General features: G+C 70.8%; 70 protein-coding genes and 1 pseudogene (2 of these 71 cut by a window edge). 13 read left to right on the top strand and 58 right to left on the bottom strand.

The annotated features are described in order from the left end of the window. The 5 genes from ACZ7MF_RS02955 to tsaB all read right to left on the bottom strand — a co-directional run. Positions 1 to 861, bottom strand: partial view of a LacI family DNA-binding transcriptional regulator gene (locus ACZ7MF_RS02955; RefSeq protein WP_356855143.1) — the 5' portion only. 207 nt of this gene lie to the left of the window's left edge; only the first 861 of its 1,068 coding nucleotides appear in the window; its start codon is at positions 859 to 861; its stop codon lies off the left edge, out of view. A gap of 84 nt (positions 862 to 945) precedes the next feature. Next, complete coding sequence (locus ACZ7MF_RS02950) at positions 946 to 1,245, bottom strand: hypothetical protein (protein WP_471474126.1); 300 nt, start codon at positions 1,243 to 1,245, stop codon at positions 946 to 948. Beyond that, complete coding sequence (tsaD, locus tag ACZ7MF_RS02945; protein WP_471474125.1) at positions 1,242 to 2,372, bottom strand: tRNA (adenosine(37)-N6)-threonylcarbamoyltransferase complex transferase subunit TsaD; 1,131 nt, start codon at positions 2,370 to 2,372, stop codon at positions 1,242 to 1,244. The genes ACZ7MF_RS02950 and tsaD overlap by 4 nt, the downstream gene beginning before the upstream one ends. After that, a complete protein-coding gene (gene rimI / locus ACZ7MF_RS02940; protein WP_471474124.1) occupies positions 2,365 to 2,898 on the bottom strand; it encodes a ribosomal protein S18-alanine N-acetyltransferase in 534 nt (177 codons plus the stop codon). The genes tsaD and rimI overlap by 8 nt, the downstream gene beginning before the upstream one ends. Further along, positions 2,895 to 3,548 (bottom strand): tRNA (adenosine(37)-N6)-threonylcarbamoyltransferase complex dimerization subunit type 1 TsaB, encoded by a 654-nt coding sequence (gene tsaB, locus ACZ7MF_RS02935; RefSeq protein ID WP_471474122.1) that lies wholly within the window; start codon positions 3,546 to 3,548, stop codon positions 2,895 to 2,897. The genes rimI and tsaB overlap by 4 nt, the downstream gene beginning before the upstream one ends. Positions 3,549 to 3,948: 400 nt before the next feature. Between tsaB and ACZ7MF_RS02930 the strand changes: the two genes are divergently transcribed. Further along, positions 3,949 to 4,503 (top strand): hypothetical protein, encoded by a 555-nt coding sequence (locus ACZ7MF_RS02930; RefSeq protein ID WP_471474121.1) that lies wholly within the window; start codon positions 3,949 to 3,951, stop codon positions 4,501 to 4,503. 38 nt (positions 4,504 to 4,541) lie between these two features. Here the strand turns inward: ACZ7MF_RS02930 and ACZ7MF_RS02925 are convergent, their stop codons facing one another. The 4 genes from ACZ7MF_RS02925 to alr all read right to left on the bottom strand — a co-directional run bounded on the left by ACZ7MF_RS02925 (position 4,542) and on the right by alr (position 7,944). Then, positions 4,542 to 4,751, bottom strand: a complete 210-nt coding sequence (locus ACZ7MF_RS02925; protein ID WP_471474119.1) for a hypothetical protein — start codon at positions 4,749 to 4,751, stop codon at positions 4,542 to 4,544. A 146-nt stretch (positions 4,752 to 4,897) separates the two neighbouring features. Beyond that, positions 4,898 to 5,446 (bottom strand): tRNA (adenosine(37)-N6)-threonylcarbamoyltransferase complex ATPase subunit type 1 TsaE, encoded by a 549-nt coding sequence (gene tsaE, locus ACZ7MF_RS02920; protein WP_471474118.1) that lies wholly within the window; start codon positions 5,444 to 5,446, stop codon positions 4,898 to 4,900. After that, positions 5,415 to 6,671 carry an alpha/beta fold hydrolase gene (locus tag ACZ7MF_RS02915; protein WP_471474117.1) on the bottom strand — a complete coding sequence of 419 codons (1,257 nt, stop codon included), beginning with the start codon at positions 6,669 to 6,671 and terminating at the stop codon, positions 5,415 to 5,417. Before ACZ7MF_RS02915 ends, tsaE begins: the two co-directional genes overlap by 32 nt. A gap of 97 nt (positions 6,672 to 6,768) precedes the next feature. After that, on the bottom strand, positions 6,769 to 7,944 hold the full coding sequence (gene alr, locus ACZ7MF_RS02910; protein WP_471474116.1) for an alanine racemase: 1,176 nt from the start codon (positions 7,942 to 7,944) through the stop codon (positions 6,769 to 6,771). Positions 7,945 to 8,022: 78 nt separating this feature from the next. Between alr and ACZ7MF_RS02905 the strand changes: the two genes are divergently transcribed. Continuing rightward, entirely contained in the window at positions 8,023 to 8,394 is a 372-nt protein-coding gene (locus tag ACZ7MF_RS02905; protein ID WP_471474114.1) for a holo-ACP synthase, read from the top strand. Between the two features lie 22 nt (positions 8,395 to 8,416). On the opposite strand, the gene ACZ7MF_RS02900 is transcribed toward ACZ7MF_RS02905, so the two are convergent. Further along, complete coding sequence (locus ACZ7MF_RS02900) at positions 8,417 to 9,025, bottom strand: helix-turn-helix domain-containing protein (protein WP_471474113.1); 609 nt, start codon at positions 9,023 to 9,025, stop codon at positions 8,417 to 8,419. 79 nt (positions 9,026 to 9,104) lie between these two features. On the opposite strand from ACZ7MF_RS02900, the gene ACZ7MF_RS02895 reads away from it, so the two are divergent. Both ACZ7MF_RS02895 and ACZ7MF_RS02890 read left to right on the top strand, forming a co-directional pair. Further along, positions 9,105 to 10,562 (top strand): NAD(P)H-hydrate dehydratase, encoded by a 1,458-nt coding sequence (locus ACZ7MF_RS02895; protein ID WP_471474112.1) that lies wholly within the window; start codon positions 9,105 to 9,107, stop codon positions 10,560 to 10,562. Positions 10,563 to 10,603: 41 nt separating this feature from the next. Beyond that, positions 10,604 to 11,083, top strand: coding sequence for an ASCH domain-containing protein (locus tag ACZ7MF_RS02890; RefSeq protein ID WP_471474110.1), 480 nt, complete (start codon positions 10,604 to 10,606; stop codon positions 11,081 to 11,083). Between the two features lie 31 nt (positions 11,084 to 11,114). Here the strand turns inward: ACZ7MF_RS02890 and glmS are convergent, their stop codons facing one another. Next, complete coding sequence (glmS, locus tag ACZ7MF_RS02885) at positions 11,115 to 12,962, bottom strand: glutamine--fructose-6-phosphate transaminase (isomerizing) (protein WP_471474109.1); 1,848 nt, start codon at positions 12,960 to 12,962, stop codon at positions 11,115 to 11,117. 113 nt (positions 12,963 to 13,075) lie between these two features. Then, positions 13,076 to 13,882, bottom strand: a complete 807-nt coding sequence (locus tag ACZ7MF_RS02880) for a hypothetical protein (protein WP_471474108.1) — start codon at positions 13,880 to 13,882, stop codon at positions 13,076 to 13,078. Positions 13,883 to 14,156: 274 nt separating this feature from the next. On the opposite strand from ACZ7MF_RS02880, the gene coaA reads away from it, so the two are divergent. Then, positions 14,157 to 15,146 carry a type I pantothenate kinase gene (coaA, locus tag ACZ7MF_RS02875; protein ID WP_471474106.1) on the top strand — a complete coding sequence of 330 codons (990 nt, stop codon included), beginning with the start codon at positions 14,157 to 14,159 and terminating at the stop codon, positions 15,144 to 15,146. A 62-nt stretch (positions 15,147 to 15,208) separates the two neighbouring features. Beyond that, positions 15,209 to 16,150 carry a DUF389 domain-containing protein gene (locus ACZ7MF_RS02870; protein WP_471474105.1) on the top strand — a complete coding sequence of 314 codons (942 nt, stop codon included), beginning with the start codon at positions 15,209 to 15,211 and terminating at the stop codon, positions 16,148 to 16,150. Positions 16,151 to 16,234: 84 nt separating this feature from the next. Here the strand turns inward: ACZ7MF_RS02870 and glmM are convergent, their stop codons facing one another. The 4 genes from glmM to ACZ7MF_RS02850 form a co-directional block, all read right to left on the bottom strand. Next, the gene (gene glmM / locus ACZ7MF_RS02865) at positions 16,235 to 17,593 is read right to left on the bottom strand and encodes a phosphoglucosamine mutase (RefSeq protein ID WP_471474103.1); all 1,359 of its coding nucleotides are present in this window, start codon (positions 17,591 to 17,593) and stop codon (positions 16,235 to 16,237) included. Positions 17,594 to 17,807: 214 nt separating this feature from the next. Next, positions 17,808 to 18,320 carry a 30S ribosomal protein S9 gene (gene rpsI, locus ACZ7MF_RS02860; RefSeq protein WP_003974238.1) on the bottom strand — a complete coding sequence of 171 codons (513 nt, stop codon included), beginning with the start codon at positions 18,318 to 18,320 and terminating at the stop codon, positions 17,808 to 17,810. A 42-nt stretch (positions 18,321 to 18,362) separates the two neighbouring features. Beyond that, positions 18,363 to 18,806 (bottom strand): 50S ribosomal protein L13, encoded by a 444-nt coding sequence (gene rplM / locus ACZ7MF_RS02855; protein ID WP_003974239.1) that lies wholly within the window; start codon positions 18,804 to 18,806, stop codon positions 18,363 to 18,365. A 207-nt stretch (positions 18,807 to 19,013) separates the two neighbouring features. After that, complete coding sequence (locus ACZ7MF_RS02850; protein WP_471474101.1) at positions 19,014 to 20,219, bottom strand: glycosyltransferase family 87 protein; 1,206 nt, start codon at positions 20,217 to 20,219, stop codon at positions 19,014 to 19,016. A gap of 249 nt (positions 20,220 to 20,468) precedes the next feature. Here ACZ7MF_RS02850 and ACZ7MF_RS02845 point away from each other — a divergent pair, with 249 nt between their 5' ends. Next, a complete protein-coding gene (locus ACZ7MF_RS02845) occupies positions 20,469 to 21,392 on the top strand; it encodes a hypothetical protein (protein WP_471474100.1) in 924 nt (307 codons plus the stop codon). A gap of 18 nt (positions 21,393 to 21,410) precedes the next feature. On the opposite strand, the gene truA is transcribed toward ACZ7MF_RS02845, so the two are convergent. From truA to ACZ7MF_RS02655, 38 genes are all read right to left on the bottom strand, one after another. After that, positions 21,411 to 22,265, bottom strand: coding sequence for a tRNA pseudouridine(38-40) synthase TruA (gene truA, locus ACZ7MF_RS02840; protein WP_471474099.1), 855 nt, complete (start codon positions 22,263 to 22,265; stop codon positions 21,411 to 21,413). 141 nt (positions 22,266 to 22,406) lie between these two features. Then, positions 22,407 to 22,910, bottom strand: a complete 504-nt coding sequence (gene rplQ, locus ACZ7MF_RS02835; protein ID WP_356855184.1) for a 50S ribosomal protein L17 — start codon at positions 22,908 to 22,910, stop codon at positions 22,407 to 22,409. Positions 22,911 to 23,026: 116 nt separating this feature from the next. Then, positions 23,027 to 24,049: a DNA-directed RNA polymerase subunit alpha gene (locus ACZ7MF_RS02830; RefSeq protein ID WP_003966937.1), complete on the bottom strand. Its 1,023-nt coding sequence runs from the start codon at positions 24,047 to 24,049 to the stop codon at positions 23,027 to 23,029. Positions 24,050 to 24,179: 130 nt separating this feature from the next. After that, positions 24,180 to 24,584, bottom strand: coding sequence for a 30S ribosomal protein S11 (gene rpsK / locus ACZ7MF_RS02825; protein WP_003948617.1), 405 nt, complete (start codon positions 24,582 to 24,584; stop codon positions 24,180 to 24,182). Between the two features lie 67 nt (positions 24,585 to 24,651). Next, positions 24,652 to 25,032, bottom strand: coding sequence for a 30S ribosomal protein S13 (gene rpsM / locus ACZ7MF_RS02820; RefSeq protein ID WP_003974244.1), 381 nt, complete (start codon positions 25,030 to 25,032; stop codon positions 24,652 to 24,654). Positions 25,033 to 25,220: 188 nt separating this feature from the next. Beyond that, positions 25,221 to 25,334: a 50S ribosomal protein L36 gene (gene rpmJ / locus ACZ7MF_RS02815; RefSeq protein ID WP_003974245.1), complete on the bottom strand. Its 114-nt coding sequence runs from the start codon at positions 25,332 to 25,334 to the stop codon at positions 25,221 to 25,223. 68 nt (positions 25,335 to 25,402) lie between these two features. Then, entirely contained in the window at positions 25,403 to 25,624 is a 222-nt protein-coding gene (gene infA / locus ACZ7MF_RS02810; protein ID WP_003948620.1) for a translation initiation factor IF-1, read from the bottom strand. A gap of 243 nt (positions 25,625 to 25,867) precedes the next feature. Next, positions 25,868 to 26,704, bottom strand: coding sequence for a type I methionyl aminopeptidase (gene map, locus ACZ7MF_RS02805; RefSeq protein ID WP_471474097.1), 837 nt, complete (start codon positions 26,702 to 26,704; stop codon positions 25,868 to 25,870). Positions 26,705 to 26,880: 176 nt separating this feature from the next. Continuing rightward, complete coding sequence (locus ACZ7MF_RS02800; RefSeq protein ID WP_356855190.1) at positions 26,881 to 27,534, bottom strand: adenylate kinase; 654 nt, start codon at positions 27,532 to 27,534, stop codon at positions 26,881 to 26,883. Next, positions 27,534 to 28,847 (bottom strand): preprotein translocase subunit SecY, encoded by a 1,314-nt coding sequence (gene secY, locus ACZ7MF_RS02795; RefSeq protein WP_003974248.1) that lies wholly within the window; start codon positions 28,845 to 28,847, stop codon positions 27,534 to 27,536. The genes ACZ7MF_RS02800 and secY overlap by 1 nt, the downstream gene beginning before the upstream one ends. Before the next feature lie 256 nt (positions 28,848 to 29,103). Next, positions 29,104 to 29,559, bottom strand: a complete 456-nt coding sequence (rplO, locus tag ACZ7MF_RS02790; RefSeq protein ID WP_003974249.1) for a 50S ribosomal protein L15 — start codon at positions 29,557 to 29,559, stop codon at positions 29,104 to 29,106. 2 nt (positions 29,560 to 29,561) lie between these two features. Further along, positions 29,562 to 29,744: a 50S ribosomal protein L30 gene (gene rpmD / locus ACZ7MF_RS02785; protein ID WP_003974250.1), complete on the bottom strand. Its 183-nt coding sequence runs from the start codon at positions 29,742 to 29,744 to the stop codon at positions 29,562 to 29,564. Positions 29,745 to 29,746: 2 nt separating this feature from the next. Further along, the gene (gene rpsE / locus ACZ7MF_RS02780; protein WP_153178388.1) at positions 29,747 to 30,352 is read right to left on the bottom strand and encodes a 30S ribosomal protein S5; all 606 of its coding nucleotides are present in this window, start codon (positions 30,350 to 30,352) and stop codon (positions 29,747 to 29,749) included. Between the two features lie 43 nt (positions 30,353 to 30,395). Continuing rightward, a complete protein-coding gene (rplR, locus tag ACZ7MF_RS02775; RefSeq protein WP_003974252.1) occupies positions 30,396 to 30,779 on the bottom strand; it encodes a 50S ribosomal protein L18 in 384 nt (127 codons plus the stop codon). Between the two features lie 3 nt (positions 30,780 to 30,782). Then, positions 30,783 to 31,322: a 50S ribosomal protein L6 gene (gene rplF / locus ACZ7MF_RS02770; RefSeq protein WP_194276370.1), complete on the bottom strand. Its 540-nt coding sequence runs from the start codon at positions 31,320 to 31,322 to the stop codon at positions 30,783 to 30,785. Positions 31,323 to 31,346: 24 nt separating this feature from the next. Continuing rightward, positions 31,347 to 31,745 carry a 30S ribosomal protein S8 gene (rpsH, locus tag ACZ7MF_RS02765; RefSeq protein WP_003974254.1) on the bottom strand — a complete coding sequence of 133 codons (399 nt, stop codon included), beginning with the start codon at positions 31,743 to 31,745 and terminating at the stop codon, positions 31,347 to 31,349. Between the two features lie 210 nt (positions 31,746 to 31,955). After that, positions 31,956 to 32,141 (bottom strand): type Z 30S ribosomal protein S14, encoded by a 186-nt coding sequence (locus ACZ7MF_RS02760; protein ID WP_003948630.1) that lies wholly within the window; start codon positions 32,139 to 32,141, stop codon positions 31,956 to 31,958. Positions 32,142 to 32,146: 5 nt separating this feature from the next. Continuing rightward, entirely contained in the window at positions 32,147 to 32,704 is a 558-nt protein-coding gene (gene rplE, locus ACZ7MF_RS02755) for a 50S ribosomal protein L5 (RefSeq protein ID WP_003974255.1), read from the bottom strand. After that, the gene (gene rplX, locus ACZ7MF_RS02750) at positions 32,704 to 33,027 is read right to left on the bottom strand and encodes a 50S ribosomal protein L24 (RefSeq protein ID WP_003974256.1); all 324 of its coding nucleotides are present in this window, start codon (positions 33,025 to 33,027) and stop codon (positions 32,704 to 32,706) included. Before rplX ends, rplE begins: the two co-directional genes overlap by 1 nt. Positions 33,028 to 33,029: 2 nt before the next feature. Next, entirely contained in the window at positions 33,030 to 33,398 is a 369-nt protein-coding gene (gene rplN, locus ACZ7MF_RS02745; RefSeq protein ID WP_003974257.1) for a 50S ribosomal protein L14, read from the bottom strand. A 107-nt stretch (positions 33,399 to 33,505) separates the two neighbouring features. After that, entirely contained in the window at positions 33,506 to 33,793 is a 288-nt protein-coding gene (rpsQ, locus tag ACZ7MF_RS02740) for a 30S ribosomal protein S17 (protein WP_003974258.1), read from the bottom strand. Beyond that, positions 33,793 to 34,017 carry a 50S ribosomal protein L29 gene (gene rpmC, locus ACZ7MF_RS02735; protein ID WP_003974259.1) on the bottom strand — a complete coding sequence of 75 codons (225 nt, stop codon included), beginning with the start codon at positions 34,015 to 34,017 and terminating at the stop codon, positions 33,793 to 33,795. The genes rpsQ and rpmC overlap by 1 nt, the downstream gene beginning before the upstream one ends. After that, the gene (gene rplP / locus ACZ7MF_RS02730; RefSeq protein WP_004927269.1) at positions 34,017 to 34,436 is read right to left on the bottom strand and encodes a 50S ribosomal protein L16; all 420 of its coding nucleotides are present in this window, start codon (positions 34,434 to 34,436) and stop codon (positions 34,017 to 34,019) included. Before rplP ends, rpmC begins: the two co-directional genes overlap by 1 nt. 5 nt (positions 34,437 to 34,441) lie before the next feature. Continuing rightward, positions 34,442 to 35,287, bottom strand: coding sequence for a 30S ribosomal protein S3 (gene rpsC / locus ACZ7MF_RS02725; RefSeq protein ID WP_356855196.1), 846 nt, complete (start codon positions 35,285 to 35,287; stop codon positions 34,442 to 34,444). After that, a complete protein-coding gene (gene rplV, locus ACZ7MF_RS02720; RefSeq protein WP_003974262.1) occupies positions 35,287 to 35,634 on the bottom strand; it encodes a 50S ribosomal protein L22 in 348 nt (115 codons plus the stop codon). Before rplV ends, rpsC begins: the two co-directional genes overlap by 1 nt. A gap of 44 nt (positions 35,635 to 35,678) precedes the next feature. Beyond that, on the bottom strand, positions 35,679 to 35,960 hold the full coding sequence (gene rpsS / locus ACZ7MF_RS02715) for a 30S ribosomal protein S19 (protein ID WP_003948639.1): 282 nt from the start codon (positions 35,958 to 35,960) through the stop codon (positions 35,679 to 35,681). A gap of 12 nt (positions 35,961 to 35,972) precedes the next feature. Beyond that, positions 35,973 to 36,809 carry a 50S ribosomal protein L2 gene (gene rplB / locus ACZ7MF_RS02710; protein WP_030400225.1) on the bottom strand — a complete coding sequence of 279 codons (837 nt, stop codon included), beginning with the start codon at positions 36,807 to 36,809 and terminating at the stop codon, positions 35,973 to 35,975. 39 nt (positions 36,810 to 36,848) lie between these two features. Further along, positions 36,849 to 37,268, bottom strand: a complete 420-nt coding sequence (rplW, locus tag ACZ7MF_RS02705) for a 50S ribosomal protein L23 (protein WP_356855199.1) — start codon at positions 37,266 to 37,268, stop codon at positions 36,849 to 36,851. Beyond that, positions 37,268 to 37,927: a 50S ribosomal protein L4 gene (gene rplD, locus ACZ7MF_RS02700; RefSeq protein WP_310871732.1), complete on the bottom strand. Its 660-nt coding sequence runs from the start codon at positions 37,925 to 37,927 to the stop codon at positions 37,268 to 37,270. The genes rplW and rplD overlap by 1 nt, the downstream gene beginning before the upstream one ends. A gap of 7 nt (positions 37,928 to 37,934) precedes the next feature. Beyond that, positions 37,935 to 38,579, bottom strand: coding sequence for a 50S ribosomal protein L3 (gene rplC / locus ACZ7MF_RS02695; RefSeq protein WP_356855202.1), 645 nt, complete (start codon positions 38,577 to 38,579; stop codon positions 37,935 to 37,937). 17 nt (positions 38,580 to 38,596) lie between these two features. Then, a complete protein-coding gene (gene rpsJ, locus ACZ7MF_RS02690) occupies positions 38,597 to 38,905 on the bottom strand; it encodes a 30S ribosomal protein S10 (RefSeq protein WP_003948644.1) in 309 nt (102 codons plus the stop codon). A gap of 751 nt (positions 38,906 to 39,656) precedes the next feature. After that, positions 39,657 to 40,124, bottom strand: a complete 468-nt coding sequence (locus tag ACZ7MF_RS02685) for a hypothetical protein (RefSeq protein ID WP_471474095.1) — start codon at positions 40,122 to 40,124, stop codon at positions 39,657 to 39,659. Continuing rightward, positions 40,121 to 40,768 (bottom strand): hypothetical protein, encoded by a 648-nt coding sequence (locus tag ACZ7MF_RS02680; RefSeq protein WP_471474094.1) that lies wholly within the window; start codon positions 40,766 to 40,768, stop codon positions 40,121 to 40,123. Before ACZ7MF_RS02680 ends, ACZ7MF_RS02685 begins: the two co-directional genes overlap by 4 nt. 91 nt (positions 40,769 to 40,859) lie before the next feature. Beyond that, entirely contained in the window at positions 40,860 to 42,038 is a 1,179-nt protein-coding gene (locus tag ACZ7MF_RS02675) for an acyltransferase family protein (RefSeq protein WP_471474092.1), read from the bottom strand. A gap of 132 nt (positions 42,039 to 42,170) precedes the next feature. Beyond that, positions 42,171 to 42,503, bottom strand: a complete 333-nt coding sequence (locus tag ACZ7MF_RS02670; RefSeq protein WP_398322235.1) for a cupin domain-containing protein — start codon at positions 42,501 to 42,503, stop codon at positions 42,171 to 42,173. A gap of 92 nt (positions 42,504 to 42,595) precedes the next feature. After that, entirely contained in the window at positions 42,596 to 43,954 is a 1,359-nt protein-coding gene (gene gdhA / locus ACZ7MF_RS02665) for an NADP-specific glutamate dehydrogenase (protein ID WP_471474091.1), read from the bottom strand. 157 nt (positions 43,955 to 44,111) lie between these two features. Next, on the bottom strand, positions 44,112 to 44,321 hold the full coding sequence (locus tag ACZ7MF_RS02660; RefSeq protein WP_226030262.1) for a 4-oxalocrotonate tautomerase family protein: 210 nt from the start codon (positions 44,319 to 44,321) through the stop codon (positions 44,112 to 44,114). A gap of 1 nt (position 44,322) precedes the next feature. After that, positions 44,323 to 45,081 (bottom strand): SDR family oxidoreductase, encoded by a 759-nt coding sequence (locus tag ACZ7MF_RS02655; RefSeq protein ID WP_471474089.1) that lies wholly within the window; start codon positions 45,079 to 45,081, stop codon positions 44,323 to 44,325. Between the two features lie 77 nt (positions 45,082 to 45,158). Between ACZ7MF_RS02655 and ACZ7MF_RS02650 the strand changes: the two genes are divergently transcribed. Then, positions 45,159 to 46,058, top strand: coding sequence for a helix-turn-helix transcriptional regulator (locus tag ACZ7MF_RS02650; protein ID WP_471474088.1), 900 nt, complete (start codon positions 45,159 to 45,161; stop codon positions 46,056 to 46,058). Here the strand turns inward: ACZ7MF_RS02650 and ACZ7MF_RS02645 are convergent. Both ACZ7MF_RS02645 and ACZ7MF_RS02640 read right to left on the bottom strand, forming a co-directional pair. Further along, complete coding sequence (locus tag ACZ7MF_RS02645) at positions 46,009 to 46,206, bottom strand: DUF397 domain-containing protein (RefSeq protein ID WP_471474087.1); 198 nt, start codon at positions 46,204 to 46,206, stop codon at positions 46,009 to 46,011. The two genes, ACZ7MF_RS02650 and ACZ7MF_RS02645, sit on opposite strands and share 50 nt — an antisense overlap. Beyond that, a pseudogene (locus tag ACZ7MF_RS02640) lies at positions 46,203 to 46,619 on the bottom strand (DUF5753 domain-containing protein); the annotation flags it as partial. The gene ACZ7MF_RS02645 and the pseudogene ACZ7MF_RS02640, both read right to left, overlap by 4 nt. Here ACZ7MF_RS02640 and ACZ7MF_RS02635 point away from each other — a divergent pair. Together ACZ7MF_RS02635 and ACZ7MF_RS02630 are read left to right on the top strand one after the other, a co-directional pair. Next, positions 46,606 to 47,295 carry a helix-turn-helix domain-containing protein gene (locus ACZ7MF_RS02635; protein WP_471474085.1) on the top strand — a complete coding sequence of 230 codons (690 nt, stop codon included), beginning with the start codon at positions 46,606 to 46,608 and terminating at the stop codon, positions 47,293 to 47,295. The pseudogene ACZ7MF_RS02640 and the gene ACZ7MF_RS02635 overlap by 14 nt on opposite strands. 16 nt (positions 47,296 to 47,311) lie before the next feature. Next, the gene (locus ACZ7MF_RS02630) at positions 47,312 to 47,968 is read left to right on the top strand and encodes a hypothetical protein (protein WP_471474084.1); all 657 of its coding nucleotides are present in this window, start codon (positions 47,312 to 47,314) and stop codon (positions 47,966 to 47,968) included. A 12-nt stretch (positions 47,969 to 47,980) separates the two neighbouring features. Here ACZ7MF_RS02630 and ACZ7MF_RS02625 read toward each other — a convergent pair whose 3' ends face one another. After that, positions 47,981 to 48,373, bottom strand: coding sequence for a VOC family protein (locus ACZ7MF_RS02625; protein ID WP_388514328.1), 393 nt, complete (start codon positions 48,371 to 48,373; stop codon positions 47,981 to 47,983). Between the two features lie 74 nt (positions 48,374 to 48,447). Here ACZ7MF_RS02625 and ACZ7MF_RS02620 point away from each other — a divergent pair, with 74 nt between their 5' ends. The 3 genes from ACZ7MF_RS02620 (at position 48,448) to ACZ7MF_RS02610 (ending at position 51,963) form a co-directional block, all read left to right on the top strand. Continuing rightward, positions 48,448 to 49,413, top strand: coding sequence for a helix-turn-helix transcriptional regulator (locus ACZ7MF_RS02620; RefSeq protein WP_471474083.1), 966 nt, complete (start codon positions 48,448 to 48,450; stop codon positions 49,411 to 49,413). 64 nt (positions 49,414 to 49,477) lie between these two features. Then, positions 49,478 to 50,425 (top strand): LysR family transcriptional regulator, encoded by a 948-nt coding sequence (locus ACZ7MF_RS02615; protein ID WP_471474081.1) that lies wholly within the window; start codon positions 49,478 to 49,480, stop codon positions 50,423 to 50,425. 167 nt (positions 50,426 to 50,592) lie between these two features. After that, positions 50,593 to 51,963: an alpha-lytic protease prodomain-containing protein gene (locus ACZ7MF_RS02610; protein WP_471474080.1), complete on the top strand. Its 1,371-nt coding sequence runs from the start codon at positions 50,593 to 50,595 to the stop codon at positions 51,961 to 51,963. Between the two features lie 84 nt (positions 51,964 to 52,047). On the opposite strand, the gene ACZ7MF_RS02605 is transcribed toward ACZ7MF_RS02610, so the two are convergent. Continuing rightward, a protein-coding gene (locus ACZ7MF_RS02605) for a hypothetical protein (protein ID WP_471474079.1) crosses the window boundary here: on the bottom strand, positions 52,048 to 52,208 show its end. The gene runs 979 nt beyond the window's last position; the window shows 161 of its 1,140 coding nt (coding positions 980-1,140); its start codon lies off the right edge, out of view; it ends in the stop codon at positions 52,048 to 52,050.

Genomic DNA, 52,208 nt, shown 5'->3' with positions numbered 1-52,208 from the left:
GTCGAACCCGACCACGCTCAGGTCGTGCGGGATGCGCAGCCCCAGCTCACGCGCCGCCTCGTACAGGCCGAGCGCCTGGAGGTCGTTGCCGGCGAAGACGGCGGTCGGGCGGTCCGGGCGGCGCAGCAGTTCGAGACCCTGCCGGTAGCCGGCCTCGTGGTGGAAGTCGCCGGTCACGATCAGGCCGGGGTCGACCGGCAGCCCGGCCGTCTCCAGGGCGGCCCGGTAGCCGTCGACGCGGGCGCGGCTGCACATCATGCGGGTGGGTCCGCTGATGGCGCCGATGCGGGTGTGGCCGAGGTCGACCAGGTGCCGGGTGGCGGCGAGGCCGCCCTGCCAGTTGGTGGCGCCGATGGACGGCACGTCGGCGCCCGGGTCGCCGGCCGGGTCCATCACCACGAACGGGATGGAGCGGCTGGTGAGCAGGGCGCGCTGGGACTCGTCGAGGCCGGACAGGACCAGGATCACGCCGTGCGGGCGGCGGGCGGCGACCTGGTCGGCCCAGGTCCGGCCGGGCGTGAGGCGGCCCGCGCTCTCGGAGAGCACGACGCTGAGTCCGGCGTCCCTGGCCACGTTCTCCACGCCGCGGATGACCTCCATCGCCCAGGCGCTCTCCAGCTCGTGGAAGACCAGGTCGATCAGGGGCGAGCGGGTGGACTCGGCCCGCCTGCGCCGGTAACCGTGGACGCGCAGCAGCTCCTCGACGCGGGCCCGGGTCGAGGGGGCGACGTCGGCGCGGCCGTTGAGCACCTTCGAAACAGTCGGCGCCGACACACCGGCCTCACGCGCGATCTCGGCGAGGGTCGCGGTCTGGGCGGACCGCTTTTGCGTCCGGGTTTCAGCGGGCTGCGGGGATGTCATGGCGGCGATCGTAACCCCATCAGGCCGCTTGACGAAGGGGCCGACGAACCGAGACCCATCGGAACATTCGACGTCAGCACCGAATCATTCGACCAGGCCGTCGTCGCTCCGGGCCGGTTCGACCGGTTCAACCGGTTCGACCGACTCGAACCGCCAGCGGTGCACCGCCCGTGTCACCAGCTTCCCGTCCGGTTCGGGCAGCTCCGGGAGTGCGGCGTCGTACGCGGCGTCCCACCAGGTGATGACGAGGACACGGTCCTGCGGCGCGCGCAGGGTCTCCCGGCGCAGTGGCCGCCGGGGCAGCTCCTGCCGCCGCGCCCAGGCCAGCAGCTCCCCGCCCCGGCCGGGCACGGCCCGCGCCTCCCACATCAGCGCGACGGTCACGAGTAGAGGTTCTCCTTGCCGACCTCGTGCACGTGGTCGTGGTCGTGCCGGTGACCGTGGCCGTGCGGGTGGCCCTGTCCCGGCACGTGCGGCTCCGTCACCGGCAGGGAGGAGTCCGCGGAGAGGTCCCAGTCGGAGGCGGCGCGGTTGCGGGCGACCATCTCGGCGCCGAGCGCGGCGACCATCGCGCCGTTGTCCGTGCACAGCTTGGGGCGCGGCACCCGCAGCCGGATTCCGGCCGCCTCGCAGCGCTCCTGGGCCAGCGCCCGCAGCCGCGAGTTGGCGGCCACGCCACCGCCGATCATCAGGTGGTCGACGCCCTCGTCCTTGCAGGCCCGCACCGCCTTGCGGGTCAGCACGTCCACGACCGCCTCCTGGAAGGACGCCGACACGTCGCGCACCGGCACCTCCTCGCCCGCCGCCCGCTTCGCCTCGATCCAGCGGGCCACGGCCGTCTTCAGGCCGGAGAAGGAGAAGTCGTACGCCGCGTCGCGCGGGCCGGTCAGACCGCGCGGGAAGGCGATGGCATTCGGGTCGCCCTCGCGCGCGTACCGGTCGATGACCGGGCCGCCGGGGAAGCCCAGGTTCAGCACGCGGGCGATCTTGTCGAAGGCCTCACCGGCCGCGTCGTCGATGGTGGCGCCGAGCGGGCGGACGTCCGAGGTGATGTCCGTGGACAGGAGCAGGGAGGAGTGCCCGCCGGAGACCAGCAGCGCCATCGTCGGCTCGGGCAGCGCGCCGTGTTCGAGCTGGTCGACGCAGATGTGCGAGGCGAGGTGGTTGACGCCGTACAGGGGCTTGCCGAGCGCGTATGCGTACGCCTTCGCCGCCGAGACGCCGACCAGCAGGGCGCCCGCCAGGCCGGGTCCGGCGGTGACGGCGATGCCGTCGAGGTCGCGTGCGCTCACCCCCGCCTCCTTGAGGGCGCGGTCGATGGTCGGCACCATCGCCTCCAGGTGGGCGCGGCTGGCCACCTCCGGCACGACGCCGCCGAAGCGGGCGTGCTCGTCGACGCTGGACGCGACGGCGTCGGCCAGCAGGGTGGTGCCGCGCACGACACCGACGCCGGTCTCGTCGCAGGAGGTCTCGATCCCCAGGACGAGAGGCTCGTCGCGTGAGTCAGCCATGGTTCTCGGTTCCTCGTTCGGTTCCCGGTACGGAGGTGGACGGGTCGGTCAGGCGCATCACCAGGGCGTCCACGTTCCCCGGCTGGTAGTAGCCGCGTCTGAAGCCGATGGGCTCGAAGCCGAAGCGCTCGTAGAGCCGCTGGGCGCGGGTGTTGTCCACCCGGCACTCGAGCAGCACCTCGGTGCATTCGAAGTCGGTCGCCGCGCGCAGCAGTTCGGTCAGCAGCCGGGCGCCGAGGCCGGTGCCCCAGTGGTCGCGGGCGACGGCGATGGTCTGCACGTCGGCCTGCTCGCCGGAGGTGACCAGTCCCGCGTAGCCGACGACGTGGCCGTCCTCCTCGGCGACCAGGTAGCGCCGGGTCGCGCCGGGCCCGCGGGCGTGCGCCAGCTCGGACCAGAACATCCCCCGCGACCAGGCGTCCTCCGGGAACAGCTCCCGCTCCATGCGCAGCACGGGGTCGATGTCCCACCAGCGCATCTCGCGCAGCAGGGCGGGTGCGGACTCGGCAGTGGCTGGCTCGGTCACTTCGGGGTGACCACCTTGTAGTTCTTGGGGACCTGGGCGTCGGGCCGGCGCAGGTACAGCGGCCGGGGTGCGGGCAGTTCCTCCCCCGCCGCCAGCTTCTCGGCGGCCAGCCGGGCGAGGGCGGCGGCGGACACGTGCTCCGGCTCGTGCGCCCGGGGGAAGGTGTCCGGGTACAGCAGCGCGCCCGCGCCGACGGCCGGGAGCCCGCTCACCTGGTCCGCGATGTCGGCGGGCCGGTCCACGGCCGGGTCGGTGAGCCGGGTGCGGGAGTCGGCGTACCGCGCCCAGTAGACCTCCTTGCGGCGGGCGTCGGTCGCCACCACGAAGGGGCCCTCCAGGTCGGCGGCGAACGCGAGTCCGTCCAGTGTGCACACGCCGTGCACGGGCACGCCGAGCGCGAGCCCGAAGGCGTCCGCGGTCATCAGGCCGACCCGCAGCCCCGTGTACGGGCCGGGGCCGATACCGGCGACGACGGCGGTGACGGCGTCGAGCCGCAGGCCCGCCTCGACGAGCACCCGGTCCACGGCGGGCAGCAGCAGCTCACCGTGGCGGCGGGCGTCGACCTGGCTCGACGAGGCGATGACGTCCGTACCGTCGTGCAGGGCGACGGTCACGGCGGGCGTGGCGGTATCCAGAGCGAGCAAGAGCACGCAAACAGCCTAGAGCCTGTCCGGCCATTCCCGTCGTCCGCCCGAAGGGCGGGCCCCGCGGCGTCCGGTGCGTGCGATCGCAAGGCGCCGGAGCGCCTTCGATGGGGGTCCCCCCACGCCGTTCAGGCAGTGGGGGAGGAGCCACGTGGGCGTTTCGGCAACGCGGCGAGCGTGCGTGCCAGACGCCGCGGGGCAGACGGGAATGGCCGGACAGGCCCTGTGGGCGCATCGCCGCCCGCGCCGGACTCCCTGTGGACAACCCGGGCCTCTCGCCCGTCCGGGCCGGGCACTCCGTGTCGCGCACCGCGGTCACACGCTCACGTACTGCTACCGTCGCCCGGGGTGCGGCACGCAGGACGCCCACGCAGGACGCACGAGTACGACGACGAGGTGGTCGCCAGTGGCAAGCAGCAGCGCCGGAATCGTCACCGGCCTCACCACGGCGGCCCTCGCGACCATCGGCGTCCTGGCCCACCAGGCCTCCGTCAGCGTCCCCGCCGACCTCGGCCGGACCCACGCGACCACCAGCCCCGCCCCGGGCGCCGCCAAGGCACCGCGCGACCGGCGGCACCCCGACGCGCTGCCCGCCGTGTCCGGACGGGGTGAACGGGTGGTGTACTCGGTGGACGACGACCGCGTGTGGCTGGTCGGCCCGGGGAACAAGGTGCGGCGCACCTTCGAGGTCACGCCCAGCACGGTCGATCCGGCACCGGGCGCCTACACGGTCACGTCCCGGTCCAACCGGATCACCGGGTCCGACGGCATTCCGGTCGAGCACGTGGTGCGCTTCACCGGCGCCGAGGGCGTGGCCATCGGGTTCAGCGCGGCGGTCGACGGCTCGACGGCCGCGCCCGACCCGGACCGGCCCACCGGCGGCATCCGCGAGTCGCGCGCGGACGGCGAGGCGATGTGGAAGTTCGCGACGATCGGACGGCAGGTCGTCGTCGTCCCCTGACGGCCCGCGGGCCTGCGACTCCCGCCTCCCGCCGGGCGTCAGGCGGCCTCGCGGTGACCCCGGTCGTCGAGGTGGCCCTGCCGGCCGCGGACCGGGCGGCGCGTCTCGGGTTCGGGGGCGCGGGGCGGCGTCGAGACCGCCGTCGCGGCGGCGCAGGAGGCGAGCAGGTCACGCATCGACACTCCGGCGGGCGCGGGCGGCTGGTGGCTCGGACGGCCCTGCGGCTGGGCCTGGGACACGGACGACATGGACGCCTCCTGAAGCTCGGGGGCGGGCGCAGTAAGGCATGCCTAACTACGAGCCGAGTACCATGTGACCACGCGCAAGACCCGGAACGCAATCTTTTGCCGACGCTTTGTCGGAAAATCCGGCGGCAGGGGCGCGCCGGGGCGGCTCAGCCGGCGAGGACGCTCACGTCGGCCGTGGCCCACCGCTCGCCCAGGCCGGTCACCGTCACGTGCCGCACCTCGTCCGTGGTGTCGCCGACGGCCCGGTCGATCCGGAGCCGCAGCCGGTCCTCGGTCAGCTCCTCGACCTTGCCCTCGCCCCACTCGACCACGATCACCGAGTCGGACAGGGACACGTCGAGGTCGAGGTCCTCCATCTCGTCGAGGCCGCCGGACAGCCGGTAGGCGTCCACGTGGACGAGCGGCGGACCGGCACCGAGCGAGGGGTGCACGCGGGCGATCACGAAGGTCGGGGAGGTCACGGCGCCCCGCACGCCGAGCCCCTCGCCGAGACCGCGGGTCAGCGTCGTCTTGCCCGCGCCCAGCTCCCCGCTGAGCATCACCAGGTCACCGGCGCGCAGCAGCTTGGCGAGCCTGCGGCCCAGTTCCCGCATCTGCTCGGGCGAGGTGACGGTGATCTCGACGTCGGGGGCGGGCCCTGAGGCTCCGGGGGGTCCGGACGACTCAGCCGGGCCCCGTGCTGCTGGTGCTTCCATAACCGTCCACGGTAGTCGCTGCCGGCACGGCGCCCGCGCGGGCAAGCAGGTCGGCGAGGCGGTCGGTGACCAGCTCGGGGTGTTCCAGCATCACCAGGTGCCCCGCGTCGGGGACCAGCACCAGCTCCGCGTCCGGCAGCAGGTCGGCGATCGCCTCGCTGTGCTCGCTGGGCGTCACCAGGTCCCGCACCCCGGCCAGGACCAGCACCGGAAGCCCGGCGAAGAGGGCGAGGGCCTCGGTCTTGTCGTGGTCGTTGAAGGCCGGGTAGTACTCGGCGACGACGTCGATCGGCGTCGACTCGATCATGCGCTCGGCGAACCGGGCCACGGCCGGGTCGACGTCCCGGGACGCGAACGAGTACCGCTTGATGATCCCGGCGAACAGGTCCGCCGTCGCCCGCCGCCCCCGCTCCACCAGCTCGGCCCGCTGCCCCAGCGCCCTGAGCACGCCCGGCAGCACCCGCCGCACCGCGTTGACCCCGGCCACCGGCAGCCCGAAGTTGACCTCGCCGAGCCGCCCGGACGACGTGCCGACGAGGGCGACGCCGACGACGCGCTCGCGGACCAGGTCGGGAAAGGCGTCGGCCAGCGCCATCACGGTCATGCCGCCCATGGAGTGGCCGACCAGCACGATCGGGCCCTCGGGCGCGGCCGCGTCGATGACGGCCTTGAGGTCGCGGCCCAGTTCCTCGATGCTGACCGGCCGGTCGTCCCGCGTCTGGGCCACGCCCCGCCCGGACCGGCCGTGGCTGCGCTGGTCCCAGTAGACGGTGCGGACGACGCCCCGGAGGGCCGCCCGCTGGAAGTGCCAGGAGTCCTGGTTGAGGCAGTAGCCGTGGCTGAAGACGACGGTGACGGGCGCGGGCGCCTTGCGGCCGAACAGCCGCCTGCGGCGCGGGGCGGGGTCGGCCCCGGCCTCCGGGTCGAGGTCGTCGACCTCGTAGTACAGCTCGGTGCCGTCCTCGGCGTACGCCTTGCCGGGCGTGCCGCGCAGTCCGCCGTAGGGGCCCGTCGAGTCGAGGGCGAGGCGGGCCTTCTGGCGCATCCCGCGGCCGACGGTGAGCCGTTCTATCGCCACGCCGGCCGCGGCGCCCGCCGCGACCACGCCTATCGCGACCCCGGCGATGCCGGTCGCCCGGCGCCAGCCGCCGGCGGCGGCCTCGCCCGCGGCCTCCGTGGCGGAGGCGACGGCCGCCGCGACGGCCTCCGCGTTGCTCTCGCTCACGTGCACCGCTCCTCTTCGCCGGGCCGTGCGGACACCCGCCGGCCGCTGATTCACCTGAACGCGCGTGCCCGCGCGCGTCACTTCGCCGACGGGCGCGTCACTCGTTGACGTAGACGCGCGGGACGCGGCTTCCGATCCGGGTGACGATCTCGTACGCGATGGTGCCCGCCGCCTGGGCCCAGTCCTCGGCCGTCGGCTCGCCGCGGTCGCCCGGTCCGAACAGCACCGCCTCGGCGCCCGGCTCGGGCCGGTCCCCGCCCAGGTCGACGACGAACTGGTCCATCGCGATCCGCCCCGCGACCGTGCGCCACTTGCCGTCGACCAGGACGGGGCCGGTGGAGGAGGCGTGCCGGGGGATGCCGTCCGCGTAGCCGAGCGGGACGAGGCCGAGGGTGGTCTCGCCGGGGGTGGTGTAGTGGTGCCCGTAGCTGACGCCGTGGCCGCCGGGGACCTGCTTGACCAGGGCCAGCGAGGCGGCCAGCGTCATCACGGGGCGCAGCCCGAAGTCGGCCGGGGTGCCGATCTCGGGGCTCGGCGAGACGCCGTACATCGCGATGCCGGGCCGTACGAGGTCGAAGTGGGCGTCGGGCAGGGTGAGGGTGGCCGGCGAGTTGGCGATGTGCCGCACCTCGGGGCGCAGGCCCTGCCGCTCGGCGTAGGCCGTCATCTCCCGGAAGCGGGTGAGCTGGGCGGCGATGGAGGGGTGGCCGGGCTCGTCGGCGCAGGCGAAGTGGGACCAGAGCCCGGTGACCCGCAGCAGCCCCTCCTCCTCGGCCCGCAGCGCGGCCCCGACCAGTTCCTCCCAGTCCGCGCCGGGCTGGCAGCCGCCCCGGCCGAGCCCGGTGTCGGCCTTGAGCTGCACGCGCGCGGGCACCCCGGCCGCCCGTGCCGCGTCGACGACTTCCGCCATGGCCCACATGGCGCTGACGGACACGTCGAGACGGGCCTCGACCGCCTCCCGCCAGGGCCCGCCGGGGGTCCACAGCCAGCACATGATCCGTACGTCGTCCGGCAGTCCGGGCTCCGCCGCCCGCAGGGCGAGGGCCTCCTGCGGGGTGGCGGTGCCGAGCCAGGTCGCACCGGCCGCGACGGCCGCGCGGGCGCAGGGGAGCGCGCCGTGGCCGTAGGCGTCCGCCTTGACGACGGCCATGAGAGCCGCCCCGGGGGCCCGTTCGCGCAGTGCGCGTACGTTGGCCCGCAGGGCGGCCAGGTCGATCTCGGCCCGGGCGCGCAGTACCGCGTCCGCGTCCCGCCGAGCAGTTGTCTCGCTCATCGTGCCCCCAGTCTCTCAGAGCACCCGGCCACCCCGGCCGCACGCCGCCTGGCAGGAGCTGTGGCTATGGTTCCCGGCATGAGCATCATCGGGGTCGGGATCGACGTGGCCGAGGTCGAGCGGTTCGGGGCGTCGCTCAAGCGCACACCGGCCCTGGCGGGGCGGCTGTTCCTGGAGAGCGAGTTGCTGCTGCCCAGCGGGGAGCGCCGGGGTGTGGCCTCGCTCGCCGCCCGTTTCGCGGCGAAGGAGGCGCTGGCCAAGGCGCTGGGCGCACCGGCGGGGCTGCTGTGGACGGACGCCGAGGTGTACGTCGAGGACAGCGGGCGGCCGCGGCTGCGCGTGTCGGGGACGGTGGCGGCGCGGGCGGCGGAGCTGGGCGTGGCGTCGTGGCACGTGTCGCTGAGCCACGACGCGGGGATCGCGTCGGCGGTGGTGATCGCGGAGGGGTAGCCCCCCCGGGCAGCCCTCGGGGTCAGTCGGGGGTCGGCCGGACCCGGATGTGCATGCGCTCGCCCTGCGCGCCGTACAGGGCGAGCCACTCGACGGGCTGGTCCCCGGCGTTGGCGATGCCGTGCGGGACGCGGGTGTCGAACTCCGCCGTCTCCCCGGCCGTCAGGACGAGGTCGTGCTCGCCGAGGGCGAGGAGCAGGCGGCCGGAGAGCACGTAGAGCCACTCGTGGCCCTCGTGCGTCCCCTGTTCGGGGCGCGGTGTCCACTCGGTCCGCGGGGTGGCCGGGGCGGGGAGGATCTGCTTGTAGGCGTGCAGCCCGTCGTTGGGGTTCCGGGTGAGCGGGACCCACGTCTGTCCGTGCCGGGTGAAGGGGCGGGGATGGACGCGGGGGTCGCCGGTGCGCGAGCCGACGAGTTCGTCCAGGGGCAGCCGGTGCGCGCGGGCCAGCGGCAGCAGGTGCCGCAGCCCCGGCTCGCGCTGCCCCGACTCCAGCCGGGACAGGGTGCTCACGGAGATGCCGGTGGCGGTGGCGAGCTGGGCCAGCGTGAGCCCGCGGGCCTGCCGGATGGCGCGCAGGCGGGCCCCGAGCGAGGTCATCACCTGTGCCGTCTCGTCGTCACCGCCGCTCATGGGACCACTGTCCCCCATCGCGGATTCCGGCGAGCGGCGGGCCGTGCGTGTTCCCGGCGTACGGGGAAGACTCGACGGCATGCGGACTGCGTACAGCGTGGAAACGGTCAGGAACGCCGAACGGGAGCTGATGGCACGGCTGCCGGAGGGGGCGCTGATGCAACGGGCCGCGGCCGGGCTGGCCGCCGCCTGCGCCCAGGTGCTGGTCCGGGTGGCCGGGCGGGTCTACGGCAGCCGGGTGGTGCTGCTGGTCGGCAGCGGCGACAACGGCGGCGACGCCCTGTACGCGGGCGCGCGGCTGGCCCGGCGGGGCGCGGGCGTGACGGCGGTGCTGCTCGCGCCGGAGCGGGCGCACGGCGGCGGCCTGACGGCGCTGCGGCGCGCGGGCGGACGGGTTGCCGGAGGCGGGGCGTCCGGTTCCGCCGAGGAGTTGGTCGCGCGGGCCGATCTCGTCCTCGACGGCATCGTCGGGATCGGCGGCGAGGGCGGGCTGCGGAAGGAGGCCGTACCGCTGGCGGACGCGGCCGCGCGGTCCCGGGCCGCCGTCGTCGCCGTCGACCTGCCGAGCGGGGTGGACGCGGACACGGGCCGGGTGCGGGGGGACGTGGTCAGGGCCGACCTGACGGTGACGTTCGGGACGCACAAGCCGGGGCTGCTGATCGATCCGGCGCGGGAGTACGCGGGTTCGGTGCGGCTGGTGGACATCGGTCTGCCGCTGCCCGGCGAGGCGGCCGAGCTGGAGGCGTTGCAGCACCCGGACGTGGCCCGTCTGCTGCCGGTCCCGGCGGGCGAGAGCGACAAGTACCGGCGCGGGGTCGTGGGCATCGCGGCCGGGTCGGCCCGCTATCCCGGCGCGGCCGTACTCGCCGTCGCGGGCGCGCTGCGGGGCGGGGCCGGGGCGGTGCGGTACGTCGGTCCGGCGGGGGACGCGGTGATCGCCCGCTTCCCAGAGACGCTCGTGTCCGACCAGGGGCCGAAGCGGGCCGGGCGGGTGCAGGCGTGGGTGGTCGGACCGGGTGCCGGTGACGACGCGGCGACGGTGGCGCAGGTGCTGGCGGCGGAGGTACCGGTGCTGATCGACGCGGACGGCCTGCGGCTGGCCGACGCGGACGCGGTACGGGCGCGCCAGGCGCCGACGCTGATGACCCCGCACGCCGGGGAGGCGGCGGCGCTGCTCGGGGTGGGCCGGGAGGAGGTCGAGGGGGCCCGGCTGGCCTCGGTGCGCGAACTGGCGACGCGGTACGGGGCGACGGTGCTGCTGAAGGGCTCGACGACGCTGGTGGCCAGTGCCAAGGGCGGTCCCGTCCGGGTCAACGCGACGGGGACGTCGTGGCTCGCCACGGCCGGGAGCGGGGACGTGCTGTCCGGCCTGGCGGGGTCGCTGCTCGCGGCGGGCCTGTCGGCGGTGGACGCGGGGAGCGTGGGCGCGTACCTGCACGGTCTGGCGGGCCGCTTCGCGGCGGAGGGGGCCCCGGCGGGGGCGCACGACGTGGCGGCGGCTATCCCGCGGGCCTGGCGGGATGTGCGCGGGGACTGAACCGGCACTTTGGGCGTGGGCCTCGCCGGTACGGTGATCGCATGGCCCTCGAACCGGACCCGATCCCCTCCCCTTCCCCGCCCGTCCCCGACCTGGGGTCGCTCCCCTGGGCCGAGTTCGGCTTCCCCGGCCCCCTGCGCGACCGGCTCGTCGCGGCGATCCTGGACGGCTCGAAGACCTCCACGACCGGGCTCGTCGCCGACTACGAGCACGAGGGCGAACCGCTGCCCGAGTCCGGTCGCCGCGCGGTGGTCGTCGACTCGCGCGAACTCCCCGTCGCCGTCATCGAGGTGACGGAGGTGCGCGTCGTCCCGCTGGCCGAGGTGGACCTCGCCCACGCGGTCGACGAGGGCGAGGGGGACACGAGCGTGGCCGAGTGGCGGGCGGGCCACGAGCGGTTCTGGCACGGCGCGGAGATGCGCGCGGCGCTGGACGACCCGGAGTTCACGGTGGACGACGCGACACCGGTGGTCCTGGAACGCTTCCGGGTCGTGACCGTGCTGCCCGCCACCGGCGGCTGAGGAACCGCCGCGGGGCGCGCGCCGGGCGGACCTACTCCACCGTCACCGACTTCGCCAGGTTCCGCGGCTGGTCCACCTCGTTGCCGCGGGCCGTGGCCAGTTCGCAGGCGAAGACCTGCAACGGCACCGTGGCCACCAGGGGTTGCAGCAGCGTCGGGGTGGCCGGGATCCGGACGAGGTGGTCGGCGTAGGGGACGACCGCCTCGTCGCCCTCCTCGGCGATGACGATGGTGCGGGCGCCGCGGGCGCGGATCTCCTGGATGTTGGACACGATCTTGTCGTGCAGGATCGAGCGGCCGCGCGGGGACGGCACCACGACCACGACCGGCAGGTCCTCCTCGATCAGCGCGATCGGCCCGTGCTTCAGCTCGCCCGCCGCGAAGCCCTCGGCGTGCATGTACGCCAGCTCCTTGAGCTTGAGGGCGCCTTCGAGGGCGACGGGGTGGCCGACGTGCCGGCCGAGGAAGAGGACCGTGTTCTTGTGGGCGAGGGAGCGGGCCAGTTCGCGCACCGGGTCCATGGTCCCCAGGACCCGTTCGACCGCGCCGGAGACGCCGGACAGGTCGCGGACGACGTCGCCGATCTCGTCGCCGTACTTCGTGCCGCGCACCTGACCGAGGTAGAGGGCGACCAGGTAGCAGGCCACGAGCTGGGTGAGGAAGGCCTTGGTGGAGGCGACGGCGACCTCGGGGCCCGCGTGGGTGTAGAGCACGGCGTCGGACTCGCGGGGGATCGTCGAGCCGTTGGTGTTGCAGATCGCGAGGACCCTGGCGCCCTGTTCGCGGGCGTGGCGCAGGGCCATCAGGGTGTCCATGGTCTCGCCGGACTGGGAGATCGCGACGACCAGGGTCTGCTGGTCGAGGATCGGGTCGCGGTAACGGAACTCGCTGGCCAGCTCCACCTCGCAGGGGATCCGCGTCCAGTGCTCGATGGCGTACTTGGCGATCAGCCCGGCGTGGTACGCCGTGCCGCAGGCGATGACGACGACCTTGTCAACCTCCCGGAGCACCTCCGGCGGGATGCGCACCTCGTCCAGGCTCAGTGCGCCGGAGCCGTCGATGCGGCCGAGGAGGGTGTCGGCGACGGCCTTGGGCTGCTCGGCGATCTCCTTGAGCATGAAGGAGGCGTAGCCGGCCTTCTCGGCGGCCGAGGCGTCCCAGTCGACGTGGTAGGAGCGGACGTCCGCCGGGGTGCCGTCGAAGGCGGTGACCCGCACGCCGTCCCGGCGCAGCTCGACGACCTGGTCCTGGCCCAGCTCGACGGCGTCCCGGGTGTGCGCGATGAAGGCCGCGACGTCCGAGGCGAGGAAGTACTCGCCCTCCCCCACGCCCACCACGAGCGGCGAGTTGCGGCGCGCGCCCACCACCACGTCCGGCGCGTCCGCGTGCACCGCGACCAGCGTGAACGCGCCCTCCAGCCGCCGGCACACCAGCCGCATCGCCTCGGCGAGGTCGGCGCAGGCCGAGTACTCCTCGGCGAGCAGGTGGGCGACGACCTCGGTGTCGGTCTCGGAGGGCAGTTCGTGGCCGCGCTCCGCCAGCTCGGCCCGCAGCGGCGCGAAGTTCTCGATGATGCCGTTGTGGACCACGGCCACCCGGCCCGCGTTGTCGAGGTGCGGGTGGGCGTTGGCGTCGGTGGGGCCGCCGTGGGTGGCCCAGCGGGTGTGGCCGATGCCGGTGGCGGCGGACGGCAGCGGGTGTTCGGACAGTTCCTTGTCGAGGTTGACGAGCTTGCCGGCCCGCTTGGCGGTGGCGAGGCCGCCGTCCGCGAGCACGGCGACGCCCGCCGAGTCGTATCCCCGGTATTCGAGCCGCTTCAGTCCGGCCATCACGACATCGAGTGCCGACTGAGGCCCTACGTATCCCACGATTCCGCACATAAGCGGCAGCCTACGAGCAGGATCGACCGCGCGGCGGCCGCAAAGCGGGCATTCTGTGCCCGATATCGGAAATTCCCACCGGGGTACGAACGCCGCCCGCCGTCTTCGGCCCGTCAGCCGAGCTTGGCGACCTGCGCGTCGACGACCTCGGCGGGGACCTCGAACTCCGCGCCGGTCATCATCGAGGAGAGGTTGACGGCGCCGAAGGTGGCGAGGGTGGCACCCTTGCGGACCACGACGAGCTTCATGAGCCCGCTGCTGTCCCCGCCGGTGGCCACACCGAGGTTGACGGTGAGCCCCTCGTCACCGGCCTTGAGGCGGTCCACCCCGCTCACCTTGGTGACCCGCATCTTGTCGCTGCCCACGGTGGTGTCGAAGCCGCCCGCGCACTTCTCGACGGCCGCCTTCAGACCCGCCATCGCCTGCTCGGCGCCGCCGTCCGCGTACGAGGCGACGTTCAGCAGGATCTTGTTCACGTCGATGTCGGTCATGTCCTGGCCGTCCGGGCCCTTGCTCTCGGAGGGCGCCTCCGTCTGTCCCTGCCAGGAGCGCTGCACGTCCGCCGCCGGCTCGCCCTGGGCCACCGCGCCCTGGACGTAGACGAGCGGCAGACAGGCCTTGTCGCTCGTCGAGATCTGGTCCTTGGCCACCTGGTCGTCCGCCGACAGCTCGGTGGCGACCTCGCCGTTCTTGACGTCGGCCTGGGCGAGGGCGACCTTCTCCAGCTCGGCGGCGGTCAGCGCCTTGCCCGCCGGTGCGGACGCCCCGGCGCCCTCCGCCGGGGCGGACTGCTCCGCCTTGGCCTTGTCGTCACCGGCCGCGGAGTCGTCGTCGGACGACCCGCCGCAGGCGGTGGCGAGCAGGGCCAGGGCGGCGGCGGAGGCGGCGAGGGCGGTACGGCGGACAGCGGTCGAACTCACGGCAGCACTCTTTCGTCGGTTCACTTCAGTCGGTTCACTTCAGGGGATGTCGACTCGCGTCGGAATCTGTCGAGTCACGTCGGGGCCGGTGATGAGATCCGGTCGACTTTGCCCGCACCATACCTACGGCATTCGCACGTACGATCGATAACTGGCCATCCGAGACCCGACCGTGATCTGGACGGGCCCCGCCGGAGGCCGGCGGGCCACGGCGGACCGGCCGACGTGACACAGCCCACCTGCCGCCCCGTTCGTACTCCGTTAACAATGGACTGTGATCTCTCCGGTCCCCTCGATTCCCCGGAGCGCCCACCGGCAACGGCCGGAGGCGACTCCCTACGTCGACCTCACCCGCCCCGAGTGGAGCGCGCTGCGCGACAAGACGCCGCTGCCGCTGACCGCCGAGGAGGTCGAGAAGCTGCGCGGCCTCGGCGATGTCATCGACCTCGACGAGGTGCGGGACATCTACCTCCCGCTGTCCCGGCTCCTCAACCTCTACGTCGGCGCCACCGACGGTCTGCGCGGCGCGCTGAACACGTTCCTCGGCGAGCAGGGCTCCCAGTCCGGCACGCCCTTCGTCATAGGGGTCGCCGGTTCGGTCGCGGTCGGCAAGTCCACCGTCGCCCGCCTGCTCCAGGCGCTGCTCTCCCGCTGGCCCGAGCACCCGCGCGTGGAACTGGTCACCACCGACGGCTTCCTGCTGCCGACACGGGAGCTGGAGGCGCGCGGCCTGATGTCGCGGAAGGGTTTCCCCGAGTCGTACGACCGCCGGGCGCTCACCCGGTTCGTCGCCGACATCAAGGCGGGCAAGGCGGAGGTGACCGCCCCCGTCTACTCCCACCTCATCTACGACATCGTCCCGGACCAGCGGCTCGTCGTCCGCCGCCCCGACATCCTGATCGTCGAGGGCCTCAACGTGCTCCAGCCCGCGCTGCCCGGCAAGGACGGCCGCACCAGGGTCGGGCTCGCCGACTACTTCGACTTCAGCGTGTACGTCGACGCGCGCACGGAGGACATCGAGCGCTGGTACCTCAACCGCTTCCGCAAGCTGCGCGCGACCGCCTTCCAGAACCCCTCCTCGTACTTCCGCAGGTACACGCAGGTGTCGGAGGAGGAGGCCCTCGACTACGCCCGCACCACCTGGCGGACCATCAACAAGCCCAACCTGGTGGAGAACGTGGCCCCCACCCGGGGCCGGGCCACCCTGGTACTGCGCAAGGGCCCCGACCACAAGGTCCAACGCCTGAGCCTGCGCAAGCTGTGAGGCGGGCGACGCATGTGGGGCGGGCGGGGCACGTGGGGCTGGCGGCGCGATAGAAATACCGGATGCTGCATCTGCGCCTGATCACTCCGGCCGACCGCACCGACGAGGTGGTCCGCCTGATCGACCGTACGGTCGGCACCACCCACCTCGTCGTCCTGCCGGGCGCCGCCCGCGAACCCGAGGGCGACGTCGTCATGTGCGACGTGGCCCGCGAAGCCGGGGACGAACTCATCAACGGCCTGCGGGCGTTGGGCATCGACAGCTGCGGCGCCATCACCGCCGGGAACATCGACCTGTCGCTGTCCGAGCGCGCCGACCAGGCGGAGCGGGACGCGCCCGGCGAGGCCGCCGACGCGGTGCTGTGGGAGCAGTTGGAGGAGGCGACGCACGAGGAGTCGACGCTCTCCATCACCTACGTCGCCTTCATCACGCTCGCCACGATGATCGCGGCCTGCGGTGTCGTCCTCGACAACGCGATCCTGATCGTGGGCGCGATGGCGGTCGGCCCGGAGTTCGGCCCGCTGGCCGGGATCTGCACGGCGATCGTCCAGAAGGCACCGCGCCTCGCCCTGCGTTCCCTGATCGCCCTGCTGGTGGGCTTCGCGGTGGCGATGGCGGTGACTGTGGGCTTCAGCTGGATCATGACCGAGTTCGGCCAGTTCAGCGAGGCCAAGCTGGAGGGCGACCGGCCCAACACCGGCTTCGTCTACGCCCCGGACGCCTTCTCCTTCGTGGTGGCGATCCTCGCCGGCATCGCGGGCACGCTGTCCCTCACCTCGGCGAAGTCCGGCGCCCTGGTGGGCGTCGCCATCTCGGTCACCACGGTCCCGGCGGCCGCGAACGCCGCCGTCGCCCTGAGCTTCGGCGACACCAACCAGACAGTGGGCTCCACCGAACAACTCCTGCTCAACCTGGCAGGCATCGTGGTCGCCGGAACCCTCACGTTGCTGGCCCAGAAGGCGTTGTGGTCAACCCAACGACGCCGGATGGGCAAGCCCACCTAGGGGCGCGGGGAACTGCGCGACAAGCCACAACGAACCCGCAGCCCGCATCACACAGAACCCCCACCCCGAACCCGGCACCGAAAACTAACCGAGCGCAGACTTCACCGAATCGGCCAACCGCCCCGCCACGGACCGAGCCTGCTCGATATCGGCCGCTTCCACCATCACCCGCACCAGCGGCTCGGTCCCCGACGGACGCAGCAACACCCGCCCGGTGCTGCCAAGCTCCCGTTCGGCCTCGGCCACGGCGGTCGCCAGCTCGGCAGAGCTCGTCACCCGCGACTTGTCCACGTCCGGCACATTGACCAGCACCTGCGGCAGCCGCTCCATCACGGACGCGAGGTCCGCCAGCGTACGCCCGGTCTGCGCGACCCGCGCCGCCAGCATCAGCCCGGTCAGCGTGCCGTCACCCGTCGTGGCGTGGTCGAGGATGATGACGTGGCCGGACTGCTCGCCGCCCAGGGCGTAGCCGTGCTCCTTCATCTCCTCCAGGACGTACCGGTCGCCGACCCCGGTCTGCACGAACCGGATGCCCTCGCGCTCCATGGCGAGCTTGAAGCCCAGGTTGGACATGACGGTGGCCACGACGGTTTCGGACCGCAGCGCCTCCCGCTCCCGCATCGCGAGCGCCAGCACGGCGAGGATCTGGTCGCCGTCGATCTCCGCACCGGTGTGGTCCACGGCCAGGCAGCGGTCCGCGTCGCCGTCGTGGGCGATGCCGAGGTCCGCGCCGTGCTCGACGACGGCCGCCTTGAGCAGGTCGAGGTGGGTGGAGCCGCAGCCGTCGTTGATGTTGAGGCCGTCGGGCACCGCGCCGATGGTGACCAGTTCGGCACCGGCCCGCGCGAACGCCTCCGGCGAGACCCGGGAGGCCGCGCCGTGCGCCTCGTCGAGGACGATCTTCAGTCCGTCGAGGCGGTTCGGCAGGACACCGACGAGGTGGGCGACGTACTGGTCGAGCCCCTCGTCGTAGTCGCGGACCCGGCCGACACCGGCGCCGGTCGGGCGCTCCCAGGGGGCGCCGGTGCGGTGGTCGGCGTAGACGGACTCGATGCGGTCCTCCAGCTCGTCGGCCAGCTTGTGGCCGCCGCGGGCGAAGAACTTGATGCCGTTGTCGGGCATGGCGTTGTGGCTGGCGGACAGCATCACACCGAGGTCGGCACCGAGCGCGCCGGTGAGGTGGGCCACCGCGGGCGTCGGCAGCACGCCGACCCGCAGCACGTCCACACCGGCGCTGGCGAGGCCCGCGACCACCGCGGCCTCCAGGAACTCACCGGAGGCACGCGGGTCCCGGCCGACCACCGCGGTCGCCCGGTGCCCGGCGAAGGTACCCGCCTCGGCCAGTACGTGCGCCGCGGCGACGGAGAGGCCCAGCGCCAGCTCGGCCGTCAGATCCGCGTTGGCGACGCCGCGCACGCCGTCCGTACCGAAGAGTCGTCCCACTTGTCCTCCTGAGGAAACGTCAATTCCGGAAGCGGCTGCCCTGAATGCGGCCCACGCAGTCGGCTCCCGAAGGCCCGGGCACGCATCGCCCGACCATCGATCACATAAGCCTTAGAACGTCTTGTGCCGTTATACGCCCAACGGCAGGGATAAACGAATGCCCCGGCAGCACAGTGGCGTGCCGCCGGGGCGTTCGGAGTACAGCCGGTACGACTTAGCGCTTGCTGTACTGCGGGGCCTTGCGGGCCTTCTTCAGACCGGCCTTCTTGCGCTCGACCGCACGGTCGTCACGCTTCAGGTAACCGGCCTTCTTCAGCGCGCCGCGGTTGTTGTCCACGTCGGCCTCGTTCAGCGCGCGGGCGACACCGAGACGGAGCGCACCGGCCTGACCGGAGACGCCGCCGCCGGAGATGCGGGCGATGACGTCGTAGCGGTTGTCGAGCTCGAGCACCTTGAAGGGCTCGTTGACTTCCTGCTGGTGCACCTTGTTCGGGAAGTAGTCCTCGAGCGTGCGCCCGTTGACCTTCCACTTGCCGGTGCCCGGGACGATCCGGACACGGGCGATGGCGTTCTTGCGACGGCCCAGGCCGGCGGCCGGCTGGGGCTCGCCGAACGCGGAGGCCATCGACTCCGAGGTGTACTCGCCCTCGACGGGCACCTCGGACTCGGTGGTGTAGCTGTCGATGTCGATCTCTTCGAGCGGCTGCTCGGGAGTGGTCTCGGCCACGATGCTCCTCAGATTCTCTTCAGTCTTAAAGGGTGGCCGGAACTACTGCGCGACCTGGGTGATCTCGAACGGCTGCGGCTGCTGCGCGCCGTGCGGGTGCTGGTCACCCTTGTAGACCTTCAGCTTCGAGAGCATCTGACGGCCCAGGGAGTTCTTCGGGAGCATGCCCTTGATGGCCTTCTCGACGGCTTTCTCCGGGTTCTTGTCCAGGAGCTCGTCGTAGCGCACGGAGCGCAGACCGCCCGGGTAGCCGGAGTGGCGGTACGCCATCTTCTGGGTCCGCTTGTTGCCGGAGAGGTGCACCTTGTCGGCGTTGATGATGATGACGAAGTCACCGGTGTCGACGTGGGGCGCGTAGATCGGCTTGTGCTTGCCGCGCAGGATGGAGGCCGCAGTGGTGGCCAGACGACCCAGGACGACGTCCTGGGCGTCGATGACGTGCCACTGGCGCGTCACATCGCCGGGCTTGGGGCTGTACGTACGCACGGTTCGTAGCCTTCGCTTCTTCAGTGAGTGGTCCTGACATGGTCACCGAAGACGATCACGACAGCCCTGACCGCACCGCGGTGACGCATACCGCGTGCAGGTCGCTGGTCATCGGTCCCGGTGGACCGGTGTAAGGGCCCCTCACGTGAGAATGAGCAAGCCAATACACATACGACTGTGCAGAATACCCGGGCCCGGGCGGCCCGGTCAAAACGGGGCCGCGGGGGCGCGCTCCGGCTCCGGCGCACGCCCCGGGGGCACCCGCTCTCCGGCGCCCGCCGGAGAGGTCCGGGCCTGCCGGGCGACCGTCACCGCGAGGACGCAGAGCGTGAACGCGTCCCGGAAGGCACGCCGCCGCTCCCCCTCCAGCCAGGGCCAGGTCAGCCCGGGTGCCTGGGGCACCAGGGCGATCCAGAACCACACCCCGCGGGCCACCGACCCGGCGTACGGCAGCCCCGCGAGCAGCAGCGGCAGGGCGACCAGGAGATAGTGGTCGTAGGACGGCCGGGAGACGAGGAACGCCGAGAGCATCAGTCCCGCGCCGGTCTCCGCGAGCCGCAGCGGACCGGGGTCGGCACGGCGCCAGCGCCGGTACGCGCAGAGCACCCCGGCCGAGGCCGCCGCCACCGCGAGCCCCTGCGCGAGCGCCGGCGGCACCCCGAGCCGGGGCAGTACGGCCGCCGGGGAGGCTTCGTAGAGCCGTACGAAGCCGTCGTCGCCGTGCAGCAGGAAGGGCAGGGTGCGGGTGAAGAAGCCCGCCGGGTCGGGCATCGCCAGCGCCGCCGCGGCGGAGGCCAGCGCGGGCACCAGGACGGCCGCGAGCAGCGCCCGCCACCGTCCGGCGAAGAGGAAGAGCAGGACGACGGGCGCGAGCAGCGGCTTGAGCGCCACGGCCGCCCCGATGACGATCCCCGCCCCCGTCCAGCGCCCCCGGCTCGCCAGCAGCAGGGCCAGCGGCAGTGCCACCGTCGCCGTCACCGTCCAGTTGCCGAGCCGTACCAGGTGCCCGAACGGCGCGAAGCCCAGCGCGAGCCCGGTCAGCCCGAGGACCGCGAGCCTGCTGCCCAGCGGCACCCGGTGCAGGCGCAGCGCGCAGGCCCAGGCCAGCGTCAGCAGGACGGTCACCGCGCAGGGCACCAGGACCCGCAGGACGGCCCCGGGCAGCAGCGCCTGCGGGACGGCAGCCAGGACGGCGCTCGGCAGGTAGAGGAAGTGCGGGTCGTCGTAGGGAGAGCCACCGGCCAGCCAGGTGCGGGCGGCCCGCACGACGATCGCGTTGTCCATGCCGCCGTCCGAGGTCGTCCGTGCCGCGTGCGCGGCGGAGGCCGCCAGCACCGTCACGAGCACCGCCCACGGATGCCTTCCCGCCGGTTGCACCAACCACCCGGAGATGTCGCTTTTGCCCGTCCGCATGCACGGAACGCTAGGCCCTGCCACCCCCAAGTCCCGGCACCAGCACGCCCTTCGGCCCGTCACAGGCCCTGTCGTCAGTCTCCCGCCTGCTCGGCGGCGTCTGGCACGCACATCTGCGGCGTTGTCGTCAGTCGCCGACGCTCCGCGTCGACTCCCTCCTCCGCCTTGCAGCTGCACGCACCAGACGCCGCCGAGCCCGCCCTTCGGGCGGACGACGGGAGACTGACGACAGGGCCTAAGATGCGCCCCATGAGCTTTGGGCAGGGGGGACCTCAGTCGCAGTGGGATCCCTGGACACCGCAATCGCAGCAGCCGCAGTCTCAGCAGTCACAGCAGCCGCAGTCGCAGCAGCCCTGGAACAGCGGGAACAGTGACAACACGCCGGACTGGGCTGCCCTCGCCGAGGCCTCCGAGGCCCGTGCCAAGCGGCGCCGGCTGTTCTTCATCGGGGGCGGCGCGCTGGCCACCGTGGCGATAGCCAGTGCCGTCGCGGTGGCCGTGGTCTCGGCGAACGGCTCGGACCAGGCGTCCGACGGCGGTTCCTCCCAGCTCCCCACGACCGCGGAGATACCCAGCTCGACGGCCACCGAGCCGTCCTTCGCCCCGACCAGCGCCCCGCCGCCGCTGGACCCGAAGGACTTCGTCTCCAGCGTCAAGAAGGACAAGGCCCCGCTCAGCCCGGACCTGCTCTTCCCCGGGACCCAGCTGACCATGGGCGAGACGGTCTACAAGAAGGGCCCGACGGCCGACACCCGCACCTGCGGCTCCGCCGTCCAGGGCACCCTGCCGAAGGTCCTCGACGCCAACAAGTGCACGCGCCTGCTCCGGGTCACCTACACCAAGGGCGACACCGCCGTGACGGTCGGCGTGGCCGTCTTCGACACCGAGGCGCAGGCCGCGAAGGCCAAGAAGGACGCCGACAAGAAGAGCATCGTGCGCTCCCTGTCCGGCGGCGGCGTCAAGTCCTTCTGCACCGGCGCCGTCTGCCGCTCCACCACCAACTCCTACGGCCGTTACGCCTACTTCACGGTCGCCGGCTTCACCGGCGCCAAGGACGTCACGGAGAAGTCCACCGGCGTCTTCCGGGCCGGTGACGACCTGGCCGAGTTCGCCTTCCGGCAGATCCGCCGACGCGGTGAGGCCCAGGCGTCGGCGGCGGCGGACGCGGGCTGACGCCCACCGCCCGCCCCGTCAGCAGCAGCCGGTGCCCGGCAGCGACCGCTTGTTGCGCGCCTCCTTGTTCCGGGCGGCCAGCAGTTCGTCGGCCGGGTAACCGACCTCCTCCAGCGTCAGCCCGTGCGGCCGTACGACGTGCACGGCCGAGTCGCGTACGCCCGCGGCGAGCACCTTGGCCGGCCAGTCGGGCCCGCGGTGCCCGTCGCCGACGAACAGCAGCGCCCCGATCAGCGAACGCACCATGTTGTGGCAGAAGGCGTCGGCCCGCACGGTGGCGGTGACGATCCCGTCCTCACCCCGCACGAGACTCAGCTCCTGGAGCGTCCGGATGGTGGTCGCCCCCTCCCGCTTCTTGCAGTAGGCGGCGAAGTCGTGCTCGCCCAGCAGTCCGCGGGCGGCCTCGTTCATGGCGTCCACGTCGAGCGGCCAGTCGTGCCACAGCACGTGCCCGCGCAGCAGCGGGTCGACGCCGCCCGGGTTGTCGGTGACCCGGTAGGCGTAGCGCCGCCAGACCGCCGAGAAACGGGCGTTGAAGCCACTGGGCGCCTCGCGCAGCGCCCAGACCCGCACGTCCCTGGGCAGCCGCCCCGCGAGCCGCTTGAGCAGCTTCACGTGGTGCTCGGCCCACACCTCGCGCGGCAGATCGACATGGGCGACCTGGCCCCGGGCGTGCACGCCCGCGTCGGTCCGTCCGGCGACCGTCAGCTCGTACGTCTCCCGCGACCGCGTGACCGTCCGCAGCGCGTCCTCGATCTCCCCCTGCACGGTCCGCCGCCCCCCGGCCTGCTTGGCCCACCCGGAGAACTCCCTCCCGTCATAGGAGAGATCCAGCCGCACCCGCACAAACCCGGCCTCAACTTCGTCACTCACCCAGAGATCCTCTCACCAACGAAAAAGCGGGCCCGCCCCTCGAAAGGAGCGGACCCGCAACGCCCTCAAGGGGCGCGGAGAACTGCGCGACCAGCCACGACGAAAGCCGCAGCCGAAATCGCACAGCCCCCGGCAGAACGCTTACGCGTCCTTCGACTCCTCGGCCGCGGCCTCGTCGTCGCCCTTGGTCGTGTCGACCTTGGTCTCGACGGCCTCGGTGCCCTCGGCGTCCTTCGCGGCACGCTTGGTCGCGGCCTCGGCCTCGCCCGTGGCCTCCTGCGCCACGGTCAGCGCCTCGACCAGCTCGATGACGGCCATGGGCGCGTTGTCGCCACGGCGGTTACCGATCTTGGTGATCCGGGTGTAGCCACCGGGACGGTTCTCGTAGCGCGGGCCGATCTCGGTGAAGAGCGTGTGGACGATGCTCTTGTCCGTGATCACCTGGAGCACCTGACGGCGGTTGTGAAGGTCGCCCTTCTTCGCCTTGGTGACCAGACGCTCGGCGTACGGACGCAGCTTGCGCGCCTTCGCCTCGGTGGTGGTGATCCGGCCGTGCTCGAAGAGGCTCTTCGCCAGGTTCGCGAGGAGCAGCTTCTCGTGCGCGGCACTGCCGCCCAGACGGGCACCCTTGGTGGGCTTCGGCATGATGTTTCTCCTAGGTGTCTGCCCCGGCCGTATCAGGTACCGAAGTCAGTATCCGAGCAGGCGGCCGCCTGTCGGAGATCCGGGGGCCTTCACGAGGCCCCCGGAAGTGGTGCCGATCAGTACTGCTCGGTCTCCACGAAGCCCGCGTCCGCGTCGTCGTCGGCGCCGAAGGCGTCCGCGGCGGCGGTCGGGTCGAATCCGGGCGGGCTGTCCTTGAGCGCGAGGCCCATGCCGGCCAGCTTCGCCTTGACCTCGTCGATCGACTTCGCACCGAAGTTGCGGATGTCGAGCAGGTCGGCCTCGGACCGCGCCACGAGCTCACCCACGGAGTGGATGCCCTCGCGCTTGAGGCAGTTGTACGACCGAACGGTGAGCTCCAGCTCCTCGATCGGCAGCGCCAGATCGGCGGCGAGCGCGGCGTCCGTCGGGGACGGACCCATGTCGATGCCCTCGGCGTCGATGTTCAGCTCGCGGGCGAGACCGAACAGCTCGACCAGGGTCTTGCCGGCCGACGCCATGGCGTCGCGCGGACGCATCGCCTGCTTGGTCTCGACGTCGACGATCAGCTTGTCGAAGTCGGTGCGCTGCTCGACACGCGTGGCCTCGACCTTGTACGTGACCTTGAGAACCGGCGAGTAGATCGAGTCGACCGGGATGCGCCCGATCTCCTGACCGACCTGCTTGTTCTGCACGGCGGAGACGTAGCCGCGACCGCGCTCGACGGTCAGCTCCATCTCCAGCTTGCCCTTGCCGTTGAGCGTGGCGAGGACGAGGTCGGGGTTGTGCACCTCGACACCGGCCGGGGGCGCGATGTCGGCGGCGGTGACCAGACCCGGGCCCTGCTTGCGCAGGTACATCACGACGGGCTCGTCGTGCTCCGAGGAGACGACCAGCTGCTTGATGTTGAGGATCAGGTCGGTGACGTCCTCCTTGACGCCCGGCACGGTGGTGAACTCGTGCAGGACACCGTCGATGCGGATGCTGGTGACAGCAGCGCCGGGAATCGACGAGAGGAGGGTGCGGCGCAGGGAGTTGCCGAGGGTGTAGCCGAAGCCCGGCTCCAGCGGCTCGATGACGAACCGGGAGCGGAACTCGTCGACGACCTCTTCGGTCAACGAGGGACGCTGAGCGATCAGCATGTGGTGATCCTTCAGTCAGGGGCGCCCGCTATTTGACGCCCGACCAGTACTGCAAGGGTACGGGCGATACGACCCGAAAGAGCCGTACCGCCCGGAAACCCTGGTGAAGCGATGCCGCGGTGAAGCGGGATCAGACGCGACGACGCTTCGGCGGACGGCAGCCGTTGTGCGGGGTCGGCGTGACGTCCTGGATGGAGCCGACCTCGAGGCCGGTCGCCTGCAGGGAGCGGATGGCGGTCTCACGACCGGAACCCGGGCCCTTGACGAAGACGTCGACCTTGCGCATGCCGTGCTCCTGCGCGCGACGGGCAGCCGACTCGGCGGCCATCTGCGCGGCGAACGGCGTGGACTTCCGGGAGCCCTTGAAGCCGACGTGGCCGGCGGAGGCCCAGGAGATCACGTTGCCGGTCGGGTCCGTGATGGACACGATCGTGTTGTTGAACGTGCTCTTGATGTGCGCGTGGCCGTGAGCGACGTTCTTCTTTTCCTTGCGGCGCACCTTCTTGGCAGCGCCCTGACGTCCCTTGGGGGGCATGTCGTTCTCCTACGGGAGGTGGTCGGTCCTACAGCGAAGACCGCTGGACGGCGAAGTCCGCTGCGGACTACTTCTTGCCCGGCTTCTTCTTGCCGGCGATGGCGCGACGCGGACCCTTGCGGGTGCGGGCGTTGGTGCTGGTGCGCTGACCGCGGACGGGCAGACCGCGACGGTGGCGCAGACCCTGGTAGGTGCCGATCTCCACCTTGCGGCGGATGTCGGCCTGCACCTCGCGACGGAGGTCACCCTCGGTCTTGATGTTGTTGTCGACGTACTCGCGGATCGCGACGAGCTGCTCCTCGGAGAGGTCCCGAACACGGGTGTTCGGGTCCACGCCGGTGGCGGCGAGCGTCTGCTGCGAGAGGGTCCGGCCGATGCCGAACACGTAGGTGAGGGCGATCTCGACGCGCTTTTCGCGCGGGATGTCAACACCGGAAACGCGTGCCATTCAATGGCTCCAGTTGATTGTCGGAGGTCTTCCACAGAACCGGTCCCCGGTCGCCGTATGAGGTACGTATCGGGTCCCCGGCCTCCGAACCGGGGGTGTCGGACGCCTGGGCGCCCGGGTCCTGCGTATGAACATGTTCAGCTCGCGTCGCGCGAAGTCATGCGAATCGCGGAGGGAACGGTCAGGCTTCAGCCCTGGCGCTGCTTGTGGCGCGGGTTGTCGCAGATGACCATGACCCGGCCGTGACGGCGGATCACCCTGCACTTGTCGCAGATCTTCTTGACGCTCGGCTTGACCTTCATGGGTGTGAGGTTCTCCGGGTCAGTTGCCGGCGGACCCGCGCGCGGAACACGCGGGACGTGGGCAAGATCTACTTGTACCGGTAGACGATCCGGCCACGCGTCAGGTCGTACGGAGACAGCTCCACCACGACCCGGTCGTCAGGGAGGATGCGGATGTAGTGCATACGCATCTTGCCGCTGATGTGTGCCAGGACCTGGTGGCCGTTCTGGAGCTCCACCTTGAACATGGCGTTCGGAAGAGACTCGACGACAGTGCCTTCGATCTCGATGGCACCTTGCTTCTTGGCCACGCTTCGCCCTTCGAATCGACTACCTTGATCAACTCATCGCGCAACCCTCAAGACATGGGGGTGCACGGGAGCCGACGAGTCAGTCTACGTCAGCAAACCCGGAAAGGCGAAACGAGGAAGTCTGCCCCGGATGCGAGATCGTTATGCAAGGGGGTCGGGGGCAGCCGTGATCCCCAGGCACCCGCCAGCTTCGCCCTGCCCCCGACCGATCCTTCACGCCGGCAGTCGTGGCTCGGGCCGGCGTCACGCCAGCGGATCGGGGGCAGCCGTGATGCCCAGCTCCGCCAGCTTGGCCTTGCCCCCGTCGGGGGACGTCAGGACCAGCGGGCCCTGTTCCGTCAGGGCCACCGAGTGCTCCCAGTGGGAGGACCAGGTGCCGTCGGTGGTGATGACCGTCCACTCGTCGGAGAGGACCTCCGTGCGGGGGGTGCCGAGGGAGACCATCGGCTCGATGGCGAGGCAGAAGCCGGGGACGAGCTTCGGGCCCTTGCCGCGCTTGCGCTCGACGTAGTTCAGCAGGTGCGGGTCCATGTGCATCTCGGTGCCGATGCCGTGGCCGCCGTAGTCCTCGATGATCCCGTACTTGCCGCCGCCGGGCTTGGGCTGGCGGCGGATGTAGGTCTCGATGGCGCGGGAGACGTCCACCAGGCGGTTGCCCTGCTTCATGGCGGCGATGCCCGCCCACATCGACTCCTCGGTCACCCGGGAGAGCTCGACCAGCTCCGGGGAGTGACCGGAGCCGACGAAGGCCGTGTAGGCGGCGTCGCCGTGCCAGCCGTCGATGATCGCGCCGCAGTCGATGGAGATGACGTCGCCGTCCTTGAGCACCACGTCGTCGGACGGGATGCCGTGGACGACGACCTCGTTCACCGAGGTGCAGATGGTGGCGGGGAAGCCGCCGTACCCGAGGAAGTTCGGCTTGGCGTCGTGCTCCGCGAGGACCTTGCGGGCGACCTGGTCCAGGTCCTTGGTCGTCGCGCCGGGCACGGCGGCCTCGCGCGTGGCCGCGTGGATGGCGGCGACGACCAGCCCCGCCTCGCGCATCTTGGCGATCTGCTCGGGGTTCTTGATCTGCACCATGGGGGCTGCGGCCTTTCTGGACTGGACCGGAGAAGGGGAAGACGGGGAGGACGGGGAGGACGGGGAGGGAAGCAGGGACGGGGACGCGGTTCCACGATACGGGGCGGAGCCGCCCCACCCCACAGCACAGCCGCGGCCCCCTGAGCGAGGGACCGCGGCTGCAGCCGGGCGGAGTACTACTTGTCGCGCTTGAGCGCCTCCAGCGCACGGCGGGTGACCTCGTCCACGGGGCCCGTCGCCGCGATGGTGGCGACCAGGCCCTGCGACTTGTAGTAGTCGATGATCGGCTCGGTCTGCGTGTGGTAGACCTCGAGCCGCTTGCGGACCGTCTCCTCGGAGTCGTCGTCCCGCTGGTACAGCTCGCCGCCGCAGACGTCGCAGACGCCTTCCTTCTTCGGCGGCGTGTACGTCACGTGGAAGACGTGGGCCGAGTCGTTGCGGCAGACGCGCCGGCCGGCGATCCGCTTGACGACCTCGTCCTCCGGGGCCTCCAGGTCCAGCACCGCGTCGAGCTTCATGTCCTCGGTCTCGAGCAGCTCGTCCAGCGCCTCGGCCTGGGAGACGTTGCGCGGGAAGCCGTCCAGCAGGAAGCCGCCCTCGGCGTCGGGCTGCTCCATGCGGTCCTTCGCCATGGCGATGGTGACCTCGTCCGGCACGAGATTGCCGGCGTCCATGTAGGACTTCGCGAGCTTGCCCAGTTCGGTCTGCTGGCTGATGTTCGCGCGGAACAGGTCGCCCGTGGAGATGTGCGGAATGTGCAGCGTCTCGGCAAGGCGGGTGGCCTGCGTTCCCTTTCCGGCACCCGGAGGCCCGACGAGGACGATTCGCATCAGCGGAGGAACCCTTCGTAATTGCGCTGCTGGAGCTGGCTCTCGATCTGCTTCACCGTCTCGAGACCGACACCCACGATGATCAGGATGCTGGTGCCACCGAACGGGAAGTTCTGGTTTGCCCCGAAACCAGCCAACGCCATTGTCGGGACGAGAGCGATCAGACCCAAGTACAGCGAACCCGGCCAGGTGATCCGGTTGAGTACGTAGCTCAGATACTCAGCGGTCGGTCGGCCAGCCCGGATGCCCGGGATGAAGCCACCATACTTCTTCATGTTGTCCGCGACTTCCTCGGGGTTGAACGAGATGGCCACGTAGAAGAAGGCGAAGAAGACGATCAGGAAGAAGTACAGGATGATGTGCGGCGTCGCCGCGGTGTCCGCGAGGTTCTTCGTGATCCAGGTGGCCCAGCCCGCCGTCGAGTTCGAGAACTGGACGATCAGTGCCGGGATGTAGAGCAGCGACGAGGCGAAGATGACGGGAATGACACCCGCCTGGTTCACCTTGAGCGGGATGTACGTCGAGGTACCGCCGTAGGAACGGCGGCCGATCATGCGCTTCGCGTACTGCACGGGGATGCGGCGCTGGGCCTGCTCCACGAAGACCACCAGGCCGACCATGACCAGGCCGACGAGGATGACCGTGCCGAACTCGATCCAGCCGTCGGCCAGCTCGCCCTGCTTCTTGATGGCCCACAGGGCGGAGGGGAAGGTCGCGGCGATCGAGATGAACATCAGGATCGACATGCCGTTGCCGATGCCGCGGTCGGTGATCAGCTCGCCGAGCCACATGACGACACAGGTACCGGCGGTCATGCAGATGACCATGACGACGGTGGTGAAGATCGCCTGGTCGGGCACGATCTGACCGGCGACGGTGCAGCCGGAGAAGAGGGCGCCGCTGCGGGCGGTGGCCACCAGGCCGGTGCCCTGGAGGATGGCGAGCGCGACGGTCAGGTAGCGGGTGTACTGCGTGATCTTCGCCGTACCGGCCTGGCCCTCCTTCTTGAGGGCTTCCAGGCGCGGGATCACGACGGTCAGCAGCTGCAGAATGATGCTCGCCGTGATGTACGGCATGATGCCGAGCGCGAAGACCGTGATCTGCAGCAGGGCGCCACCGCTGAACATGTTGACCAGGCCGAAGAGGCCCTGGTTGCCGGACGCCTGGTCCACGCACTCCTGGACGTTCTTGTAGTCGACGCCTGGAATGGGGATGTGGGTACCGAGTCGGTACACCACGATGATGCCGAGCGTGAAGAGCAGCTTCTTGCGCAGGTCGGGCGTCTTGAACGCCCGGGCGAACGCGGTGAGCACGGTGCCTCCTGCGACCCCCGCGCTACTGCGTCAAGGGTGACGGTCTTGAGGTTCGACTGACGACTGATAAGTGGACGGCTAAGGGAGTAACGCTGAACCGCCGCCAAGAGTGCCTCATGTGACGCACCCGTGAAAGAGGGCAGCGCAGGCCACCTTACCGGCGGAGGCACTCCCCTAGGAACGACCAACCGGGGATACCCCTTTTGTGGGGCATCCCCGGTCGGGATCGCTCAAGTCATCGAGACGCCTGAAGGGTTCAGACGAGCTCGGTGACGGTACCGCCGGCGGCGGTGATCTTCTCCTTGGCGGAGCCGGAGACGGCGTCGACCGTCACCTGCAGCGCCACGGAGATCTCGCCCTGGCCGAGGACCTTGACGAGGCTGTTCTTGCGAACGGCACCCTTGGCCACGAGGCCCTCGACGGTGACCTCGCCACCCTCGGGGTACAGCGCGGCCAGCTTGTCGAGGTTCACGACCTGGAACTCGGTCTTGAACGGGTTCTTGAAGCCCTTCAGCTTCGGAAGACGCATGTGGAGGGGCATCTGGCCACCCTCGAAGCGCTCCGGAACCTGGTAACGGGCCTTCGTACCCTTGGTACCACGACCGGCCGTCTTACCCTTCGACGCCTCACCACGACCCACACGGGTCTTGGCGGTCTTGGCGCCCGGGGCGGGACGGAGGTTGTGGATCTTGAGCGGGTTGTTCTCCGCCATGATCAGTCGACCTCCTCGACCGTCACGAGGTGGCGGACGGTGTGCACCATGCCGCGGAACTCGGGGCGGTCCTCCTTGACGACCTGCGTGTTGATCCCCTTGAGACCAAGGGAGCGCAGGGTGTCACGGTGGTTCTGCTTGCTGCCGATGTAGGACTTGACCTGCGTAATCTTGAGCTGCGCCATGATTACGCACCCGCCCCGGCACGTGCGCGGAGAAGGGCCGCGGGGGCGACGTCCTCGAGCGGCAGGCCACGGCGGGCCGCGACCTCCTCGGGACGCTGCAGGCCCTTGAGGGCCTCCACGGTCGCGTGCACGATGTTGATCTGGTTGTCGGAGCCGAGCGACTTCGACAGGATGTCGTGGATACCGGCGCACTCGAGCACGGCGCGCACCGGACCACCGGCGATAACGCCGGTACCGGGGGACGCGGGCTTGAGCAGCACGACGCCGGCAGCCTTCTCACCCTGGATGGGGTGCGGGATGGTGCCCTGGATGCGGGGGACCTTGAAGAAGTGCTTCTTGGCCTCCTCAACACCCTTGGCGATGGCGGCCGGCACCTCCTTGGCCTTGCCGTATCCGACACCCACGGTGCCGTCACCGTCGCCCACCACGACCAGCGCGGTGAAGCTGAAGCGACGACCACCCTTCACAACCTTGGCGACGCGGTTGATCGCGACGACGCGCTCAACGTAAGCGGTCTTCTCGGCGGCACCTGCGCCACCGTCACGGCCCTTCCGGTCCCGCCGCTCGCCGCCACCGGCACCGCTGCCGCGGCGCTGGGGTCCAGCCATTGGAATTACCTCTCTCTGTTTCCGCTAGCGTTACGGAACCGGCTCAGAACTTCAGTCCGGCTTCGCGGGCGGCGTCCGCCAGGGCGGCGATGCGCCCGGCGTACTGGTTACCACCACGGTCGAACACGACGGCCTCGACACCGGCAGCCTTGGCGCGCTCGGCGACCAGGGCGCCGACCTGCTTGGCCTGCGCGGACTTGTCGGCCTCGCCACCACGGATCGAGGTGTCCAGGGTGGACGCCGACGCCAGGGTGTGACCCTTGATGTCGTCGATCACCTGGGCCACGATGTGGCGGTTCGAGCGGGTAACGACCAGACGGGGACGCTCCGCCGTACCCGAGAGATTCTTGCGAATCCGGATGTGGCGGCGCTTGATCGCGGCGCGCTTGTAGGCGTCGCCCTTGAGGATCTTCTGTCCGTATGCCATGGCTTACTTACCCGCCTTTCCGACCTTGCGGCGGATGACTTCGCCCTCGTACTTGACGCCCTTGGCCTTGTACGGGTCGGGCTTGCGCAGCTTGCGGATGTTGGCCGCAACCTCGCCGACCTTCTGCTTGTCGATGCCCTCGACCGAGAAGTGGGTCGGGTTCTCCACCTTGAAGGTGATGCCCTCGGGGGCCTCGACCAGGATCGGGTGGCTGTAGCCGAGGGAGAACTCCAGGTTCGAACCCTTGGCGAGCACGCGGTAACCGACACCGCTGATCTCGAGCTTCTTCACGTAACCCTGGGTCACGCCGGTGATCATGTTCGCCACCAGCGTGCGGGACAGGCCGTGCAGGGCCTTGCTCTGACGCTCGTCGTTGGGGCGGGTGACGTTCAGCACGCCGTCCTCACCCTTGGCGATGTCGATCGGCGCCACGACGGTGTGGGTCAGCGAACCCTTGGGGCCCTTGACCGCGACCGTACGGCCGTCGATGGTGACGTCCACGCCGGCGGGAACCGCGATGGGGAGCTTGCCGATGCGCGACATAGCTGTTTCCTCCGTTCCCTTCCGTTACCAGACGTAGGCGAGGACTTCTCCGCCTACGCCCTTCTTGCCGGCCTGCTTGTCGGTGAGGAGCCCGTGGGACGTGGAGATGATCGCCACGCCGAGGCCGCCCAGCACCTTGGGCAGGTTGGTGGACTTCGCGTACACCCGGAGACCGGGCTTGGAGATCCGCTTGATGCCCGCGATGGAGCGCTCACGGTTCGGACCGAACTTCAGCTCGAGGGTGAGGTTCTTGCCAACCTCGGCGTCCTCGGTCTTCCAGCCGGTGATGAAGCCCTCCTGCTGGAGGATCTCCGCGATGTGAGACTTGATCTTGGACGCCGGCATCGTCACGGAGTCGTGGTACGCCGAGTTCGCGTTCCGCAGACGCGTAAGCATGTCTGCGATCGGATCAGTCATGGTCATGAATTGGCCTTCGGCCTCTCTCGCCGTGGTTTCCTGGTGCGCCATCCCTCTCCCCGATCCGAGACGGGACGGGTGCGGCGCGGTGGACCTACGGCGTAGTAAGTCGATTGGGGCGACAGACGCCCAACCCCGCAAGCCTAAGGCATGCGGAGCCGGGCCTCTGCCCACCCAGATACTTACCGAGAGTCTGAATAACCCGGAATTACCGGATTACCAGGAGCTCTTGGTCACGCCCGGCAGCTCGCCACGGTGAGCCATCTCACGAAGGCACACGCGGCACAGGCCGAACTTGCGGTAGACGGAGTGCGGACGGCCGCAGCGCTGGCAGCGCGTGTAGCCGCGGACACCGAACTTGGGCTTGCGAGCAGCCTTGGCAATCAGAGCCTTCTTCGCCATCTCGCTCACGCCTCCTTGAAGGGGAAGCCGAGGTGACGGAGGAGCGCGCGGCCCTCGGCGTCGTTGGTCGCCGTGGTCACCACGGTGATGTCCATACCCCGGGTGCGGTCGATCTTGTCCTGGTCGATCTCGTGGAACATGACCTGCTCCGTGAGACCGAAGGTGTAGTTGCCACGGCCGTCGAACTGCTTGGGGGACAGACCGCGGAAGTCGCGGATGCGCGGCAGCGCGAGCGACAGGGTGCGGTCCAGGAACTCCCACATGCGGTCGCCACGGAGCGTGACGTGGGCACCGATCGGCTGACCCTCACGCAGCTTGAACTGCGCGATGGACTTGCGAGCCTTGGTGACGGCCGGCTTCTGACCCGTGATGGTGGTCAGGTCGCGGATCGCGCCCTCGATCAGCTTCGAGTCACGGGCGGCGTCGCCGACACCCATGTTGACCACGATCTTCACGAGGCCGGGGATCTGCATGACGTTCTCGTAGGAGAACTCCTCACGCAGCTTGCCCGCGATCTCCTCGCGGTACTTCGTCTTGAGACGCGGAGTGGTGGTGGTAGCCATCAGATGTCCTCACCCGTCCGCTTGGCAACGCGAACCTTGTTGCCCTCGTCGTCGAAGCGGTAACCGACGCGCGTGACGACCTTGTTGCCGTCCTTCTCCACGACCAGCTGGACGTTGGAGACGTGGATCGGGGCCTCGGTGGTCACGATGCCGCCGGCCTGCGAACCGCGAGCGGTCGGCCCGGCCTTGGTGTGCTTCTTGACCCGGTTGACACCCTCGACCAGGACGCGGTCCTCGCGGGGGAAGGCCGCGATGACCTTGCCCTGCTTGCCCTTGTCCTTACCGGTGATGACCTGGACCAGGTCGCCCTTCTTGATCTTCATGCTCACAGCACCTCCGGCGCGAGGGAGATGATCTTCATGAACTTCTTCTCGCGCAGCTCACGGCCCACCGGGCCGAAGATACGGGTGCCGCGAGGGTCGCCGTCGTTCTTCAGAATGACGGCGGCGTTCTCGTCGAAGCGGATGTACGAGCCGTCGGGACGGCGGCGCTCCTTGACGGTGCGAACGATGACCGCCTTGACGACGTCACCCTTCTTCACGTTGCCACCGGGGATCGCGTCCTTGACGGTGGCGACGATGACGTCACCGATACCCGCGTAGCGGCGGCCCGAGCCACCGAGCACACGGATGGTCAGGATTTCCTTCGCACCCGTGTTGTCGGCGACACGCAGCCGCGACTCCTGCTGGATCACGTCTATCTCCTGAATGTCTGCCGGTTCCCCGGGAGTCGGTCACCTGGGTGAACGACTCCCGGAGCCTGGCGGAACTGTCCTGCGAGGAATGCCCCGCAGGAGATTTCTTACTTGGCCTTCTCGAGAACCTCGACGACGCGCCAGCGCTTCGTCGCGGACAGCGGCCGGGTCTCCATGAGGAGGACACGGTCGCCGACGCCCGCGGCGTTCTGCTCGTCGTGAGCCTTGAGCTTCTCGGTACGGCGGATGACCTTGCCGTACAGGGCGTGGGTCACGCGGTCCTCGACGGCGACGACGACGGTCTTGTCCATCTTGTCGCTGACGACCAGACCCTGCCGGGTCTTGCGGAAGCCGCGCGCGGCCTTCGTCTCTTCAGTCACGTTGCTCTCGCTCATCAGGCGCTCTCCACCGTCTCGATGCCCAGCTCGCGCTCACGCATCAGGGTGTAGATCCGGGCGATGTCCTTACGGACGGCCTTGAGCCGACCGTGGTTCTCGAGCTGGCCCGTCGCCGCCTGGAAGCGGAGGTTGAACAGCTCTTCCTTGGCCTCGCGGAGCTTCGCCAGAAGCTCCTCGTTGCCCAGCTCGCGCAGCTCGGACGCCTTGGTACCGGCCGACATCACGCTTCACCTGCCTCGCGCTTGACGATCCGGCACTTCATCGGCAGCTTGTGGGCCGCACGGGTCAGCGCCTCACGGGCGATCTTCTCGTTGGGGTAGGACAGCTCGAACATGACCCGGCCCGGGTGCACGTTCGCGATCCACCACTCGGGAGAACCCTTACCGGAACCCATGCGGGTCTCGGCCGGCTTCTTCGTGAGCGGGCGGTCCGGGTAGATGTTGATCCAGACCTTGCCGCCACGCTTGATGTGGCGGGTCATCGCGATACGGGCGGCCTCGATCTGGCGGTTGGTCACGTACGCCGGCGTGAGGGCCTGGATGCCGTACTCGCCGAACGCAACCGTCGTACCGCCCTTGGCCTGACCACGACGCTTCGGGTGGTGCTGCTTGCGGTGCTTGACCCTACGGGGGATCAGCATTTCGGTCAGGCCTCCGTTCCGCCTGTAGAAGAGGACGGCGCCTCGGCCGGAGCGGCAGCGGCGGGCGCCTCGGCCTTGGGGGCCTCGGCGGCCGGAGCCGACTGCTGCTGCGGCTTGCGCCCACGACGCTCGCCACCGCGGCCACCGCGGGCCGGGCGGTCGGCGCCACCACGGGCCGGGCGGTTGCCGGCGCGGGCAGCGGCGTTCTCGGCGCGGACCTCGGCGATGTTCTTGACGTCGCCCTTGTAGATCCAGACCTTCACACCGATGCGGCCGAAGGTCGTCTTGGCCTCGAAGAAGCCGTAGTCCACGTTCGCGCGGAGCGTGTGCAGGGGCACACGGCCCTCGCGGTAGAACTCCGAGCGGGACATCTCGGCGCCACCGAGGCGGCCACCGCACTGGATCTTGATGCCCTTGGCGCCGGCCTTCATCGTGCCCTGCATGCTCTTGCGCATGGCGCGACGGAAGGAGACGCGGGAGGAGAGCTGCTCGGCGACGGCCTGGGCAACCAGCTGAGCGTCGGTCTCGGGGCTCTTGACCTCGAGGATGTTCAGCTGGACCTGCTTGCCGGTGAGCTTCTCGAGCTGACCGCGGATCTTGTCGGCCTCCGCACCGCGGCGGCCGATGACGATGCCCGGACGAGCCGTGTGGATGTCCACGCGGACGCGGTCACGGGTGCGCTCGATCTCGACCTTGGAGATGCCGGCGCGCTCCATGCCGGACGTCAGCATCCGACGGATGGCGACGTCTTCCTTGACGTAGTCCTTGTACAGCTTGTCGGCGTACCAACGCGACTTGAAGTCGGTCGTGACACCGAGCCGGAACCCGTGCGGGTTTACCTTCTGGCCCATTACCGGGTTCCTTCCTTGCTGCTGACGACCACGGTGATGTGGCTGGTCCGCTTGCGGATCCGGTAGGCACGGCCCTGGGCGCGCGGACGGAACCGCTTCAGGGTCGGGCCCTCGTCGACGTACGCCTCGGAAATGAAGAGGCTGTCGGCGTCGGTGTGGTCGTAGTTGTGCGCGGCGTTGGCGATGGCGCTGTCCAGCACCTTGCCGACCGGCACGCTCGCGGCCTGCGGGGCGAAACGCAGGACCGCCTGAGCCTCCGTGGCATCCATGCCACGGATGAGGTCCACCACGCGGCGGGCCTTCATGGGCGTGACGCGGATGTACCGCGCCTGGGCCCTGGCTTCCATGGTTGTCCCTTCAGTGTTTGTCATGATCTTTCACACCCCGCTGACTAGCGGCGCTTCGACTTCCGGTCGTCCTTGACGTGACCCCGGAAGGTGCGCGTCGGCGAGAACTCGCCGAGCTTGTGGCCGACCATGGACTCGGTGACAAACACCGGGATGTGGGTCTTGCCGTTGTGCACCGCGATCGTGTGGCCGAGCATCGCCGGGACGATCATCGAGCGACGGGACCAGGTCTTGATGACGTTCTTGGTACCGGCTTCGTTCTGGACGTCCACCTTCTTGATCAGGTGGTCGTCGACGAAGGGTCCCTTCTTCAAGCTACGAGGCATCTCAACCCGTCCTTAGCGCTTCTTGTTCGTCTTGCGGCGGCGGACGATGTACTTGTTCGACGCCTTCTTGGGCGAACGAGTACGGCCTTCCTTCTTGCCCCAGGGGGACACCGGGTGGCGACCACCCGAGGTACGGCCTTCGCCACCACCGTGCGGGTGGTCCACCGGGTTCATGACCACACCACGCACGGTCGGGCGAACGCCCAGCCAGCGCTTACGGCCCGCCTTGCCCCAGTTGATGTTGCTCTGCTCGGCGTTGCCGACCTCGCCGACCGTGGCGCGGCAGCGCTGGTCGACCAGGCGGATCTCTCCGGACGGCATGCGCAGGTGGGCCATCGAGCCCTCCTTCGCGAGCAGCTGCACGGAGGCACCGGCGGAGCGGGCGAACTTGGCGCCGCCACCGGGACGGAGCTCGATCGCGTGGATCGTGGTACCGACCGGGATGTTGCGGAGCGCCAGGTTGTTGCCCGGCTTGATGTCGGCCCCGGGACCGTTCTCGACGCGGTCGCCCTGCTGCAGGTTGCGCGGGGCGAGGATGTAGCGCTTCTCGCCGTCGGCGTAGTGCAGCAGCGCGATGCGCGCGGTGCGGTTGGGGTCGTACTCGATGTGCGCGACCTTCGCCGGCACGCCGTCCTTGTCGTGCCGACGGAAGTCGATGACACGGTAGGCGCGCTTGTGTCCGCCACCCTGGTGGCGAACGGTCACACGACCGGCGTTGTTACGGCCGCCCTTGCTGTGCAGCGGGCGGACCAGCGACTTCTCCGGCGTGGACCGCGTGACCTCGACGAAGTCGGCGACGCTGGAGCCGCGACGGCCCGGCGTAGTCGGCTTGTACTTGCGGATTCCCATTTCTCAGTCCTCGTCCGATTCCGGACGATCCGACCTCCGTCAGGAGGTAGGACCGCCGAAGATGTCGATACGGTCGCCCTCGGCGAGGGTCACGATCGCGCGCTTGCTGTCGGCACGCTTGCCGAAGCCCGTGCGGGTCCGCTTCCGCTTGCCCTGGCGGTTGATCGTGTTGACCCCGGTGACCTTGACCGAGAAGACCGCCTGGACGGCCTCCTTGATCTGGGTCTTGTTGGAGCCCGGCGCGACGATGAACGTGTACTTGTTCTCGTCGAGGAGCGCGTAGCTCTTCTCGGACACGACCGGCTTCAGCAGCACGTCACGGGGGTCCGTGAACGACTTGCTGACCGGGGTGACGACGGTGTTCTTGCCCTCGGCCTCGTGGCGGCGCGCCTTGGCGACGCGCGCGGCCTTGGCGGCCTTGGCCGCCTTGGAGGCGATGCTCGGGTGACGCGTAGCCATCAGGCTTCGCTCCCTTCGGTGTCAGCGGCCTTGTTGGGGCCAGACACGAAGGACTCGAAAGCGGCCTGGGTGAAGACCACGTCGTCCGAGACGAGAACGTCGTACGTGTTCAGCTGGCCCGGCTCCAGGATGTGGATCTGGGGCAGGTTGCGGGCGGACAGCCACGCGGCCTCGTCGGCGCGGTCGACGACCAGGAGCAGGTTCTTGCGCTCCGAGATCTTGCCGAACAGCGTCCGGGCGGCCTTCGTGGACGGGTTGTCGCCCTCGATGACGCCGGTGACGACGTGGATGCGGTCGTGGCGGGCCCGGTCGGTGAGGGCGTGGCGCAGGGCCGCGGCCTTCATCTTCTTCGGGGTCCGCTGCGAGTAGTCACGCGGCTGCGGGCCGTGGACGACGCCACCGCCGGCGAACTGCGGCGCACGGGTCGAACCCTGGCGGGCGCGGCCGGTGCCCTTCTGGCGGTACGGCTTCTTGCCGCCACCACGGACCTCGCCGCGACGCTTGGTCTTGTGCGTGCCCTGGCGGGCAGCGGCGTTCTGCGCGACGACGACCTGGTGGATCAGCGGAATGCTGATCTTCTCCACGCCGAAGATCTCCGCGGGGAGCTCGACGCTTCCGGTCTTCTCGCCGGCAGGCGAAAGGATGTCAACAGTGCTCATCGGTACCTCAGGCCCCCTTGGCCGCGGTGCGGACCAGGACGAGGCCGCCGTTCGGACCGGGAACCGCGCCCTTGATGAGCAGCAGACCCTTCTCCGCGTCAACGGCGTGGACGGTCAGGTTCTGGGTGGTGACCCGCTCGTTGCCCATGCGGCCCGCCATGCGGAGGCCCTTGAACACGCGGCCCGGAGTGGCGCAGCCACCGATGGAGCCCGGGGAGCGGTGCTTGCGCTGGGTGCCGTGTCCGGCGCCGAGGCCCTTGAAGTTGTGACGCTTCATGACACCGGCGAAGCCCTTGCCCTTGCTCTTGCCGGTGACGTCGACCTTCACGCCGGACTCGAAGACCTCGGCGCTGACTTCCTGACCGAGCGTGTACTCGGCGGCGTCGGCGGTGCGGATCTCGACGAGGTGACGGCGGGGGGTGACGTCGGCCTTGGCGAAGTGGCCCTTGAGGGGCTTGTTCACCTTGCGCGGGTCGATCTCGCCGAACGCGATCTGGACGGACTCGTAGCCGTCGACGTCGTTCGTGCGGACCTGGGTGACGACGTTGGGGCCGGCCTTGACGACGGTGACCGGAACAACGCGGTTGTTCTCGTCCCACACCTGCGTCATGCCGAGCTTCTCGCCCAGGATGCCCTTGATCTGCTTAGCCATTCTCAGATCACCGGCCTTCAGAGCTTGATCTCGATGTCGACACCGGCCGGGAGGTCGAGTCGCATCAGAGAGTCAACGGTCTTGGGGGTCGGGTCGAGGATGTCGATCAGGCGCTTGTGCGTGCGCATCTCGAAGTGCTCGCGCGAGTCCTTGTACTTGTGCGGCGACTTGATGACGCAGTACACGTTCTTCTCAGTGGGCAGCGGCACCGGGCCCGCGACCGACGCACCAGTGCGAGTCACCGTCTCGACGATCTTCTTCGCCGAAGAGTCGATGACCTCGTGGTCGTAGGCCTTGAGCCGGATGCGGATCTTCTGTCCCGCCATGGCTACTCAGTAGTCCTGTCTCTCGTAACGCTCTGGACCCGGTGGCCCTTGTCCATTCCGCTCCCCCTCCGACCCACGCGGTCGGGCGTGTCGCACCCTCGCTGACACGGATGTCCCTCTTCGGGACTTCCCTGCATGGGAGTGCGGACCCTTCCGGAACCGCGGGCCGGGGGCGAGAGGCCCACCGGGTGCCTGGCCTGCACCCCGCTGACGCTTCCCGGAAGATTCCCGTACGTCCGCCCCTGAGCAGGGACGACGAGTACTGTGGGACTCGCTTCCGGTCCCCCCGGCGGGAGGCGCGCAGCATCGGCACTCGACCGAGCAACCCCGCTAGTCTGCCATACGGGGCGCGGGGCTGGCCAATCGGGCCGGAGAGAATACCCCGGGGGTGACGGAGATCAAACCCGGACCCTTGCGGAGGCGTTCTCCTCCTCGTACCAGAGTCCCGCTACCTCGGCCTCGCCCAGGTGGAGAGCGCTGCCGGCACCCGGCGGACGTCGCGCCGCCAGGTCCGCGCCCAGGATCTCCCGGAGACGGACGACGGCCCACCCGTTCCACTGCACGGCTCCCGGTCAGTGGTCATCACGCCGTCCAGACCGCGCCGGGGCCCGGTGCCGGATTCGGGCCGGCCTCCGTCCCCAAGGGGTCGGGGCTGGCATAGGCCGCTGTCGCCGGGTCGTAGTGCCGGAAGTAGTTGCGTGGTGCGTTCGGTCCGGGCGACGGGGCTCACTCCTTCGCGGGAGGACGCGGGTCAGCGTCTGCGCACCGCTCTCCAGGCGTCGCTCGCCGCGAAGGCCAAGCTCAGCCGCCACGCGTCCAGCTTGTTCCGTGCCGTTGAGGTGACGCTCCAGCACTTCAGCCAGGTCGGCAGTCGTCGGAAGGGGACGAAGGTCAGGGTGTCGTCGATGGCGTTCACGGCGATGCTCCTGCGGCCCGGCCCTTCCGCCCGCAGTGCGGCGTACAGCTCCGGCGTCAGCGTGCCGTTGAGACGGGCCGCCGTCCCCGCCGCGGTGAAGGCGAAACCTCGCTGCGCGACGTCCGGGAGTCGCATCGCCCTGACGATCCGGGGTGACGCCTCCTCCAGCGAGCAGTTGAAGGCGAGGCCGATGGCCGCCGTACCGAGGCTGCGCTCGCCGCGCGCGAAAGCGGCGTCCCACTCCGCCGGGTCGTCGAGAGCCAGCAGCCGCTCGCCGGTCCGCCAGTCCCAGTCCTTGGTCACCCCGCGAACCGGAACGTCGACGTGATCGCGTCGAAGATGTCGAAGAAGGAGTCCGCGAGGTCGAGGACCTGGCTGCTGCCCGCGACCAGGGCGACCTTGCCCTCCTGGCCGGGGACCGGGATGTACGTCTGCATGAGCACGGCGCGGACCGTGCGGTTCAGGGCGTCGTCCGGGACCGGGATGTCCTCCACGCCCTGGGTGCGGGCGGCGTGGCCCACGCCGGGGATGTCGACCGTGGTGACCCTGCGCCAGGAGTCGCCGGGTTTCCGCGCCTCCTTGACCGCGAGCTGGGCGGCGATGGCGCCCGGGTCGGTGGGGAGGGGCTCGCCGGTGGACGTGCGGCCGCCGATCAGGGAGACCGTGACCGAGCCCGTGATCGGGGTGTCGCCGCCGAAGCTCTCGGCCATGCAGCCGCAGTACAGGGCGCCCGACTTCCACGCGTCGGAGGCCGCCTTCTGGAGGAAGGTGACGTAGGCGGCGCGGGAGGGGGCCAGCTCCGGATGTCGGCGTACGCGGTCGTCGACCATGCGGCGGATGGAGTCGTCCCGCGACTCCGGGCGTACGTCGAACTCCCACCAGGATTCCGGGACCTTGATCCGGAAACCGCCCCGCTCGACGGTCAGTGCCTCCGTGTAACGGGCCATGTCGTGCGCGGCCTCCCCCTGCGTCGTCGACGTCGTTCGATGCGATGTTCCGAACATGGTCCCATCGATCGAGAGGCCGGGCGCCGTCGTCTCAGGGGCTGTTGTCCGCGTTGCGCAGCCGGGCGAAGGATGTGTTCAGGCCGTGCTTCAGCAGGCGGGACAGCGGGCGTTCGACGAAGCGGTGGATCAGGTAGCTCAGGAGCAGGAAGCCCGTGACGAGTACGGCGATCAGGAGGCGGGCGTCCATCGTGTCGCGGAGGCGGGCTATGAGGGCCGTGCCGGCCGCGTAGTGGACCAGGTAGAGGGGGTAGGTCATGGCGCCCGCCGTGACGAGCCACTTCCAGCGGATCCGGTCGGTGTACCCGAGCGCCACGGCGACCATGAAGAGCAGGAAGACCGTGAAGATCGCCACGCTGCCGCGCCAGCCGGAGACGCGTTCGACGTCCTCGATGCGGTTGCCCAGCTCCAGCTGGCCCATCAGCCACGCCATGGCGAGGATGCCCCACAGGAGCAGGTCCTGGCCGAAGCGGTGCATGAGGTAGAGCGCGAGCCCCGCGATGAAGTACCAGGCGCCGTCCGGGTTGGCGACCAGTTCGAGCAACGGCAGCCGGGCGACCGGCGCGAGCATCGCGACCGCGCCCCACACGCAGCAGAAGACCACGACCCTGCGGTACGTCAGGCCCATCGCGACGACGACCAGGAAGAGCAGGTAGAAGCGCAGCTCGGACCAGAGGGTCCAGTAGACGCCGTCGACGTTGGGCACACCGGAGCCGGACTGGAGCATGGTCAGGTTGAGCAGCACCTCGCGCAGCCGCAGGCGCTCCCACACGCCGGGTACGGCGGTCAGTACGGCCGTGGTGAACAGGACCGCGAACCAGTACGCCGGGTAGAGCCGGATCACCCGGGAGACGAAGAACTGGCGCGGGCTGCGGCCCCAGCACGACATGCAGATCACGAAGCCGCTGATGACGAAGAAGATCTCGACGCCGATCCAGCCGTAGGAGGCGAGGCGGAACACCGTGGGCATGATCTCGGAGACCGGGCGGTCCCAGATCGGGTTGCCGGGGCGGTCGGCGCGCCAGGTCCCGGCGTAGTGGTGCGCCGCCACCATCAGCGCGGCCAGCAGGCGGATGCCGTCGATGACGTACAGCCGGCCGCCCGCCCGCCGGTGGCCCGCGGGCTTCGGGTCCGGCGGGGCGATGACGAGCGGGGGGAGCGGTTGTCTCAGCCGTACCTCCGCCCGCTCGGGCACCGATGTTCCGTTGTCCACTGCACGCACCATTCGAACAGACAAGAACAGTGCGCACGCGAACGGTAGGGGGTTCGGCAAGCCGCCGCCCGGACTCCGTGGGGTGTTCCCGGGCTGTTCGCCTCCGGTTCAGCCGGCGCCCCGGCCCGCCGGTCAGCCGGTCTTGGCCACCGTCAGCAGCACCGCCGAGTCCTCCAGCGCCTCCAGGCTGTGGCGGGCCGGGGGGATCAGGATGAGGTCACCGGTGCGGCCGTCCCAGGAGGTGTCGCCGCTGGTGAGGCGGACCCGGCCGCGCAGCACCTGCACGGTCGCCTCGCCGGGGTTCTCGTGCTCGGCGAGGGTGGTGCCGGTGGTCAGGGCGAGGAGGGTCTGCCGCAGGACCAGCTCGTGGCCGCCGTGGACCGTGGTGGCGCTGCGGCCGTTGGAACCGGCGGCGGCGCGTTCGAGGTGCTCGCGGGCGAGGGCGTCGAGGGAGAGTTTCTGCATGGCCGCAAGTTTCGCCGGGTGCCCCGGACGGCCGACAGGGCCATACGGGGCACACCTCCCGCGTGCCTCGCCCGCGGTCCCGGTCCCGGGCCTCAGATGACGCCCTGGGCCAGCATCGCGTCGGCCACGCGCTCGAAGCCGGCGATGTTCGCGCCGGTGACGTAGTCGCCGGGGGCGTCGTAGCGCTCGGCCGTCTCGTGGCAGGTGGTGTGGATGCTGGTCATGATGTCCGCCAGCTCCTCCTCGACCCGCGCCGCCGTCCACGACGTACGGGCGTGGTTCTGCGCCATCTCCAGGGCGCTGACCGCGACGCCGCCCGCGTTGGCCGCCTTGCCGGGGCCGAAGGCGACGCCCGCCTGCTGGAGCAGGTGGACGGCCTCGGGGGTGGTCGGCATGTTCGCGCCCTCGGAGACCGCCTTCACGCCGTTGCGGATCAGCGCGGTCGCGGCGTTCTCGTCGAGTTCGTTCTGCGTGGCCGACGGGAGGGCCAGGTCGGCCGGTACGTCCCAGACGCTGCCGCCGGGGACGAAGCGGGCCGAGGCGCCCCGGCGCTCGGCGTACGCGTCGACGCGGCCGCGCTCGACCTCCTTGATCTGCTTCAGCAGGTCGAGGTCGATGCCCTTCTCGTCGACGACGTAGCCGGAGGAGTCCGAGCAGGTGACGGCGTTGGCACCGAGGGCGGCCAGCTTCTCGATGGTGTAGATCGCCACGTTGCCGGAGCCGGAGACGACCGCGGTCTGGCCCTCCAGGTCCTCGCCGCGCTCGCGCAGCATCGCCGCCGCGAACAGCACGTTGCCGTAGCCGGTCGCCTCCGGGCGGATCAGCGAGCCGCCCCAGCCCTGGCCCTTGCCGGTGAGGACGCCGGACTCCCAGCGGTTGGTGATCCGGCGGTACTGGCCGAAGAGGTAGCCGATCTCCCGGCCCCCGACGCCGATGTCCCCCGCCGGGACGTCCGTGTGCTCGCCGATGTGCCGGTACAGCTCCGTCATGAAGGACTGGCAGAACCGCATGACCTCCGCGTCGCTGCGCCCGTGCGGGTCGAAGTCGCTGCCGCCCTTGCCGCCGCCGATGCCGAGGCCGGTCAGCGCGTTCTTGAAGATCTGCTCGAAGCCCAGGAACTTGATGACGCCCAGGTTCACGGACGGGTGGAAGCGCAGACCGCCCTTGTACGGGCCCAGCGCGCTGTTGAACTCGACGCGGAAGCCCCGGTTGACGCGGACGCGGCCCTGGTCGTCCTGCCACGGCACCCGGAACATCACCTGGCGCTCCGGCTCGACCAGCCGCTCGATGAGGCCCGGCTCGGCGTACTCGGGGCGGGCCGCGACGACCGGTGCCAGGGTCTCCAGAACCTCGTGGGCCGCCTGGTGGAACTCGGGCTGGGCCGGGTTGCGGTGCTCGATCTCGGTGAGCAGGTGGTCGAGGGTGGTCTGCGTCTCGCTTCGCGTCGTCACAGGGGCCCTTTCTGGCACGGCGGGCACCGGTCGCATGCAGCGACCGGTGGGAGGCGCTCGGCGCCGTTGCCGCGCGCGGGACACTTAAGTGTTACGCGCATGTAAACCTCGTGGCCAGCACCCGATCACTGGATGAGACGAAGGCCTCCCGGTGACGCTACCCCTCCCCGTTCAGCATCGCCGCGGTGAGGACGTTGCCCGCGACGCCCCAGCCGCCGTCCGGGACCTCGTCGACCAGGACGACGGTGGTCGGGCGGGCGCGCTCCCCGTAGATCTCCGCGTAGAGGTCGGTGGTGCGTTCGACGATCTTCTTCTTGTCCTCCGGCGAGAGCGTGCCCGCGGGGACCTTGAAGTGGGCGAAGGGCATGTCAGACCAGCCCTCCGTTGGCGCGCAGGATCTGGCCGTTCACCCAGTGCCCGGCGGGGCTGCCCAGGAAGGCGACCACGGCCGCGATGTCCTCCGGCGTGCCCAGCCGCTCCAGCGGCGGCGTCTTCGCGAGTTTGTCCACCTGCTCGGGCGTCTTGCCGTCGAGGAACAGGTCGGTCGCCGTCGGGCCGGGCGCGACCGTGTTCACGGTGACGTCCCGCCCGCGCAGCTCCCGCGCCAGGATCATCGTCATCGCCTCCACGGCGCCCTTGCTGGCCGCGTACGCGCCGTACGTCGGGAACTGCGCACCGACGACGGACGTCGAGAACCCGATGAAGGCGCCCCCGGCCCGCAGCCGCCGCGCGGCCTGCTGGGCGACGACGAAGGTGCCGCGGATGTTGGTGCGGTGCATGGCGTCCAGCGCCGCCAGGTCCAGGTCGGCGATCGGCGACAGCGTCATCCGCCCGGCCGCGTTCACGACCACGTCGACACCGCCGTACTCCTGCTCCGCCCGGTCGAACAGGGCGGCGACCTCCTTCTCCTCCGCCACGTCCGCCTGTACGGCGATCGCCCGTCCGCCGGCCCCGGTGACGGCCGCCACCGTCTCGTCGGCGGCCGCGGCCCCGCGGGCGTAGTTCACGACGACGGCCAGTCCGTCCTCGGCGAGCTTCTGCGCGACGGCACGGCCGATGCCGCGCGATCCGCCGGTGACGACGGCGACGCGTCCGACTGCGGTCTGTTGATTCGTGTGCGTGGTCATGGCTCCACGATGCGCCCGGTCGGCCGCCGCAGCCAGGGGATGCCATCCCCTGGGTCAGCGGCCCGGTCCGGCGCAGAATGGGCCGTATGAGCGCTGTGAAGTACGCCGAGCTGGGAGCGTTCCTGCGGTCGCGGCGGGAGCGGATCCGCCCGGCCGACGTCGGACTCCCCGCCGGGCCGCGCCGCCGGGTGCCGGGGCTGCGCCGCGAGGAGGTGGCCCACCTCGCGGGGGCGTCCGTGGACTACTACAACGAGCTGGAGCGTGGCGCCGGGTCCCAGCCCTCCGAGCAGATGATCGCCGCGCTGGCCCGTGCGCTGCGGCTGTCCGCCGACGAGCGGGACTATCTGTACCGGCTCGCCGACCGGCCGGTTCCCGTGCAGGGCGGGCCCGCCTCGCACGTGCACCCCGGCATGCTGGACCTGCTCGGGCGGATGACCTCGACCCCGGCGCAGGTGATCACCGACCTGCACGTCACCCTCGTACAGAATCCGTTGGCCGTGGCGCTGCTCGGGGACCAGTCCGGCTACCGGGGGCCCCGCGCCAGCTTCGTCCACCGGTGGTTCACCGAGCCGGAGGCCCGGCTGCTGTATCCCGAGGCCGACCACGCGATCCAGTCCCGCGCCTTCGTCGCCGACCTGCGGGCCGCCGCGGCGCGGCGGGACGCCAAGGACGCGGAGGTCGGCTCGATGATCCGTACGCTGCTCGGGGTCTCCCCCGAGTTCGCCGCGCTGTGGGCCGACCATGACGTGGCGTTCCGGCGCGACGACCGGAAACGGCTGGTCCACCCGGCGGTCGGCCTGATCGAGGTCAACTGCCTCAACCTCTTCAGCGAGGACGGCCGCCAGCGGCTCCTGTGGTTCACCCCGGCCGTGGGGACCGACAGCGCGGGGCTGCTGGAGCTGCTCGCGGTCGTCGGAACGCAGGAGGTCAGCGCTGCGACGCGTACGGCAGGAAGCTCGCCCAGGCGGCGGGGGTGAGGGTCAGGCGGGGACCGGCGATGTCGGCGGTCTTGGAGTCGCGGACGTGGACGGTGGCGGGAGTGAGGGCCAGTTCAACGCAGGAGTTGCCGTCGTTGCCGCTGCTGTAGCTGCTCTTGAACCAGACCAGTTCGGTCTCGGGGGTCATGTTTCTCCCAGCAGTTGCTCGATGAAGGCCAGCGACTCCCGAGGCGAGAGTGCCTGAGCCCGGATCGTGCCATACCTCAGTTCAAGGATGCGCAGGTGTTTGGGGTCCGAGGTCGGCCGACCACCGAAGGCGCCGTCGGACCGACCGACCGCCGACCCGTCCTCGAACTTCAGCAACTCAATCGTGCCGTCAGTTCCGGAATGGGTATCGCAGTCCATCGGCATCATCTGAAGGACCACGTTGTGCAAACGCCCCACCTCCAGCAGCCGTTCGAGCTGCTCACGCCACACCATTGTGCTCCCGATAGGACGGCGCACCACCCCCTCTTCCAGGACGAAGCTGAGCGCGGGGGCGGGTGAGCGCTCGAAAACCGTTCGCCTCGCGATCCGCGCAGCCACCATGCGGTCCACGTCGCTGCCCACCGGCGCGGGCGCCGACATCAAGTCGCTCGCCGCCCGCTTCCCGGAGGGGCCGACCCGTATCGCTGCCGCCCTGCGCGAGCTGGAGGCCCACGGCTACCTGCGCCGCGAGCGCCACCGCACGGAGACCGGCCGGATCGTCACCCGCACGGTTTCCTGCGACCAGCCGCACGCGAGCCGCCGCGAACCGGCCGACACGGGGTGCCCACCCGCGAAACGCACGCCTCCACCCCCGGGCCGCACGGGACACAAGGCGCTCCCCGCCGTACCGCAGCCGGGCAGCACCGCCCCCGCGCTCCTCCAGACGGCCCTCGACCTCCTGGCCGACCTGCGGCGACGCGACGCCCGGCTGCTGCTCTCCGCGACGGACACGGCGCACCTGGTCCCGGGGGTCGCCGCCTGGCTGGAGCGCGACGTCACCCCCGGCGCCGTACGCCACGCCCTGACCACCGGCCTCCCGGACGAGCCACTGCACCGCCCGGCCGCCCTCCTCGCCCACCGCCTCACCGACCGGCTGCCACCACCGCCCCCGTTCCGCACGCCGTCGGCCGCCGTACCGCCACCGCGCCACCCACTCCAGAACTGCGAAGGCTGCGACCGGAGTTTCCGCGGCCCCGAGACCGAACCTCACTGCCGCGACTGCCGCACGGCAGCCGCCTCCCATCCCTGAGACCGCAAGGAACCCCATGGTCAGCCCGCCCCACGAGGCGATGCACCGCATCTTCCAGCACGACCCCGGACTGTTCAGTCGCGTCTCACATTTCCTCGGCATCGACATCCCGAAACCCATCGGGGCGACGGCACTGCCGACCGACCTCACCGAGGCCAGCCCCGTCGAACGCCGCGTGGATACACTCCTGCGCTTCGAGACCGCAGAACAGGGGGCCTTCCTGCTGGCCGTCGAGGCTCAGGGCAAGAAGGACCCGGACAAGCCCGCGAGCTGGGCGTACTACGTCTCGTACCTGTGGACGAAATACCGGCTGCCCACAGCGCTCCTGGTCGTCTGCCAGGACTACGCGACGGCCAAGTGGGCTCAGCAACCGGTAAACAGCGGACCGGCGCAGCTGCCCACCCGCAACCGCCCGGCCAAGCACCTCTGGAGGAATCTGGTGGCCATGGACCTCTCCTTCTACAAGTCGTACATCTCTGAAGAGATCCGGGACGAGGGCCGTGCTCAGGCCAGCGCCGAGGCTCTCCTGATCGTCCTGGAACAGCGTGGCCTCGACATCCCGGACGGTGTCCGTACGCGCATCACGGAGTGCGGCGATCCCGAGGTTCTCCGTCACTGGCTCGCACGGGCTGTCACCGTCTCCTCGGCCGAGGCCGTCTTCGAGAGCGAGTAGCGCTCCCCCGGCTCACGCCACCGTAGACACACAGAACGGATGACCCGCCGGGTCCAGCAGCACTCGCCAGCGGTCCGGTGACGGCTGGAAGTCGGGCTTGGTGGCGCCCAGGGCGAGCAGGCGGGCCTCCCCCGTGTCCAGGTCGTCGACGCCGACGTCGATGTGCGCCTGCTTCTCCTGGTCGGTGCCCGGCCAGGTCGGCGGACGGTAGTCGGTCAGGCGGCAGAAGCCGAGGCCGGGCGCGCCGTCCTTGCCGCCGAGGAGATAGAAGTCGTCGGTGTTGAAGGCGACGGGGAGGTCGAGGGCCTCGCCCCAGAAGCGGGCCAGCGCGGCGGGGTCGGAGCAGTCGAAGGTGACGGCCGAGTAGCGGAAGGTCGGTGCCGGGGTGTTCTGCGTTGTCGTCATGGGAGAGACCGTAGGACGTGACCAGGACAGGTTCGGTCCTGGTCGGCGACGGATGCGTGGGAGACTCCGGAACCGTGCTCAGTACTTCCGCCCGGCTGCTGCGCCTGGTCTCCCTGCTCGCCGTCCGTCCCGCCTGGACCTGCGGTGAGCTGGCCGAGCGGATGGAGGTCACGGAGCGGACGGTGCGGCGGGACGTCGCGCGGCTGCGGGAGCTGGGATACGCCGTCGACTCCGACCCGGGACCGTGGGGCGGGTACCGGCTGCGGCCGGGGACGCGTACGCCGCCGTTGATCCTCGACGACGAGGAGGCCCTCGCCGTGGCCGTCGGGCTGCGGGAGGCCGCGCTGAGCGGGGCGCTCGGCGGGGACCAGGCGGCGTTGTCGGCGCTGCTGAAGCTGCGGCAGGTGCTGCCCAAGCGGCTGGGCGACCGGCTCGGGGACATGGACGCCGCGTTCGTGCAGACGCCGCGGGCCGGTGAACCGCAGGTCGCGGCGGGGATGCTGCTGGAGCTGGCGGCCGCGTGCCGGCGGGGCGAACGGGCCCGGATGGCGTACCGGGACTGGGAAGGGCGGGCCAGCGTGCGGGACGTCGACCCGTACCGGCTCGTGCACACCGGACGGCGTTGGTACTTCGTGGCCCGGGATGTCGAGCGGGGCGAGTGGCGGACCTTCCGGGCGGACCGGGTCGAGCGGGTGCAGCCGACCGGGCGGCCCGTCGAGTTCACCGAGCCGCTGCCCGATCCGGCGCTCCTCGTGTCCCGCGCGAGCGCGACCGGGCCGTACGCGGTGCTGGCCACCGTCCGCCTGCCGGTGCCGATGGAGCAGGCGCTGCGGTCCATTCCCGCCACGGTCGGACTGCACCGGGCCGACGGACCGGACGCCACGGTCGTCGAGATCGGCGGGTCGAGCACGGAGGGGCTGGCCCGTTACCTGTTCAGCCTCGCCACGCCGTTGCGCGTGCTGGCGCCGGATTCCGTGCGGGAGGCGCTGCTGCGCCGGACCCGGGAGCTGCTCGCCGCGAACGGCGACGCAAGTACTTGAAGTTTCCTCCAGAGGTCCGTACCAACCTCTTGCCCCCGCCCTCCCCGCGTCGCAAGCTCCCCCTATGGAGCTGGAGTTGCGGCATCTCAAGACGGTCCGGGCCATCGCCGACGCCGGCAGCCTCACCAGGGCGGCGACGGCTCTCGGTCTCGCGCAGCCCGCGTTGAGCGCACAGCTCAAGCGGATCGAACGGGCCCTGGGCGGCGCGCTGTTCGTGCGCGGCCGGCACGGCGTGCGGGCCACCGCGCTGGGCGAACTGGTGCTGGAGCGGAGCCGGATCGTGCTCCCGGCGGTGACCGAGCTCCAGCAGGAGGCGGCCCGGTTCGCCCGTGCGCCGCGCACGGCCGAGCGGCTGCGAATCGGCGGCACCCACGGGCCCTTACTGGGCGCCCTCCTCGACCGGCTGGCCGGTGTGGCGCCGGACGCCCGGATGACGACCTGCACCTCCTGGTCCGAGCGGGAGCTGGCCGGGCAGCTCGCGGAGGGGCGGCTGGACTTCGCGCTGGCCGGGACCTGCGGCACCGCGTCGCCACCCCCCGGTGAGGGGCTGGTGTGGCGGGAGGTCGCCGTCGACCCGGTGTTCGTCATGATGACCGACGGCCACCCGCTGGCCCACCGTGCCGAGGTGGACCTGACCGCGCTGGCCGACGAGGAGTGGGCGTGCGTCCCCGGCGACGGCTGCTTCGGCGACTGCTTCACCGCGTCGTGCGCCCGGGCCGGTTTCACCCCGCGCCGCATGTACGAGACGGACACCGCGTCCCTCGTGCACCTGGTGCAGGTCGGGCGGGCGGTCGGGCTGTGCCGGGCGACCTTCCCGACCACGCCCCAGATCGTGACCCGGCCGCTGGCCGACACCCCGCTGACCTGGCGGCACCTGCTCGGCTGGCACGCGGCGACGCAGCGGCAGGACACCGCCGCCGAGGTGCTCTCGCAGGCGCGCATGGCGCACGCGAGCGTGGCGGCCAACAGCGACAGCTACACGGAGTGGATGTCGGCCCACCGGGTGCCGTAACACCGGGTTGCCTGGCGCCGGATTGCCTGGCGCCGGATTGCCTGGCGCCGGGTTGCCTGGCGCCGGGTTCCATAACGCCGGGGAGAGGGACGGCTGACCTCTTATGCCGGCGGGTCGCCCCTCCCTACGGTTTCGGCACCTCCCCACCGAGACCGAGGAGATCCCCCATGCCCCACCGACACCGACATCACAGAGCCGTGGGTGCCGCCGTCGCCGCGACCGCGGCCCTGCTCGTGGCCGGGCTCAGCGGCTCCGCGAGCGCCGGGACGGCACCCGCCGACTCCGCCCCCACCGCCGCCGAGACCCTGCGCACCGACGCCGCGCCGCCCGCTCTCCTCAAGGCCATGCAGCGGGACCTCGGCCTCGACCGCCGGCAGGCGGAGCGCCGCCTCGTCAACGAGGCCGAGGCGGGCGCCACGGCGGGCCGGCTGCGGGCCGCCCTCGGCGGCGACTTCGCGGGCGCGTGGGTGCGCGGTGCCGAGTCCGGCACCCTGACCGTGGCGACGACCGACGCGGGCGACGTCGCCGCGATCGAGGCGCGGGGCGCCGAGGCGAAGGTCGTGCGCCACTCGCTCGCCGACCTGGACGCGGCCAAGGCCCGCCTGGACAAGGCGGCGGCCGGTGTGAACACCGCCGACGCGCCCGTCTGGTACGTCGACACGCGCACCAACACCGTCGTCGTCGAGGCGATACGCCCGGCCGCGGCGCGTTCGCTGCTGACGGCGGCCGGTGTCGACGGGTCCCTCGCCCGGGTGAAGAGCCGCACCGAGCGGCCCCGCACCTTCTACGACCTGCGCGGCGGCGAGGCGTACTACATCAACAACAGCAGCCGCTGCTCGATCGGCTTCCCGATCACCAAGGGCACCCAGCAGGGCTTCGCCACCGCGGGCCACTGCGGCCGGGCCGGCTCCAGCACCACAGGCGCCAACCGGGTGGCCCAGGGCACCTTCCAGGGCTCGATCTTCCCGGGCCGCGACATGGCGTGGGTGGCCACCAACTCCAGCTGGACGGCGACCCCGTACGTGCTCGGCGCCGGTGGGCAGAACGTCCAGGTCACCGGTTCCACGGCCTCTCCGGTCGGCGCGTCCGTGTGCCGGTCCGGCTCGACGACCGGCTGGCACTGCGGCACCGTCACGCAGCTGAACACCAGCGTCACCTACCAGGAAGGCACCATCTCCCCGGTCACCAAGACCACGGTGTGCGCGGAGCCCGGTGACTCCGGCGGCTCCTACATCTCCGGCAGCCAGGCGCAGGGCGTCACCTCGGGCGGCTCGGGCGACTGCCGCACCGGCGGCGAGACCTTCTTCCAGCCGATCAACGCGCTGCTCCAGAACTACGGGCTCACGCTCAAGACGACCGGCGGCGACGACGGCGGCGAGGAGCCCGGCGAGCCCGGCGGCACCTGGGCGGCCGGCACCGTCTACCAGCCGGGCGACACCGTGACCTACGGCGGCGCCACCTTCCGCTGCCTGCAGGGCCACCAGGCCTACGCGGGCTGGGAGCCGCCGAACGTCCCGGCGCTGTGGCAGCGAGTGTGACACCCCACTGACCCCCACAGGGGACAACGGGGGACGGGTCCGGGCGTGCGTGAGGGAGAGCGCCCGGGCCCGGTCACGTCCGGGTCAGGTACGGGTGACCTGGCCGCAGCCTTCCGAACCGGAGCCGGAGAGGGGTCGGCTCCGGTCGTAGGGGTCGGTCAGCGGGCCGGTGGGCCGCGCGCCGCCGGGACCGTCGTCGTCGGGGAAGCCGGGGTGCAGGTAGCCGTCGTAGACGTCGCAGTCGG

This window comes from Streptomyces sp. NPDC111628 (assembly GCF_055635195.1).
Note: the sequence above shows the minus strand (reverse complement) of the source record. Positions and strands in the feature narration are given on the sequence as shown.

Coding starts and splice junctions, on each gene's coding strand:
- tsaD (WP_471474125.1), bottom strand. CDS start 2,372: ATGGCTGACTCACGCGACGAGCCTCTCGTCCTGGGGATCGAGACCTCC.
- ACZ7MF_RS02925 (WP_471474119.1), bottom strand. CDS start 4,751: ATGTCGTCCGTGTCCCAGGCCCAGCCGCAGGGCCGTCCGAGCCACCAG.
- tsaE (WP_471474118.1), bottom strand. CDS start 5,446: ATGGAAGCACCAGCAGCACGGGGCCCGGCTGAGTCGTCCGGACCCCCC.
- alr (WP_471474116.1), bottom strand. CDS start 7,944: ATGAGCGAGACAACTGCTCGGCGGGACGCGGACGCGGTACTGCGCGCC.
- ACZ7MF_RS02905 (WP_471474114.1), top strand. CDS start 8,023: ATGAGCATCATCGGGGTCGGGATCGACGTGGCCGAGGTCGAGCGGTTC.
- ACZ7MF_RS02900 (WP_471474113.1), bottom strand. CDS start 9,025: ATGAGCGGCGGTGACGACGAGACGGCACAGGTGATGACCTCGCTCGGG.
- ACZ7MF_RS02895 (WP_471474112.1), top strand. CDS start 9,105: ATGCGGACTGCGTACAGCGTGGAAACGGTCAGGAACGCCGAACGGGAG.
- ACZ7MF_RS02890 (WP_471474110.1), top strand. CDS start 10,604: ATGGCCCTCGAACCGGACCCGATCCCCTCCCCTTCCCCGCCCGTCCCC.
- glmS (WP_471474109.1), bottom strand. CDS start 12,962: ATGTGCGGAATCGTGGGATACGTAGGGCCTCAGTCGGCACTCGATGTC.
- ACZ7MF_RS02870 (WP_471474105.1), top strand. CDS start 15,209: ATGCTGCATCTGCGCCTGATCACTCCGGCCGACCGCACCGACGAGGTG.
- ACZ7MF_RS02850 (WP_471474101.1), bottom strand. CDS start 20,219: ATGCGGACGGGCAAAAGCGACATCTCCGGGTGGTTGGTGCAACCGGCG.
- ACZ7MF_RS02845 (WP_471474100.1), top strand. CDS start 20,469: ATGAGCTTTGGGCAGGGGGGACCTCAGTCGCAGTGGGATCCCTGGACA.
- rplQ (WP_356855184.1), bottom strand. CDS start 22,910: ATGCCGAAGCCCACCAAGGGTGCCCGTCTGGGCGGCAGTGCCGCGCAC.
- ACZ7MF_RS02830 (WP_003966937.1), bottom strand. CDS start 24,049: ATGCTGATCGCTCAGCGTCCCTCGTTGACCGAAGAGGTCGTCGACGAG.
- rpsK (WP_003948617.1), bottom strand. CDS start 24,584: ATGCCCCCCAAGGGACGTCAGGGCGCTGCCAAGAAGGTGCGCCGCAAG.
- rpsM (WP_003974244.1), bottom strand. CDS start 25,032: ATGGCACGCGTTTCCGGTGTTGACATCCCGCGCGAAAAGCGCGTCGAG.
- rpmJ (WP_003974245.1), bottom strand. CDS start 25,334: ATGAAGGTCAAGCCGAGCGTCAAGAAGATCTGCGACAAGTGCAGGGTG.
- map (WP_471474097.1), bottom strand. CDS start 26,704: ATGGTGCAGATCAAGAACCCCGAGCAGATCGCCAAGATGCGCGAGGCG.
- ACZ7MF_RS02800 (WP_356855190.1), bottom strand. CDS start 27,534: ATGCGAATCGTCCTCGTCGGGCCTCCGGGTGCCGGAAAGGGAACGCAG.
- rplO (WP_003974249.1), bottom strand. CDS start 29,559: ATGGCGGAGAACAACCCGCTCAAGATCCACAACCTCCGTCCCGCCCCG.
- rpmD (WP_003974250.1), bottom strand. CDS start 29,744: ATGGCGCAGCTCAAGATTACGCAGGTCAAGTCCTACATCGGCAGCAAG.
- rpsE (WP_153178388.1), bottom strand. CDS start 30,352: ATGGCTGGACCCCAGCGCCGCGGCAGCGGTGCCGGTGGCGGCGAGCGG.
- rplR (WP_003974252.1), bottom strand. CDS start 30,779: ATGGCATACGGACAGAAGATCCTCAAGGGCGACGCCTACAAGCGCGCC.
- rplF (WP_194276370.1), bottom strand. CDS start 31,322: ATGTCGCGCATCGGCAAGCTCCCCATCGCGGTTCCCGCCGGCGTGGAC.
- rpsH (WP_003974254.1), bottom strand. CDS start 31,745: ATGACCATGACTGATCCGATCGCAGACATGCTTACGCGTCTGCGGAAC.
- ACZ7MF_RS02760 (WP_003948630.1), bottom strand. CDS start 32,141: ATGGCGAAGAAGGCTCTGATTGCCAAGGCTGCTCGCAAGCCCAAGTTC.
- rplE (WP_003974255.1), bottom strand. CDS start 32,704: ATGGCTACCACCACCACTCCGCGTCTCAAGACGAAGTACCGCGAGGAG.
- rplX (WP_003974256.1), bottom strand. CDS start 33,027: ATGAAGATCAAGAAGGGCGACCTGGTCCAGGTCATCACCGGTAAGGAC.
- rpsQ (WP_003974258.1), bottom strand. CDS start 33,793: ATGAGCGAGAGCAACGTGACTGAAGAGACGAAGGCCGCGCGCGGCTTC.
- rpmC (WP_003974259.1), bottom strand. CDS start 34,017: ATGTCGGCCGGTACCAAGGCGTCCGAGCTGCGCGAGCTGGGCAACGAG.
- rplP (WP_004927269.1), bottom strand. CDS start 34,436: ATGCTGATCCCCCGTAGGGTCAAGCACCGCAAGCAGCACCACCCGAAG.
- rpsC (WP_356855196.1), bottom strand. CDS start 35,287: ATGGGCCAGAAGGTAAACCCGCACGGGTTCCGGCTCGGTGTCACGACC.
- rplV (WP_003974262.1), bottom strand. CDS start 35,634: ATGGAAGCCAGGGCCCAGGCGCGGTACATCCGCGTCACGCCCATGAAG.
- rpsS (WP_003948639.1), bottom strand. CDS start 35,960: ATGCCTCGTAGCTTGAAGAAGGGACCCTTCGTCGACGACCACCTGATC.
- rplB (WP_030400225.1), bottom strand. CDS start 36,809: ATGGGAATCCGCAAGTACAAGCCGACTACGCCGGGCCGTCGCGGCTCC.
- rplW (WP_356855199.1), bottom strand. CDS start 37,268: ATGGCTACGCGTCACCCGAGCATCGCCTCCAAGGCGGCCAAGGCCGCC.
- rplD (WP_310871732.1), bottom strand. CDS start 37,927: ATGAGCACTGTTGACATCCTTTCGCCTGCCGGCGAGAAGACCGGAAGC.
- rplC (WP_356855202.1), bottom strand. CDS start 38,579: ATGGCTAAGCAGATCAAGGGCATCCTGGGCGAGAAGCTCGGCATGACG.
- rpsJ (WP_003948644.1), bottom strand. CDS start 38,905: ATGGCGGGACAGAAGATCCGCATCCGGCTCAAGGCCTACGACCACGAG.
- ACZ7MF_RS02680 (WP_471474094.1), bottom strand. CDS start 40,768: ATGGCCCGTTACACGGAGGCACTGACCGTCGAGCGGGGCGGTTTCCGG.
- ACZ7MF_RS02670 (WP_398322235.1), bottom strand. CDS start 42,503: ATGCAGAAACTCTCCCTCGACGCCCTCGCCCGCGAGCACCTCGAACGC.
- ACZ7MF_RS02660 (WP_226030262.1), bottom strand. CDS start 44,321: ATGCCCTTCGCCCACTTCAAGGTCCCCGCGGGCACGCTCTCGCCGGAG.
- ACZ7MF_RS02655 (WP_471474089.1), bottom strand. CDS start 45,081: ATGACCACGCACACGAATCAACAGACCGCAGTCGGACGCGTCGCCGTC.
- ACZ7MF_RS02650 (WP_471474088.1), top strand. CDS start 45,159: ATGGGCCGTATGAGCGCTGTGAAGTACGCCGAGCTGGGAGCGTTCCTG.
- ACZ7MF_RS02645 (WP_471474087.1), bottom strand. CDS start 46,206: ATGACCCCCGAGACCGAACTGGTCTGGTTCAAGAGCAGCTACAGCAGC.
- ACZ7MF_RS02635 (WP_471474085.1), top strand. CDS start 46,606: ATGCGGTCCACGTCGCTGCCCACCGGCGCGGGCGCCGACATCAAGTCG.
- ACZ7MF_RS02630 (WP_471474084.1), top strand. CDS start 47,312: ATGGTCAGCCCGCCCCACGAGGCGATGCACCGCATCTTCCAGCACGAC.
- ACZ7MF_RS02625 (WP_388514328.1), bottom strand. CDS start 48,373: ATGACGACAACGCAGAACACCCCGGCACCGACCTTCCGCTACTCGGCC.
- ACZ7MF_RS02615 (WP_471474081.1), top strand. CDS start 49,478: ATGGAGCTGGAGTTGCGGCATCTCAAGACGGTCCGGGCCATCGCCGAC.
- ACZ7MF_RS02610 (WP_471474080.1), top strand. CDS start 50,593: ATGCCCCACCGACACCGACATCACAGAGCCGTGGGTGCCGCCGTCGCC.